The 54,149-nt window shown below is 61.1% G+C and carries 41 protein-coding genes, 1 pseudogene and 2 riboswitches; of the genes and pseudogenes, 14 read left to right on the top strand and 28 right to left on the bottom strand.

Annotation, left to right across the window (positions count from 1 at the left end):
* Positions 1 to 218: 218 nt before the first annotated feature.
* Positions 219 to 428 (bottom strand): hypothetical protein, encoded by a 210-nt coding sequence (locus ACTJLA_RS17805; protein WP_440841754.1) that lies wholly within the window; start codon positions 426 to 428, stop codon positions 219 to 221.
* A 121-nt stretch (positions 429 to 549) separates the two neighbouring features.
* Here ACTJLA_RS17805 and ACTJLA_RS17800 point away from each other — a divergent pair, with 121 nt between their 5' ends.
* From ACTJLA_RS17800 to ACTJLA_RS17785, 4 genes and pseudogenes are all read left to right on the top strand, one after another.
* Positions 550 to 1,791 (top strand): exonuclease SbcCD subunit D C-terminal domain-containing protein, encoded by a 1,242-nt coding sequence (locus tag ACTJLA_RS17800; protein WP_054897971.1) that lies wholly within the window; start codon positions 550 to 552, stop codon positions 1,789 to 1,791.
* Positions 1,788 to 5,426, top strand: a complete 3,639-nt coding sequence (locus tag ACTJLA_RS17795) for an AAA family ATPase (protein WP_440841752.1) — start codon at positions 1,788 to 1,790, stop codon at positions 5,424 to 5,426. The genes ACTJLA_RS17800 and ACTJLA_RS17795 overlap by 4 nt, the downstream gene beginning before the upstream one ends.
* A complete protein-coding gene (locus tag ACTJLA_RS17790) occupies positions 5,423 to 6,016 on the top strand; it encodes a glutathione S-transferase (RefSeq protein ID WP_440841751.1) in 594 nt (197 codons plus the stop codon). The genes ACTJLA_RS17795 and ACTJLA_RS17790 overlap by 4 nt, the downstream gene beginning before the upstream one ends.
* Positions 6,017 to 6,200: 184 nt before the next feature.
* Positions 6,201 to 6,413 (top strand): annotated as a pseudogene (locus tag ACTJLA_RS17785) (alpha-E domain-containing protein); the annotation flags it as partial.
* A gap of 61 nt (positions 6,414 to 6,474) precedes the next feature.
* On the opposite strand, the gene ACTJLA_RS17780 reads toward ACTJLA_RS17785, so the two are convergent.
* Both ACTJLA_RS17780 and ACTJLA_RS17775 read right to left on the bottom strand, forming a co-directional pair.
* Entirely contained in the window at positions 6,475 to 6,693 is a 219-nt protein-coding gene (locus tag ACTJLA_RS17780; protein ID WP_314546638.1) for a hypothetical protein, read from the bottom strand.
* A gap of 184 nt (positions 6,694 to 6,877) precedes the next feature.
* Positions 6,878 to 10,555: a hypothetical protein gene (locus ACTJLA_RS17775; protein WP_440841749.1), complete on the bottom strand. Its 3,678-nt coding sequence runs from the start codon at positions 10,553 to 10,555 to the stop codon at positions 6,878 to 6,880.
* 197 nt (positions 10,556 to 10,752) lie between these two features.
* Here ACTJLA_RS17775 and ACTJLA_RS17770 point away from each other — a divergent pair, with 197 nt between their 5' ends.
* Positions 10,753 to 12,312 carry a hypothetical protein gene (locus ACTJLA_RS17770; RefSeq protein WP_057974810.1) on the top strand — a complete coding sequence of 520 codons (1,560 nt, stop codon included), beginning with the start codon at positions 10,753 to 10,755 and terminating at the stop codon, positions 12,310 to 12,312.
* Positions 12,313 to 12,369: 57 nt separating this feature from the next.
* On the opposite strand, the gene ACTJLA_RS17765 is transcribed toward ACTJLA_RS17770, so the two are convergent.
* The 5 genes from ACTJLA_RS17765 to ACTJLA_RS17745 form a co-directional block, all read right to left on the bottom strand.
* A complete protein-coding gene (locus ACTJLA_RS17765) occupies positions 12,370 to 12,549 on the bottom strand; it encodes a hypothetical protein (RefSeq protein WP_034126032.1) in 180 nt (59 codons plus the stop codon).
* Positions 12,550 to 12,705: 156 nt separating this feature from the next.
* Positions 12,706 to 13,878, bottom strand: coding sequence for a lactonase family protein (locus ACTJLA_RS17760; protein WP_054922650.1), 1,173 nt, complete (start codon positions 13,876 to 13,878; stop codon positions 12,706 to 12,708).
* Complete coding sequence (locus ACTJLA_RS17755) at positions 13,868 to 14,155, bottom strand: DUF5629 family protein (RefSeq protein WP_034126034.1); 288 nt, start codon at positions 14,153 to 14,155, stop codon at positions 13,868 to 13,870. Before ACTJLA_RS17755 ends, ACTJLA_RS17760 begins: the two co-directional genes overlap by 11 nt.
* Positions 14,156 to 14,646: 491 nt before the next feature.
* Positions 14,647 to 17,022, bottom strand: coding sequence for an efflux RND transporter permease subunit (locus ACTJLA_RS17750; protein ID WP_057974813.1), 2,376 nt, complete (start codon positions 17,020 to 17,022; stop codon positions 14,647 to 14,649).
* A gap of 18 nt (positions 17,023 to 17,040) precedes the next feature.
* Positions 17,041 to 18,078, bottom strand: a complete 1,038-nt coding sequence (locus tag ACTJLA_RS17745; protein ID WP_089041828.1) for a WD40/YVTN/BNR-like repeat-containing protein — start codon at positions 18,076 to 18,078, stop codon at positions 17,041 to 17,043.
* Positions 18,079 to 18,402: 324 nt separating this feature from the next.
* On the opposite strand from ACTJLA_RS17745, the gene ACTJLA_RS17740 reads away from it, so the two are divergent.
* Positions 18,403 to 19,518 (top strand): Gfo/Idh/MocA family protein, encoded by a 1,116-nt coding sequence (locus ACTJLA_RS17740; protein ID WP_440841746.1) that lies wholly within the window; start codon positions 18,403 to 18,405, stop codon positions 19,516 to 19,518.
* An 82-nt stretch (positions 19,519 to 19,600) separates the two neighbouring features.
* Here the strand turns inward: ACTJLA_RS17740 and ACTJLA_RS17735 are convergent, their stop codons facing one another.
* The 10 genes from ACTJLA_RS17735 to ACTJLA_RS17690 form a co-directional block, all read right to left on the bottom strand.
* Positions 19,601 to 21,304: an AMP-binding protein gene (locus ACTJLA_RS17735; RefSeq protein ID WP_440841744.1), complete on the bottom strand. Its 1,704-nt coding sequence runs from the start codon at positions 21,302 to 21,304 to the stop codon at positions 19,601 to 19,603.
* 31 nt (positions 21,305 to 21,335) lie between these two features.
* Positions 21,336 to 22,634, bottom strand: a complete 1,299-nt coding sequence (locus ACTJLA_RS17730) for an acetyl-CoA C-acetyltransferase (RefSeq protein WP_089041830.1) — start codon at positions 22,632 to 22,634, stop codon at positions 21,336 to 21,338.
* Positions 22,631 to 23,521: a MaoC/PaaZ C-terminal domain-containing protein gene (locus ACTJLA_RS17725; protein ID WP_127880602.1), complete on the bottom strand. Its 891-nt coding sequence runs from the start codon at positions 23,519 to 23,521 to the stop codon at positions 22,631 to 22,633. The genes ACTJLA_RS17730 and ACTJLA_RS17725 overlap by 4 nt, the downstream gene beginning before the upstream one ends.
* A 3-nt stretch (positions 23,522 to 23,524) precedes the next feature.
* Positions 23,525 to 24,868, bottom strand: coding sequence for a 3-oxoacyl-ACP reductase (locus ACTJLA_RS17720; RefSeq protein ID WP_440841742.1), 1,344 nt, complete (start codon positions 24,866 to 24,868; stop codon positions 23,525 to 23,527).
* A 227-nt stretch (positions 24,869 to 25,095) separates the two neighbouring features.
* Complete coding sequence (locus tag ACTJLA_RS17715; protein WP_440841740.1) at positions 25,096 to 27,606, bottom strand: acyl-CoA dehydrogenase; 2,511 nt, start codon at positions 27,604 to 27,606, stop codon at positions 25,096 to 25,098.
* 213 nt (positions 27,607 to 27,819) lie between these two features.
* Entirely contained in the window at positions 27,820 to 29,265 is a 1,446-nt protein-coding gene (locus tag ACTJLA_RS17710; protein WP_105227026.1) for an outer membrane protein transport protein, read from the bottom strand.
* 142 nt (positions 29,266 to 29,407) lie between these two features.
* Positions 29,408 to 29,893 carry an alkane oxidation protein activator PraB gene (gene praB / locus ACTJLA_RS17705; protein WP_014718293.1) on the bottom strand — a complete coding sequence of 162 codons (486 nt, stop codon included), beginning with the start codon at positions 29,891 to 29,893 and terminating at the stop codon, positions 29,408 to 29,410.
* A gap of 134 nt (positions 29,894 to 30,027) precedes the next feature.
* A complete protein-coding gene (gene praA, locus ACTJLA_RS17700; protein WP_089041834.1) occupies positions 30,028 to 30,522 on the bottom strand; it encodes an alkane oxidation protein activator PraA in 495 nt (164 codons plus the stop codon).
* A 125-nt stretch (positions 30,523 to 30,647) separates the two neighbouring features.
* The gene (locus ACTJLA_RS17695; RefSeq protein ID WP_440841738.1) at positions 30,648 to 31,928 is read right to left on the bottom strand and encodes an alkane 1-monooxygenase; all 1,281 of its coding nucleotides are present in this window, start codon (positions 31,926 to 31,928) and stop codon (positions 30,648 to 30,650) included.
* Positions 31,929 to 32,235: 307 nt separating this feature from the next.
* Positions 32,236 to 33,234 carry an alpha/beta fold hydrolase gene (locus tag ACTJLA_RS17690; RefSeq protein ID WP_440841736.1) on the bottom strand — a complete coding sequence of 333 codons (999 nt, stop codon included), beginning with the start codon at positions 33,232 to 33,234 and terminating at the stop codon, positions 32,236 to 32,238.
* 287 nt (positions 33,235 to 33,521) lie between these two features.
* On the opposite strand from ACTJLA_RS17690, the gene ACTJLA_RS17685 reads away from it, so the two are divergent.
* From ACTJLA_RS17685 to ACTJLA_RS17675, 3 genes are read left to right on the top strand one after another with little or no spacing between them, the layout of a single operon-like run.
* Positions 33,522 to 35,060 (top strand): flavin-containing monooxygenase, encoded by a 1,539-nt coding sequence (locus tag ACTJLA_RS17685; protein WP_072448438.1) that lies wholly within the window; start codon positions 33,522 to 33,524, stop codon positions 35,058 to 35,060.
* Positions 35,057 to 35,947, top strand: coding sequence for an SDR family NAD(P)-dependent oxidoreductase (locus ACTJLA_RS17680; protein ID WP_236454671.1), 891 nt, complete (start codon positions 35,057 to 35,059; stop codon positions 35,945 to 35,947). Before ACTJLA_RS17685 ends, ACTJLA_RS17680 begins: the two co-directional genes overlap by 4 nt.
* A 15-nt stretch (positions 35,948 to 35,962) precedes the next feature.
* On the top strand, positions 35,963 to 36,805 hold the full coding sequence (locus tag ACTJLA_RS17675; protein ID WP_034126050.1) for a metal-dependent hydrolase: 843 nt from the start codon (positions 35,963 to 35,965) through the stop codon (positions 36,803 to 36,805).
* 137 nt (positions 36,806 to 36,942) lie between these two features.
* On the opposite strand, the gene pepN is transcribed toward ACTJLA_RS17675, so the two are convergent.
* The 6 genes from pepN to ACTJLA_RS17645 are packed head-to-tail and all read right to left on the bottom strand — an operon-like array spanning position 36,943 to position 43,443.
* The gene (pepN, locus tag ACTJLA_RS17670; protein ID WP_236454673.1) at positions 36,943 to 39,600 is read right to left on the bottom strand and encodes an aminopeptidase N; all 2,658 of its coding nucleotides are present in this window, start codon (positions 39,598 to 39,600) and stop codon (positions 36,943 to 36,945) included.
* Positions 39,601 to 39,613: 13 nt separating this feature from the next.
* The gene (locus ACTJLA_RS17665; protein ID WP_072434501.1) at positions 39,614 to 40,444 is read right to left on the bottom strand and encodes a DUF2797 domain-containing protein; all 831 of its coding nucleotides are present in this window, start codon (positions 40,442 to 40,444) and stop codon (positions 39,614 to 39,616) included.
* Positions 40,441 to 40,701, bottom strand: a complete 261-nt coding sequence (locus ACTJLA_RS17660) for a YeaC family protein (RefSeq protein ID WP_003190750.1) — start codon at positions 40,699 to 40,701, stop codon at positions 40,441 to 40,443. The genes ACTJLA_RS17665 and ACTJLA_RS17660 overlap by 4 nt, the downstream gene beginning before the upstream one ends.
* Positions 40,702 to 40,715: 14 nt before the next feature.
* Complete coding sequence (locus ACTJLA_RS17655) at positions 40,716 to 41,585, bottom strand: rhomboid family intramembrane serine protease (RefSeq protein ID WP_440841733.1); 870 nt, start codon at positions 41,583 to 41,585, stop codon at positions 40,716 to 40,718.
* Complete coding sequence (locus ACTJLA_RS17650; protein WP_161793215.1) at positions 41,582 to 42,556, bottom strand: metallophosphoesterase; 975 nt, start codon at positions 42,554 to 42,556, stop codon at positions 41,582 to 41,584. The genes ACTJLA_RS17655 and ACTJLA_RS17650 overlap by 4 nt, the downstream gene beginning before the upstream one ends.
* Positions 42,553 to 43,443 (bottom strand): NAD(+) kinase, encoded by an 891-nt coding sequence (locus tag ACTJLA_RS17645; protein WP_003217892.1) that lies wholly within the window; start codon positions 43,441 to 43,443, stop codon positions 42,553 to 42,555. The genes ACTJLA_RS17650 and ACTJLA_RS17645 overlap by 4 nt, the downstream gene beginning before the upstream one ends.
* Positions 43,444 to 43,587: 144 nt before the next feature.
* Here ACTJLA_RS17645 and ACTJLA_RS17640 point away from each other — a divergent pair, with 144 nt between their 5' ends.
* Positions 43,588 to 44,535, top strand: a complete 948-nt coding sequence (locus ACTJLA_RS17640; RefSeq protein WP_440841729.1) for a DUF1853 family protein — start codon at positions 43,588 to 43,590, stop codon at positions 44,533 to 44,535.
* Positions 44,536 to 44,703: 168 nt separating this feature from the next.
* Here ACTJLA_RS17640 and ACTJLA_RS17635 read toward each other — a convergent pair whose 3' ends face one another.
* The 4 genes from ACTJLA_RS17635 to cobW all read right to left on the bottom strand — a co-directional run bounded on the left by ACTJLA_RS17635 (position 44,704) and on the right by cobW (position 51,355).
* Positions 44,704 to 45,306: a vWA domain-containing protein gene (locus tag ACTJLA_RS17635; protein WP_054897518.1), complete on the bottom strand. Its 603-nt coding sequence runs from the start codon at positions 45,304 to 45,306 to the stop codon at positions 44,704 to 44,706.
* Between the two features lie 53 nt (positions 45,307 to 45,359).
* Positions 45,360 to 46,364 carry an ATP-binding protein gene (locus tag ACTJLA_RS17630; protein ID WP_440841727.1) on the bottom strand — a complete coding sequence of 335 codons (1,005 nt, stop codon included), beginning with the start codon at positions 46,362 to 46,364 and terminating at the stop codon, positions 45,360 to 45,362.
* 165 nt (positions 46,365 to 46,529) lie between these two features.
* The gene (gene cobN, locus ACTJLA_RS17625) at positions 46,530 to 50,291 is read right to left on the bottom strand and encodes a cobaltochelatase subunit CobN (RefSeq protein ID WP_440841725.1); all 3,762 of its coding nucleotides are present in this window, start codon (positions 50,289 to 50,291) and stop codon (positions 46,530 to 46,532) included.
* Positions 50,292 to 50,293: 2 nt separating this feature from the next.
* Positions 50,294 to 51,355: a cobalamin biosynthesis protein CobW gene (gene cobW / locus ACTJLA_RS17620; protein ID WP_054920821.1), complete on the bottom strand. Its 1,062-nt coding sequence runs from the start codon at positions 51,353 to 51,355 to the stop codon at positions 50,294 to 50,296.
* Between the two features lie 92 nt (positions 51,356 to 51,447).
* Positions 51,448 to 51,647: riboswitch (cobalamin riboswitch) on the bottom strand.
* Between the two features lie 41 nt (positions 51,648 to 51,688).
* Positions 51,689 to 51,901: riboswitch (cobalamin riboswitch) on the top strand.
* Between the two features lie 97 nt (positions 51,902 to 51,998).
* Here cobW and ACTJLA_RS17615 point away from each other — a divergent pair.
* The 4 genes from ACTJLA_RS17615 to cobM all read left to right on the top strand — a co-directional run bounded on the left by ACTJLA_RS17615 (position 51,999) and on the right by cobM (position 54,109).
* On the top strand, positions 51,999 to 52,187 hold the full coding sequence (locus ACTJLA_RS17615) for a CbtB domain-containing protein (protein WP_003190735.1): 189 nt from the start codon (positions 51,999 to 52,001) through the stop codon (positions 52,185 to 52,187).
* Between the two features lie 11 nt (positions 52,188 to 52,198).
* Positions 52,199 to 52,903: a CbtA family protein gene (locus tag ACTJLA_RS17610; RefSeq protein ID WP_440841722.1), complete on the top strand. Its 705-nt coding sequence runs from the start codon at positions 52,199 to 52,201 to the stop codon at positions 52,901 to 52,903.
* Entirely contained in the window at positions 52,900 to 53,292 is a 393-nt protein-coding gene (locus ACTJLA_RS17605; protein WP_198791217.1) for a cobalamin biosynthesis protein, read from the top strand. Before ACTJLA_RS17610 ends, ACTJLA_RS17605 begins: the two co-directional genes overlap by 4 nt.
* 70 nt (positions 53,293 to 53,362) lie before the next feature.
* On the top strand, positions 53,363 to 54,109 hold the full coding sequence (cobM, locus tag ACTJLA_RS17600; protein ID WP_252950885.1) for a precorrin-4 C(11)-methyltransferase: 747 nt from the start codon (positions 53,363 to 53,365) through the stop codon (positions 54,107 to 54,109).
* Positions 54,110 to 54,149 lie beyond the last annotated feature (40 nt).

The raw sequence follows: 54,149 nt of genomic DNA, 5'->3' as shown, positions 1-54,149 counted from the left end.
CGCCACGGGATGCATTACCACGCAGAGCGTGGGAACGATCAATGGCGCGATCAAGGCCATTCCTGTGGCCGAACGCGAGCGAGACCCGGCCACCGACACCACCAGCTTGCCGCCGCTCTACCCCAAGTAACCCAGCCTCGACCAACACCACAAAACCCTGTGGGAGTGGGCTTGCCCGCGATGGCGGTGTAACAGTCGGCAGACGTGCTGGCTGATACTCATCCATCGCAGGCAAGCCAGCTCCCACAGTGGATCTGCGTCGCCTGATCGACATGGCCCGCACCCTCGCCGACCGTGCGCTCGATTGCCTGCAACCCAACCCCACTAACACGCCATAACCCCCTAGGAGCGAGCTTGCTCGCGAAGAACTCATAGGCGCCGCGTTTATCCAGGAAACACGCGTCATCGTTGACGTTTTTCGCGAGCAAGCTCGCTCCTACAATCAGCCATCAGGGCTGGCCCACACTCCGTTGATCGCGTCGGCCATGAGTCCACGCGCACTTTTACAGGTAAACTCCCCTCCTTTTCATCTTCTCCACGGAGTTCGCCTTGCGTCTGTTTCATACCTCCGACTGGCACTTGGGCCAAAACCTCCACGGCCAGGAACGCGACTTCGAACACGCCTGTTTCCTTGAATGGCTGCTGGGCCAACTCAAGGCCCAGCGCCCGGATGTGCTGTTGATCGCCGGCGATATCTTCGACACGGTCAACCCGCCGCTCAAGGCCCAGGAGCGCTTGTATGACTTCATCATCAGCGCCCACGAACAACAGCCGACGCTGACCATTGTGATGATTGCCGGCAACCATGACTCCGGTTCGCGCATTGAGCTGCCTGCGCCTCTGATGCGCCGCCTGCGCACCCATGCCCTGGGCCGGGTGCTGTGGCTGGATGACGGGCAACTGGATGCCGACCGGCTGCTGATCCCGCTGCCCAATGCCAAAGGCAAGATCGCCGCCTGGTGCCTGGCGCTGCCCTTCCTGCGCCCGGCGGAAGTCACCGGCGCACAGCTGGGCGATGATTACCTGCGCGGCATCGGCCAAGTGCATGAATGGCTGATCGCGGCCGCCAATGCCAAGCGCAACAAAGGCCAGGCGCTGATAGCCATCAGCCATGCGCATATGGCCGGTGGATCGGTATCCGAAGACTCCGAACGCAGCCTGATCATCGGCAATGCCGAGGCGCTGCCTGCCACACTGTTCGACCGAAGCGTGGCGTATGTGGCCCTCGGCCATTTGCACAAACCGCAAAAGGTCAATGGCGAGGAGCGCATTCGCTACAGCGGCTCGCCAATCCCCCTGTCGTTCTCCGAAATCGGCTACAAGCACCAGATTCTCGACGTGACGTTCCAGGGCGAAAGGCTGGTGGGCTGCGAACCGATCCTGATTCCCCGCTCCGTCAACCTGCAACGCCTGGATGCCGCGCCCCTGGCCGATATCCTCAAGCAACTCGGTGAGCTGCCCGACATCGACCTGCTCGCCGAAACCCAGCGCCACCCCTGGCTGGAAGTGCGCGTGCGCCTCGACGAGCCGCAACCGGACCTGCGCCAACAGATCGAAACTGCCCTGCAAGGCAAGGCCGTGCGCCTGGTGCGTATCGCCGCCGAATATGCCGGCACACGCGGCAGCGCAGAGGTAGACGATGCGCAACTGATCGAACTCGACCAGCTCACCCCCCAGGAACTGTTCAGCCGCGCCTGGCAGGACAGCTACGGCAGTGAGGTGGATGAACAGACCTTGAAGGACTTCGCCGTGCTACTCCAGGAAGTACAACAGGAGGGCGAACAGCCATGAAGATCCTCGCCATCCGCCTGAAAAACCTCGCCTCCCTGGCGGGCCCGTTCGAAATCGACTTTACCGCCGAGCCCCTGGCCAGTGCGGGTCTGTTCGCCATCACCGGGCCGACCGGCGCGGGTAAAAGTACCCTGCTCGATGCGTTGTGCCTGGCGCTGTTTGGCGCGGTGCCACGCCTGGGTGACACCGGCCAGGCCAAGATGCCGGACGCCGACACGGATATTTCCATCGGCGACCCGCGCACTCTGATTCGACGCGGCACCGGTGGCGGCTATGCCGAGGTGGATTTTGTCGGTGTCAGTGGCCGTCGCTACCGTGCGCGCTGGGAAGCCAACCGCGCCCGTGACAAGGCCAGCGGCAAGTTGCAGAACAGCCGGCAAAGCCTGATCGACCTGGACAGCGACCAACTGTTGGCCAGCCAGAAAACCGAATACAAGACCCAGCTCGAATTGGCCCTGGGCCTGAACTTCGAACAGTTCACCCGTGCAGTGCTGCTGGCGCAAAGCGAGTTCAGCGCCTTCCTCAAGGCCAATGACAATGAGCGCAGCGAACTGCTGGAAAAGCTCACCGATACCGCGCTCTACACCCAGCTCGGCCGCCGTGCGTTCGATAAGGCCAAAGAGGCCAAGGACGCCCACAAACAGCTGCAGGACCAAGCCACCGGCGTGGTACCCCTGGCACCCGAAGCCCGCGCCGAGCTGGATCAACAGTTGGCCCACGCCCAGCAGCAACTCAAAACCCAACAAGCCCAGCTCAAGCAGCTGGAGTTGCAGCACACCTGGCTCAAGGAACTGCGTGAATGGCAGGAGCGCCATCAACACGCAGTGGAGCAACTGCAACGCGACGAAGCAACCTGGGCCAGCCAAGGCCAGCAACGCCAGGATCTGCGCCTGCTGGAGCAGTTGGCACCGCAACGCCATCACTTCCTGCGCCAGGCAGAACTCGGCACCTTGCTGACGCCCCTGGCGGCACAGATTGCCCAGCACCTCGAGCAACAAACCGCCCTGCATTCCCGCCAGGAACAGGCGCAACACCAGCAAGTGGCCGCCCAGGCTGCACTGGCCGAGACCCTGAAACACCAGGCCGACGCCGCTCCCCTGCTGCGCCAGGCCATCGAAGAGCAAAACACCCTCGCCCATGTGAGCCGCGAACTGGCCAAGCGCAACGAGGAAAAACACCAGCACGAAAGCGCCTGTACCGAAGGCCAGGCCCTGCTCGACGGCTTGCAACACACCCAGGCCCAAGGCACCGAGCGCCTGCAGCGCCTGGCCACCGAACTTGAGCATAGCGCCGCCCTCGCGCCGCTGAGCGATGCCTGGAACGCCTACCGTGACCGCCTGCAACAACTGGTGCTGATCGGCAATCGCCTCAACCAAGGCCAGGCCGAGCTGGGGCAACTCGAACAGCGCGCCAGCGCCGCCGGCGAACAGTTCACCCAACAGCGCGAAGCCCTGGACCTGCTCTACCACGAGGCCGGTGCCGAACCGCACGCGGTGGCCGAACAAATCCAATTGCTGGCCAGCCTGCTGCAAGACAATCGCAAGCAACAGCGCGCCTTCGAAGACCTGGCCCGCTTGTGGGACAGCCAGCAACAGTTGGATCAACAGGCCGCTGCGCTCACGCAAAGGCTTGCCGAGGCCGCGCAAAAACGCGAACAACTGAACCAGACCGGCCTGCAAACCAAGGCCGAACTCACCGTTGCCGAACAAACCCTGGCGGTGACCAAGCAACTGCTTGAGCGCCAACGCCTGGCCCGCAGTGCCAGCGTCGAGGAATTACGCGAGCAGTTGCAGGATGACCAACCCTGCCCGGTGTGCGGCAGCCACGAACACCCCTATCACCAGCCTGAAGCCCTGCTGCAAAGCCTGGGCCGCCATGATGAAAGTGAAGAGGCGGCGGCGCAGAAAGCCGTCGATAGCCTCAAGGAAAAACTCACTGAATTGCGCGGTGAAGTGGGCGGCCTGATCGCTCAGCAAAAAGAGTTCCTGCAACAGCAGGAACAGTTGGCCACCCAGCAGCAGGGTTTGGCACCGAGCCTGCAAGCCCACCCACTGTCTGCCTCGCTGTTCAATCAGGACGCCGCCAAGCGCAGCCCTTGGCTTGCCCAGCAACTGGCCCAATTGACCCAAAGCATCAGCCAGGACGAACAACGCCAAGGCGCCCTGCTCAACCTGCAACAGAACGCCGGGCGCTTGCAGCAACAATTGCAAGCGGCCCAGGACGCCAGCCAGCAAGCCCGGCAATTGCTGGTGGACCAACAACGGCAACTGGCCGGCGACCGCGAACGCCTGGAGGCGGAACTCAGCGCCTTCGCCAGCCTGTTGCCCAGCGAAACGCTGGAAGGCTTGCGCAGCGCGCCTGCGGCGACCTTCATGCAGCTCGACCAGCAGGTCAGCCAGCGCCTTGAGCAGTTGGGCCATCAACGCGATGAGCAGGCCGAGCAGCAGGAGCGCCAACAGGCCATCGAGAAACAACACACCCACCAACAGCATCGTCAGCAGCAACTCGACGCCTCGAATCTGCAAGTCGCCGAGCTGGCCGACCAGCAACACGCCGTCCAGGAAAAACTCCGCGCCTTGCTAGGGGACCACCCCAGCGCCGAGCAGTGGCAACAGCAGCTGGAGCAAGCCGTCACGCAGTCGCGCCAAAGCGAGACCGACGCCAACCAGGAACTGCACGCCGTGCACACGGCCCAGGTACAGCTGGCCGCCGACCTCAAGGCCCAACAGCACCACCAGCAGGCATTGGAGGCGGAGCAGCAAGCCCTTGCGACACGCATCGGCGAATGGCGCGCCTTGCACCCAGAACTGGATGATCAGGGCCTGGCACGCCTGTTGGCCCTTGATGAAGCCCAGGTCGCGCAGTTGCGTCAGCACCTGCACAGCAGCGAAAAGGCCGTCGAGCAAGCCAAGGTTCTGCTGCACGAGCGCGAACAGCGCCTGGCCGAACACCAGGCCCTGCACAATGGCAACCTGGAGGCCGAGCAGTTGGACGCCACCCTGGCAACGCTTGAGCAGCAACTGCTCGAGGGTGAGAAACACTGCGCCGAACTGCGCGCACGCCAGTCCGAAGACCAGCGCCGCCAGAATGCCAACCAGGCCCTGGCCGAACAGATCGCCAAGGCTTACGAGCAGTGGCAGCGCTGGGCACGCCTGAATGCGCTGATCGGCTCGGCCACCGGCGACACCTTCCGCAAGATCGCCCAGGCCTACAACCTCGACTTGCTGGTGCACCATGCCAACGTGCAACTGCGCCAACTGGTGCGCCGCTACCGGCTCAAACGCGGCGGCAGCATGCTCGGGCTGCTGGTGATGGACACAGAGATGGGCGATGAACTGCGTTCGGTGCATTCATTGTCCGGTGGCGAAACCTTCCTGGTGTCGTTGGCGTTGGCCTTGGGCCTGGCGTCCATGGCCTCGAGCACATTGAAGATCGAATCGCTGTTTATCGACGAAGGCTTCGGCAGCCTCGACCCCGAATCCCTGCAATTGGCCATGGACGCCCTGGACGGCCTGCAAGCCCAGGGCCGCAAAGTGGCGGTGATCTCCCACGTACAGGAAATGCACGAGCGCATCCCGGTACAGATCCAGGTCAAGCGCCAGGGCAATGGCTTGAGTACCCTGGAGGTCAAGTGAACGAAGCGCTACTTTATTCGTTCCGGCGCTGCCCCTATGCGATGCGGGCGCGGCTGGCCTTGCGTTACTCAGGCGTTCCTGTGCGAATCGTCGAGGTGAGCCTCAAGGCCAAGCCAGCCGAGATGCTGGCGCTGTCGCCCAAGGGTACGGTGCCGGTGTTGAGTGTCGAAGGTCGAGTGATCGAGCAGAGCCTGGAGATCATGCAATGGGCGCTGGCGCAGCACGACCCGGATGATTGGCTGCTGCAAGGTGACCCTGCGGTGCTGGCGTTGATTGCCGAGAATGATCAGGTGTTCAAGCATCATTTGAATCGATACAAGTATGCCGAGCGCTATCTGGAACAACCGATGGAGCATTATCGGGCCGAGGGTGAGGTGTTCTTGCAAAAGTTGGAAGGCTTGCTGGCGGAGCGTGAGTACTTGCTCGCCGAACACCTGAGCCTGGCGGATGCGGCACTGGCGCCGTTTGTGCGGCAGTTTGCTCATGTGGATCGGGAGTGGTTTGCGGGTACAGCGTATGACCGGTTACAGGCGTGGCTACACCGGTTCCTGGAGTCCCCACTGTTTACCGCCGTGATGGCAAAGCCCTGAGGCCAATACAATCAAGTGTGGGAGCTGGCTTGCCTACGATGCTGACGACTCGGTGCAACTGAAACACCGAGTTGATGCCATCGCAGGCAAGCCAGCTCCCACATTTGACCGTCGCTCAATTCCAGTTCAGGACCGGGTCTTGTTATCTAGCATCAAGTATGGGGCAAACCCGCTTTTGAATCAGTCCGTGTTCCACGAATTGTCGTCATTCGAGGCATACACCGAGCTGTATCCCGATGCCTTGAATGCCCGCTCGGTGTCGGAACTGCTGCTGTTGCGCAGCGACGTGCCGCGCTCGCTGCATGCGTGTATCGGGGAGTTGAGCCATATCCTCGCGGACCTGCCGGGCAGTTATGGGCGCACGGCGCAGCGCTTGGCGGGGGAGTTTGAAGCGCGGCGCTGATGGTGGCGTAGTCGACAGTCAAGGTGATGTCGGGGTCCACCTCGCCAGGCTGAACTCAGTGCAAAACCTGTTGAGAGCCCCAGGCCAGAGTGATCAGGCCATAGGCACGCATGTTCAACCAGTAGCGAATGATGATCTTGCCCCCCGCCAGTGCCTGCTCCTGATTGACGCCATGCAGCAAGATCTCCGGTGGGATCGCATACACCAGCCCCTGGTGGCCGGGCAGACTGTCTTTGTCTTCGCCACCGGGGCGAAACAGGCTGACCCGTAACAAATTGAGAGCATACGAAACCGAATTATTTTAAATAAAACTGCACCCCACTGCCATGACACTGATTAATAAATCACTTGTCCTCTCTTAAATTTCGATAAGGCTGCCCCTTACGCCATTCATAGCAAGAAACATACGGAGCAGACTTATCTTTAAATAAGCCTGCCCCGCATCACCTTCCCTATCATCATAAAAGATGCAGGTAAATATTATCAATTTGTAAAGAACCAAGATTGGCGTCGCCTGTATCAAATACCAGCGAAACGCGTATAGGTTTTCCTGAAGATTGTGTTCCCGCGGTAAAGGTCCCAATATATAAGAACCACGCCCCCAGATTAGTATAATATGCCTTATATTGCGCATCCTCCACTAGCACCGTCGCAATATAATCGGAACTGACGCGTTTCACTTCAAACGAGAAACTATACCTCCTGCCGGGCTGCAAATTGCTATAGTATTTATCCAGCCTTACTCTATAAGTGGAATCGCGCTTTAGCCCCAGGGCCAAGTAATAATTACCCTCTAGCAATTTAACTTCAGCTGATTGGCCAAAAGACATACTCCAGCCATTCATACTATAATTATTAAATGTCGTCAGATCATAAAAAGTGGCGGGCTTAACAAGAAAATACAGTGCATGTGGAAAGTAAAGTTTACCGATATGACCAGAAGTAAGTTTCGTGCTGAAATTCATCTGAAGAAGGGTGTTAAGGTCCAATTTCTTCAAGAAAGATTCATAACTTAAAGTAACTTCCCACCACCCTTGGCTGACCCACGTTGGATTCACCTTCGAGCTGCCACCATCCCAAATTCGAAGATTTAAAGGGGCTCCCCCCGAAACACCTCGGAGTTCAAGATATACCTCTGAACCAGAAGTGATAAACGGCCAGGTGCCGATCCGAATTGTCCTATTCGCCGTATCGCTTGAAAGATCCAATATTTTGGTTTGCGGGTCCGCCTCATTGATACGGACAATAGTATTGTCCAGCACGGTTGCCGGAATCGGCGTCACCGTCACCGTCAACACCTGGGACGATACAACCTTGCCGTTGCGGGTCACGTCGTAATCAAGGGTGAACTTAGTGTCGTAAGAAAACACGTTGGCGGCAATCGCGGCCTTGGTAATGTCGAACGTGACCTTGCCCGCCGTTACCCCATTCTTGGCCGGGATCACCGGAGAACCCGCTTCGCCCGCGCCCACCATCGTCACCTTGATGCTGTCTGTGGTGTACATCGGTGTGTACTCCACCGACACCGTGGCGCCGTTTTGCGCATCCAACGGCGCGAGCGTTACCGAGGTGCCAGTGCCACTTGCCTGGATCAACTTGGGAACAGGGAATTCTGCCGGGAGTGTATTGACGGTGTACTCCACTATCGGAAAGCTGATGGCCTCGGCTTCAACCTTGCTAAGACTGACTGCGGCTTTGAATTCCATCCTCAATTTTGTGCCATGGCCCAACCCATCGATGTAAGTGCGCAACAGGCGATATTCATAACGGCCTTGGGCAACCCAGTTCGGATTGACATACGAGCTGTTGAAACTGAACAGCGTCAGGTCATGAGCAACATTAGCGGTTGTTCTACCAAAAAACTTCAACGAGACCGGATAAGGGGCGGTGATAAACGGCCAGGTGCCGACATGCGCCATCGCGTTGCCGACGAAGCTATCCAGGTCCAACACCTTTGTCGCGCTATTGGCCTCGTTGAGCCTGATGACCGTCTTGGCCAGCTCCGATTGCGGTATCGGCCTCACGGTCACCGTCAAAATTGCCGACGTGACCGAGACTCCCGCACGGGTTACCACATAGTGGTATTTCACCGTGGTGACGTGGTCACGAATGTTCGCCGCAATCGCCGCCCTGGAAATATCGAACGCCACCTCCTGCAAGGCTTCATTCCCAGGTTTGGCCGGGATATCTGGCGAACCGCCATTGCCGGCGCCTACCATGCTGGCTTTGATCGAGTCACCGTTGCGCATGCCCACGTAGCTCACCACCAATTGGGTGCCCTGTTGCACCTTAAGGGGTTCCAGGTCGGCGGTGTCGGGGCCGGTCGTCTGGGCTTCGCGCAAGGTCGGCGACGGCAGTTCGCCCACGCCACGGCTGATCAGCACCTCGGTGATCTGTGAGTAACGCGGCATCGCCTCATCAGCGCGTGTCAGCGTATAGAACACCGTCACCGACTCATCCAGGTTGTTCTCCACGTAGTATTTTTCGATGTCGTGGGTGGTGGTGGCGCCATTCACGGCCACCTGCACCGGCACTTCGGTGCGGGCGCCCTGGCCAAGCCAGTACATGCGGATCCAGTCGCCGCGCAGTGTTTCGCCAAACGGTGCAAACACGGTGGCGAAGGCACCTACATCATCCGGATTCAACTGGCCGCTGACCGCCTTGTCGACAATCGGCTTGGGCATCGTACGCTTGATCTGACCCACCACGATCTGCAACCGCAGGGACTCCTGCGGGCGGCCGTCGGGCCGGGTGTGGGCATAAAACACGTCGGTCAGGTGGCCGTCGAAACGCTGCAGTTCGTCGGGGTATACCGTAAACAACAAATCCCCACCGGCCGTGGGCGGAATATCGTCGACTTCGCGGCCGATGCGATGTTCGATGGTGTTATCGGCGCTGCTGACCCGGAAGATGACTTCGATATAACCGTCCTTCGGCCAGCTCCCTTGAAGGGGGAAGCGTACGGTCGCGTTGACATCTGGCTCGATATGGCCGCCCAGGTCCTCGTCTATCGTCGGCGCCGGCCACCTGACGACTTGCCCAACGACGTCCAGATAGAGTTTTTCGGAAGGCTGTTGCACCGAGCCATTCTGATACAGGGCATGCACACTCGCGCTGCCTTCGGCAATCGCGCTCACCAGCGCGTTGGGAACCTCAAAGGTATAAAGGCCTGCTCTACTGAGTTCTTCGGTGTGCGTATAAGGGATCGAATTGCCTTCACTGTCCAAACCGGCCCAGATCAGCGTCACGTGGGAATAGGCGCTAGCCTCCTGGGAGAGGACCCAAAGGGCCACTTCCACATCCCAACTGCCCAGTTCCGCGAGGTCGATTTTCGTACCGGTGTCTGGAAACTGCAGCCACGGCGCTTCGGGGCGCACCTCATTGAGGTGCACATCAATCAACGACACCGCCGACCAGCGCGCCCGCTCCTCCGGCAGATTGCCGCCCGCGTCCCGCACCTGGTAAGCCACGCGCGTAAGCCGGTTATTGCCCGCGGCGCTGATAGTGGCGTAGTCGACGGTCAAGGTGATGTCACGGCCCACTTCGCCGGGCTGGACCCGGTGCTGAACCACTTGCGAGCCCCAGGCCAGAGTGATCAGGTCATAAGCGCGCATGTTTAGCCAGTAGCGAATGATGATCTTGACACCCGCCAGTGCCTGCTGCTGGTTGACGCCATGCAGCAAAACCTCCGGTGGGACCTCATACGCCAGCCCCTGGTGGCCGGGCAGACAGTCTCTGTCTTCGCCACCGGGGCGAGTCAGGCTGACCCGTAACTTGATTTCTTCGGTGAATGACTCATTGCCGCTTCTGCGCCTTAGCATGGCACATACCGGGTAGACCAAGAACGGGACGATATGGTGCGCGGGAACGGTCAGCGGGATCAGGTCAAGGTTTTGCTCGCCTTCGCGAATCGGCGTAGAGGCCACGGGAATATTACGGTTGCCCCAGAACAGTGAGGCAACACTGCCCGGAGTGACGCCATCTTTGGGGTTGATCAGGTAGACCACCAACGGCACCTCGGTATGCCGCAGGCCGATACCGCCATGCGCCCCTTCGATATCACCATCAATGGCCGGTTCCATCAGCGGAACAACGATGGGCGGCAGGAGGGGGTCAAGTGTTTTGTCCTTGGGCATGGCGAGAATCCTCACGGTCGTGCGCTGTTGGCTTACCACTATCAAACGCCTGAAATCGCGGCGTGCCTACTGTCAGAATTAACAGGTAGTGCAGGATGCCCCTGGATCGGTACCTGTTAATTCTGACAGTAGCCAATGCCCGGATTCAGGCGTTTGATAGCGCCAACAGCACACTTCGCAGGAACAGGAGAACAGCCATGCCAGCCAAAAAAAACCAGACATCCGCGCCTGCGACCAAGCCAGCAGCGGCAGAGGGAAAGACCAAAACCAAAGCCTCTGCCAAACAGAAGGTTCCGGCCCCATCACACACCATCATGACGCTGGAGGAAAAGAAGGCGCCCAAGTACCTCGACCGGCTTTACATTCCCGGCATGAGTGAGAACGTCAAAGGCTACGACGCTGGCGTCCCGAAGTGGTTGTTTGAGTCGGGCATGACGATTCAGGTAGACAAAGGCTGGGCCGCGGCGCCGGGCGATGTCATTACGGTCGGTAAACTACTCGACGACGGCACTGTGTCGGTACTCGCCACCAAGCAGCTCAAACCTGGCGAGGAGCTGAACAACGCCTACTTTTTCGCCGCCGAACAGAAGGACCTGCCCGACGGCCCGTATGCCCTGGTGTATGTGGTCCACTATGCCGGCGGCACGGACTACGACAGGTCTTACCCGCTGCTGACGCTGGTCAAGACCGACCTTCCCGCCGGTGACGACAACGATGGCCCTACAGTACCCGGGCATTCAGGACTGAAATTCAGCGTATCCGAGACGGTCATCGTCCCAGGCAACGCCAGCAAAGGCGTCACTATCACGCTTCAGCCGCCCCCAAACACCAACCCAACCGATGAAGTCGATCTTCACTGGGGATCGGTGATCAAGACGCAAAACATTGCGGGGGCTCTCAAGCCCACAGTGATCCTGGTGACCTATGCGGATTTGCTTGAAGCCGGCGACAGTGATCGCCTGTACGTCTGGCTGGAGGTGCGGGACCTGGTGGGGAATGTCTCGACGCCCGGCTCGGCCAGCGTGGAGGTCTCGGTGAACCTGGGCCAGCAACTGACGGATGGCCCCGTCATCGTCAATGGCGGGCCACCTGGCTATATCGACCTTGAAGTCGTGGGGGAAAACCCCCTGGAGATGCAGGTTCGCACGCCGTCAAGCGTGGGCCAGGTGGGTGATATTTATGATGTGATGTTCCGCATCTACCCGCCTAAAGGTGGCGTCAAAATCATTCACAAATTTGTCGAGATCAGGCGAGGTGGCCAGGTCTATTCAGTGTTCATCGATTACCTTGATATACGGATGGCCGCTGAGGGCCGGGTGGAGACCAGCTTCGTATTGAGAAAGTCCGGCCCGCCCTACGAGGTGTACTCCAAGAAAACCAGCGCCGAGGTCAGAGGCTCAGTGGTTCGCCTGGAGCCACCGGACCTTGAGGGCTACCCAGACGATCACATCGGTAACGACCCGGCGCATGTCATCGCACGCTGCCCCTACTATGCCTGGCGGCAACCCACCGACGAGATTCTGTGGATCTTTCGACTTGTAAAAGGGTTGAACGAGGTGATCCTCCATACCGAGACACAAGTCGTTGGCCAATCCTGGCCCGTCGGTGCGCCGGTCAAGCAGGTGTTTTACTGGGAACAATTGCGCCAGTTCAAAGGCTACAGCTTCGAGTTCTATTACGTGATCTCAAGCAGCTTCACCCGCGCGCGCGCAATAGACCTGAATGAATCCTTGCGTCGGATATTGACCATCAGCTAGATACGTCAAACCCCAAGGCACTCTCGCGAGTGGCTTGGGGTTTGAATCCCTCGACAATCAGTTTTGAATCTTGTGATCCAGCGCCGCATAAAAGTTGGCACTCTGTTGCAGGTACTTCTGAGTATAAGCCGTGACATTGGATTTTTTGCCGGTGACTTCCACGCTGGCGGCGGCAGGCAAGGCCACGGTGGCGGAAACAGCAGAAGCAGCGATGATCGAGAAGAGATTGAAGTTCATGGCGGTAACCCTTGTGTTCGTTTGGTTGGGTGGCCTGGGAAGGCCTTGGAACCCAACTTACGCCCGAGGGTTGAACCTTAGAAATGCTTTGAAACAGTAGCCGTTATCACTGCGATTAATACAAAGGCTCAGGCCCCGCAGTGCGGGGCCTGTGGCTTATTGACGCACCAGGAACTTGAGGTCACTGGGGGCATCGATCGGCAATTTCTGCACGGTTTTACCCAGCAGGCCGGTCTTGGGGTCGCGCTCGACGACGACAATTTCATTGCTTTTCTGGTTGGCGATCAGCAGGAATTTTCCGCTAGGGTCGAGGCTGAACTCACGCGGATGGTCGCCTTCGACAGAACGCCGCTGGATTTCCTTGAGGTGCGCGGTGGCTGGATCGATGCTGAACACCAGCATCTGATTGGCCGTGCCACGGTTGCTCACGTACAGGAATTTGCCGTCGTTTGACGCATGCAACGCCGCACCGGCCTTGTCGGACACCGGTTGGCCGGCGGCATAGTCGAGCAACTGGGTTTGCGTCAGCTTGCCGTCGTTGTAATCGAACACGGCTACCTGGGCGCTCATCTCAGTGGTCAGCCAGGCGTGTTTGCCGTCCGCGCTGAACAGCAAGTGACGCGGCCCGCTGCCCGGTGGCAACTGCACCGACGCCGGGTCGGCCGCTGTCAGTGGCAGCTCGTGATTGGCCTTGGGGTCGTAGCGGTAGGCAAACACCTTGTCCGCGCCCAGGTCCTGCACGAATACATACTTGCCGTCCGGCGACGACACTACCGAATGCACATGGTTGGACGCCTGGCGCTCCGGGTTCACACGGCTGGCCGGGTGCCCGCTCAATTGCACCGGTGCCGACAGCTTGCCGCTGGCATCCACCGGCAGGATTGCCAGGCTGCCACCCGGGTCTTCCACCACCGAATAGTTGGCGACGAACAGGTAACGCCCATCGGCGGCCACACTGGAATGGGTCGGCTCATTGCCCAGGCTCTGCACCTGGTTGATCAGGGTCAACTGGTGGTTCTGGGGGTCGATGCTATAGCTGCTGACACGCCCCACCGGGTCTGCCTGGCCGGGGCCGTTCTCATTGACCACAAACAACTGCTTCTGATCTTTGGAGATCGTCAGCCAGGAAGGGTTGGCGGTTTTCGCCGCCAGCACTGGCTTGCCGCTGAACTGCCCGGTGCTACTGTCGAATTGCAGGCGGTAGATCCCTTCACTGGTGCCGGCCGTATAGCTGCCGACCAACAGTTCATGGATATCGGCCGGCGCGGCCTGCACCGACATCGCACCGACACTGCCTGCCATCAGCAGGGGCCAGAATTTACGCATCATCTGCTTCGTCCTCGTCGTTATTGTTGTCGCCCTGGATGGCGCTCAAGCAGACCAGACGGTGCTCACCGTCGTCGTTGATCAGCAACCAGCTTTGCAAGCTCTCGTCAAAGGTAGCCGCCTGCAATTGTTCTGGACTGAAGGTCCAGCGCTTGAGTTCCCGGCCATCCATGCTTTGGATCTGCAGTTGCTGATCAAGCTCGAAGTCAAAGGCGTGCAGTCCATTGATGATCAGCATATCGCTGGTGGCAAGGACGCAGGTCAGGGTGTCAGCAGTCATGGCAGTCAATCATTTTGGGGAAAGCCGCAATGATAGCCCAGGCTGTAACCTAGAGGTTGAACACTGCGGTGATGCTATCGCAGCATAGGTATCTACAACTTCGGTACGACGCTAAACCTGTGGCGAGGGAGCTTGCTCCCGTGACGGCCTGACAGCCAACGCCCGCCTACCTGACACCCCCACGATCAAACTGTGGGAGCTGGCTTGCCTGCGATGGCAGCCTGACGGCCGACGCAGTTATACCGGGTAAATATCCATTCCTGCGGTATCAGACATCTACGCGCTCTGATCCAACATCCCAGTTGGCTGCCAGGCCGTCTTCGCAGGCAAGCCAGCTCCCACACTTGGCACGGTGCGTCAGTTGGATCAGCTTCGGCTGTCAGGCCGTCACGGGAGCAAGCTCCCTCGCCACAGGTCCAGCTTTGCGCCAACGTTGTGTAGATACCTATGCCTATCGCAGGCAAGCCCGCTCCCGCCTTTTGGGAGCAGGATCAATGCGCGAACAACGAGTTGCCCTTCTGCCCTGCCAGCTTTTCAGGCTTGATCAGGAATCGCGCCAGCGCCGGCAACAGCCACAGCGCGCCGAACATGTTCCACAGCAACATGAAGGTCAACATCAAACCCATGTCGGCCTGGAACTTGATGGCCGAGAAGATCCAGGTGCACACGCCAATGGCCAGGCACAAGCCGGTGAACAGCACGGCCTTACCGGTGGATTTCAACGTCTGGTAATAGGCCTCTTGCAACGGCAAGCCAGCGCGCAGGAAGCTTTCCAGGCGGCTGTAGATGTAGATGCCGTAGTCCACGCCAATCCCCACACCCAGGGCTACCACCGGCAAGGTTGCGACCTTGACGCCAATGCCCATGAACGCCATCAGTGCGTTACCCAGTACCGAGGTCAGCACCAGCGGCAACACGATGCACAGGGTCGCCGCCCAGGAGCGGAAGGTGATCATGCACATGGTCGCCACGCACAGGTACACCAGGATCAGGATGATCAGTTCCGACTCCTTGATCACCTCGTTGGTGGCCGCTTCGATCCCGGCATTACCCGCTGCGAGAATGAATTCCAGGCCGTCCTTGTTGTTTTCCTTGGCGAAGTCCTGCACCGCATGCACCGCGCGGTCGAGGGTTTCGGCCTTGTGGTCGTTGAGGAACACCAGCACCGGCGCCAGGGAGCAATTGTTGTTGTACAAGCCATCGGCACGGGCGATGGAGTTGTTCAGCACATCCGGGTTGCGCGACAGGGTTTCCCATTTCAGGTTGCCCTCGTTCATGCCCTTGATCATTTGCTTGGACACGGTCACCAACGAGATCGCCGACTGCACGCCCTCGGTGTTCTGCATCTTCCACATCAACTGGTCGATGGGCGCCATGGCTTCATAGCGCGAGCAGCCTTCGGCCTTGGTCTTGACCATCACCACCAACACGTCGGAGCTGGTGGAGTAATTGCTGATGATGAAGTTGTTGTCCTTGTTGTAGCGCGAATCCGGGCGCAGTTCCGGTGCGCCTTGGTCCAGGTCGCCAATCTTCAGGTTCTGGCTGTACCAGAGGCCGCCACCAAAGGCGATCAACGCCAGGAATACCGAAACCGGCGCGACTTTCGGGCTGGCAAATTTGGACAGCAGGCGCCAGAAGCTATGTTCGCGGTTCGCGTCTTTCTTGCTCTTGGCGATGGCGCGCTTGCTGATGCCCACGTAGGAAATCGCGACCGGCAGCAGGATCAGGTTAGTGAACACGATCACCGCCACGCCGATGGACGCGCCGATAGCCAGTTCGCGGATCACGCCGATGTCGATGATCAGCAGCGTGATGAAGCCCACCGCATCCGCCAGAATGGCGATCATCCCCGGCAGGAACAGTTGCCGGAAGGTGCGCCGCGCGGCGGTGAGGGCGTTGTCTGCCTCGCTGGATTGCAGGGCAATGCCGTTGATCTTTTGCACCCCATGGGAAATGCCGATGGCGAAGATCAGGAACGGCACCAGCATCGAATACGGGTCCAGTCCGAAACCGAAGAAGTGCATCAACCCCAGTTGCCAGACCACCGCCACCAATGTCGTGCTCAACACCGCAATGGTGCTGCGCAGGCAGTTGGTGAACCACAGCAGCAGAATCAGGGTGATGACGAACGCAACGCCGAAGAACAGCACCACCATCACCAGGCCATCGATCAGGTCGCCGACCTTTTTGGCAAAGCCGACAATATGAATCTTGACGTTGGGGTTCTGGGTTTCGAACTTGTCGCGGATCTTGTCTTCGAGTTCATGGGAGAACTTGCGGTAGTCCAGGGCCAGCAACTTGCCCTGGTCTTGCGGGTCCGGGTAGGACTCCAACAGCGGGATATCAACGATGCTCGACTTGAAGTCATTGGCGACCAGCCGCCCGACCTGGCCGGACTTGAGCACGTTATTGCGCAACTGGTCGAGGCTCTGCGGCGAACCGTTGTAGCTCTGCGGGATCACCTCCCCGCCGGCAAAACCTTCTTCGGTCACCTCGGTCCAGCGCACGCTGGGGCTCCACAGCGACTTGAGGCCCGAGCGGTCCACACCGGAGATGTAGAACACCTCGTCGTGGATCTGGCGCAGGGTCTCCATGTACTCCTTGGTGAAAATGTCCCCGTCCTTGGCTTCCACCGAAATACGCACGGTGTTGCCCAGGTTGGCCAAATCGTTGCGGTGCTCCATCATTTTTTCGATGAAGGGGTGCTTGAGCGGGATCATCTTTTCAAAACTGGTGGACGGGCGAATCAAGGTCGCCTGCCAGAACAGGAAGAGGCTCACCAGCAGGCAGATGACGATCACCGCCGGGCGATTGTTGAAGATCAGACGTTCAAGAAAGGTCGCTTTATCGTTGTGATGACTGCTCATTGAGTCCCCGCCTTCTTATTATTGTGAGAGCTCTGCGCCGGCCGATGTGGCAACCCGCACGCCACCCTGCCCCGCGAGGATCAAATTGCCATTGCCGGCCGCCGTGACCGCCGAGAGTGAAATACGGTCCGGGCGATTGAACACACTGAAGGTCTGGCCGTCGTCATGGCTGACCACCACGCTGCCGCCGTTGCCGACCACAACAATGGAACCGTCCTCCAGCAAGGTCGCCCCCGACAGGCCAAACTCCAACGCACCACGCGCTGCGTTCAATTGGACCTGTTCCCAAGTGCTGCCGAAATCGGTGGAGCGGTAGAGGTTGCCGCGCAACCCATACGCCAGCAGAGTTTGCGGCTGTGCGGTGCTGATCACGCCAAACAGCGAACCCTCGTAGGGGCCTTCGAGTTTTTCCCAGGTCTGGCCGTCGTCGCTTGAGCGAAACATGCTGCCTTGCTCACCGACGATAAACAGGCCGGCGCCCTTGACGTGTGCAATGGCGTTGAGGTGGTACTGGTCTTCGTTGTCGAGGCGCTCGCTGACATCGTTCCAGGTTTTGCCGGCGTCGGTGGTCTCGATCAACGCACCGTAGGCGCCCACGGCCAGGCCGTGGTTGGCGTCGTTGAACCACACATCGAGCAACGGCGCTTCGCGTTTGAGGTCTTGATATTGCTGGGTCCACGTGGCGCCGCCATCGGTACTGGCAAGAATCTGCGCATCGTGGCCGACGGCCCAACCGTGCTGATCATCAACGAAAAACACCGCCGTGAGCAGTTGCCGGGTGGGTACTTTGGCTTGGGCCCAGGTGTTGCCCTGGTCATCGGAATAAAGGATATGCCCCCGATCACCGACCGCCACCAGGCGCTTGCCCGCGTGAACCACGTCGATCATCAAGCCTTTGGCGGCCTTGGGGGATTCAATTGCAAAGACTGCGGCGGCGGAGGTATCGCTGGCGGCCAGAACCGGCAGCGACAATGCGCTGCCAGCAAGCAGCGAGAGCGCTGTGGCCAGCAACGCAACCCTGCGTGCGGCGCGTGGGCGGCAAACAACCCAACCCATGACAGGCTCACTCATAGACCTTTCTCCCATTTATTATTGTTAGGTCGTCTTCTCTGCCAGGACCTTGAAACCTGCAATCTAGAGCGCCTGGAGGAAGCAGGAGCCATCCTATCGGGCTTTGGAATCGTCTGACAATCGGCGCTACGTTATCTTTTGTTAACTGGCGGCGTTTGGCCATGTGCTGAATATAGCTATATCAGCTGAAATGATGGCCCCACGTGGGAACGATCAGGAGAAATGAATTTTTATTCTATCTATTGAATTCAGTGAATTTTTATTCCATTAATAGCTTTCCTGAAAACAATAATCCAAAGGACCACGACGATGCGTGAACTCGGAATCGGCTTGATCGGCACAGGCTTCATGGGCCGCGCCCACGCGCTGGCGTTCAACAACGCCCGGGCGGTATTTGAACTGCCGGTGCAGCTCAAGCTGGCCGCCCTGGCCGATGCCGACACCGAACGCGCCCAGCGTTGCGCCAGCGCCTGGGGGTTTGCCCAGGCCCATGGTGACTGGCAAGCGCTGATCAACGACCCAAAGGTCGACGTCGTGGCCATCACCACCCCCAACCATTTGCATTACCCCATGGCCATGGCCGCGATTGCGGCCGGCAAAGCCGTGTATTGCGAGAAACCCCTGGCCGTCAGCCTCGAACAAGCCGACGCCATGCGCCGCGCAGCCCATACCGCCGGGGTGGTGACGCGTGTCGGCTATAACTACCAGCACAACCCCATGATCGTGCTGGCCCGGCAGATGATTGCCCAGGGCGAACTGGGCCAGATCATCAGTTTCCAAGGTGAGTTCAGCGAAGACTTCATGGCGGACCCGGCCTCCCCTTGGTCGTGGCGCTGCGAAGTGGAGCATGCTGGCGGCGCCCTGGCTGACCTGGGCAGCCATTTGCTGTCAATGGCCCGCTACCTGGTGGGCGACGTGACCCATGTCTGTGCCGATACCCAGACCGTGCACAACCAACGCCCCGCCACCGCCGGCAGCCCAACCTCAAAAGCCATTGCCGTGGATGACCAGGTGCATGCCCTGTTGCGCTTCGCCAACGGCGCCCGTGGCACGGTGAGCAGCAGTTGGCTCAAGCACGGCTACAAAAACCATCTGAGTTTCGAGATCAGCGGCACCCAAGGCACGCTGGCGTTTGACCAGGAACGCTTGAATGAACTGCGCCTGTACCGCATCGGCCAGGACGGCTTCCAGCGCGTGCTGGCTGGCCCTGCCCTGCCCGGCTATGCGGCATTCAGCCCGGCGGCGGGGCATCAGTTGGGCTACAACGAGTTGAAGACGTTGGAAGTGCACGAGTTGATCATGGCGCTGGCCGGCCAAGGGGACCAGGGGACGGACTTTGAGGCGGCGTGGGAGGTGGAGCGGTTGGCGACGGCGATTCGAGTGGCCGCCCTTGAGGAACGCTGGGTCAAAGTGGACACGGTTTAAAAGTGGGAGCGGGCTTGCTCGCGAATACGCTNCGCATTCGCGAGCAAGCCCGCTCCCACATTTGGTCATCTGAACCATTCAATCAGCGCAAGGCCCGACGCAGCACTTTGCCCACCGTGGTCTTAGGCAGTTCCGTGGTGCGAAACTCCACATATTTTGGCAGCTTGTACCCCGTCAGGTACTCCCGGCAGTGCGCAAGAATCTGCTCCTGGGTCAGGCTCGGGTCCTTGCGCACGACGATGATCTTGACCTTCTCCCCGGTCACTGGGTCTTCGACCCCAATGGCCGCCACTTCAGCAACCCCAGGGTGCATGGCCACCACGTCCTCGATTTCATTGGGGTACACGTTGAAGCCCGAGACCAGGATCATGTCCTTCTTGCGGTCCACCAGGCGGATATACCCGCGTGCGTCCATCACGCCGATGTCCCCGGTGGACAACCAGCCCTCGGCATCCAGCACCTCAGCGGTTTCCTTCGGCCGTTGCCAGTAGCCCTGCATCACTTGCGGGCCACGTACTTGCAACTCGCCCTGCTCGCCGATATCCGCCAGTTCGCCGTCTTCGCGTACGAAGCGCACCCAGGTAGAGGGCAATGGCACGCCAATGCTGCCGGTGAATTCCATCTCGCGCATGCGGGAAATATCAATAGGGCTGATGCTCACCACGGGCGAGCATTCGGTCAGCCCGTAGCCTTCGATGATCGGCAGCCCGGTCACCTCTTTCCAGCGCTTGGCCACGGCGGTGTGGGTGGCCATGCCGCCAGCAATCACCAGGCGCAGGTCGGAAAAGTCCCGTGCACAAAATTCCTTGTTCTCCAGCAACCCGTTGAACAGCGTGTTCACCCCGGCAATGCCATTGAAGCGTTCCTTGCGCAGGATCATTTGCACGCGCTTCACGTCCCGAGGGTTGGCGATGAGGATATTGCGCCCGCCCAGGCACATGAACATCAGGCAGTTCACCGTCAGTGAGAAGATGTGGTACAGCGGCAGCAAGGTCACGTTGGTTTCCTGCTTGTGCAGGTTTAACTGGTCACCGACCCAGGCCTTGGCTTGCAGCAGGTTGGCAATGATATTGCGATGGCTGAGCATCACGCCCTTGGCATCGCCGGTGGTGCCGCCGGTGTATTGCAGGAAGGCCAGTTCATCGCGGTGCAGGCTGACCGGCAAATGGTGCATGGCCCTGCCCTGTTTGAGCACCTGGTTGAAACGCAGCGAACCGGGCAGCCTGAAGGCCGGTACCTGCTTCTGCACGCTGCGCAGGATGAAGTTCATTGCCGCGCCCTTGAAGGTGCCCAGCAAGTCGCCAATGGCCGCGACCACCACTCGCTTGACGCTGCTGCCCACCATGGCTTTTTCCAGGGTATGCGCGAAATTTTCGAAGATCACCACGGTTTCGGCGCCACTGTCCTTGAGCAGGTGCTTGAGTTCGTGGGCGGTGTACAACGGGTTGACGTTGACCACCACCGCCCCGGCCAGGATCGTGCCCAGCAGGCAGATCGGGTACTGCAAGCAGTTGGGCATCATCAGGGCCACGCGGTCGCCCTTCTTCACGCCCTGGTCCTGCAGCCAGGCGGCAAAGGCAATGCCCTGGGTGCGCCAATCGGCATAGGTCATTTGCGTGCCGATGCTGACGTAGGCCACCCGTTCACGGAACTTCTCCAGATGCTCCAGGAACACTTCGCGCAGCGACGGGTAGTCCTCGATCCCGGCGTCAATGTCCGCTGGCACGCCGGGCAGGTAAGTGTTCAACCAAATGCGTTCGGTGTGTTCCAGGCTGATAGCGTTCATCGCAGTGTCCTTATTGTTGTTTTTGATAGCGCTACTTTTCGACGATGGCGGTGATGCCCAACCCACCCGCCGCGCAGATCGAAATCAGGCCGCGACCGCCACCGCGTTCATGGATGGCCTTGGCCAGCGCCGCCAGTTGCCGGCCACCGGTGGCCGCAAACGGATGGCCGCAGCCCAATGAGCCGCCGTTGACGTTCATCTTGGCCCGGTCGATGGCGCCCAGGGGGGCGTCAAGGCCGAGTCGCTCGCGGCAATACTGCGGGTCTTCCCACGCCTTGAGCGTGCACAACACCTGGGCGGCGAACGCTTCGTGGATCTCGAAGAAGTCGAAGTCGGCAAACCTCAAGCCTTCCCGCGCAAGCATGCGTGGCACGGCGTAAGCCGGCGCCATCAGTAGGCCCTCGGTGCCGTCGACAAAATTCACCGCAGCCGTTTCGCCGGTGCGCAAGTAGGCCAACACCGGCCAGCCATTGGCGGCGGCCCATTCTTCACTGGCCAGCAGCACCACCGAGGCGCCATCGGTCAGGGGCGTGGAGTTGCCGGCGGTGAGCGTGCCGTTCTGGCGGTCGAAGGCCGGCGACAAGCCGGCGAGCTTTTCCAGGCTGATATCGGCACGCAGGTTGTTGTCACGGGCCAAGCCGCGATGGGGGCTGATCAGGTCGTCGAAGAAGCCGCGTTTATAAGCCGCATCCAGGCGCTGGTGGCTGGTGAGGGTCAGCTCGTCCTGGGCCAGGCGCTTGATCTGCCAGCGCTTGGCCATTTCTTCGCAGTGCTCGCCCATGGACAGGCCGGTGCGCGGCTCGCCATTGCGCGGCAGCAACGGTTTGAACAGCATCGATGGGCGTACTTTCATCAAGGCCTTGAGCTTGTCGCCCAGGCTTTTGGCGCGATTGGCCGCAAGCAAGGTATGGCGCAAGGATTCGTTGATGCCAATGGGCGCGTCGGAGGTGGTGTCGGCACCACCGGCAACGCCCACTTCGATCTGGCCGAGGGCGATTTTATTCGCCACCAGCAGCGCAGCTTCAAGCCCTGTGCCACAGGCTTGTTGCACATCATAGGCAGGGGTTTGCGCAGACAACGTGGTGGACAACAGCGCCTCGCGGGCCAGGTTGAAATCCCGTGAGTGCTTGATCACCGCTCCGGCGGCAAACTCACCCAGGCGTTGGCCGTGCAGGTTGTAGCGCTCCACCAATCCTTGCAGGGCGGCGACCAGCAGGTCCTGGTTACTGTCGTGGGCATACACCGTGTTGGAGCGCGCAAATGGAATACGGTTGCCGCCGATAATCGCCACGCGGCGGGTCGGGGCTGGGGTAAAACTGTAGTCACTCATTGCTGGCTCTCTTTCCAAATGAATAGCCCGCGCATATGGGGCTTGTCCCCGGCGAAATTGCGCACTTCGAACTCGCGCCGTGGCCCACTTACGGGGTGGCCCCACAGGGCGACCTGTCCGGGCAGGAAGATCGGCAATTTGAAGTCGCAATGGGCCTCGGCCTGGTCCAGGCCACCGGGCGGCTGTTGCGCTGCCAATGCGCGGCCCAGGGTCCACATGCCATGGGCGATGGCGCGACGAAAGCCGAACAGCCTGGCACCGATGACCGACGTGTGAATGGGATTGAAATCCCCCGACACCTTGGCAAAGCGTCGCCCCAGGTCGGCGGGCAGTACCCAGCGCTGGGTGCGTAACAGACCGTCTTCCTGCAGTGGCAGAGGGTCATTCCAGGGTTCACCCACCGGATTGCTGACGTCACGGCGCAAATACAGACTGTCGCTTTCCCACACCAGGGTTTCCTGGCTGTAGGCACGGGTGGCGATACTCAAGGCCTGCCCTTTTGGATGGGCCACCCAGCGCTCGCAATACACTTCCAGGCGCACCGCCTGGCCCTCGTGCAAGCGTTGGTGCTGACAAATGCGATTGGCCAGGTGCACCATGCCACTGGCCGGGTACGGGAAGCTTGGCCGAGTCAGCAGCATGAGGTGCAGTGGGAACGCCAGCACATGGGGATAGGACAATGGCACGCCCTGTTCGCGACGAAAGCCACACGCCCGTGCGTAAGCGGCGATACCGGCCGACGAAAGCTCCACCGCGCTGCGCACCAGGCGTGCTGCAGGCAATGGCGGCGCACCGTCGAGTTTGGGTTTGCGCAAGGCGCGCAGGCCGTCGAGCAATAACTGCGTGCGCGACGGCGGTGGGTCGATAATCTGCGTCACGTAGTCCATCGGTCAGGCTCCCAACAGGCTTTGGCCGCACACCCGCACCACCTGGCCATTGACGCCGCCCGACGCCGGATGCGCCAGCCAGGCAATGGTCTCGGCCACGTCGATGGGTTGCCCGCCCTGGGACAACGAATTCATGCGCCGCCCCGCTTCGCGGATCATCAGCGGGATCTTCGCGGTCATCTGGGTCTCGATAAAGCCGGGCGCCACCGCGTTCACCGTGACCTGCCGGGCTGCCGCACGCGGTGCCAGGCCCTGTACCAGGCCTATCACACCGGCCTTGGACGTGGCGTAGTTGCTCTGCCCCAGGTTGCCGGCGATACCGGAAATCGACGACACGCACACAATGCGCCCACCAGGGTTCAAACCCTGACTGTCGAGCAAGGCCTCACTGAGCTGCCACGGCGCTTCGAGATTGACCGCCAGCACACTGCGCCAGGCGCCCTCGGTCATTTTGGCGATGGTCTTGTCGCGGGTGATCCCGGCGTTGTGCACCACCACATCAAAGGCGCCGTATTGGCTGACGTGGGTTTGCAACAGTGAGGCGGTGTCGGCGGCGGTGATATCCAGGGGCAACGCCGAACCGCCCACGCTGGTCGCCGCCTGCTGCAAGGCTTCCTGGGCCTGGGGCACGTCCACACACACCACATGGGCACCGTCCCGCGCCAGCACCTGGGCAATCGCCAGGCCGATGCCACGGGAGGCGCCGGTGACCAGGGCGCGTTTGCCGGCAAAGGGTTTGTCCCAGTTGATGGCGGCATGGCCATCGACCGGTTTTTCCAGGCGCACCACCTGCCCCGAGACATAGGCGGAACGGCGCGACAGGAAAAACCCCAGGCTGCTGTCCAGCGCGTCTTCCGCGCCCGGCGCCACGTACAGCAGTTGCACGGTGATCGCGCGGCGCAGCTCCTTGGCCAGCGACCGCACCAAGCCTTCAAGGGCGCGTTGGGCGATGGCCTGGGGCAAGTCGTTGCAATGCTCGGGTGCCGTGCCGAGCACCACTACTCGACCATGTTGGCCGAGGCGCTTGGCATTGCTGTGAAAGAACAGGTAGAGCTCATCCAACTGTTGCAGGTCGGCCACGCCGCTGGCGTCGAACACCGCGCCTTGCACCTTGACCGTGGACGGTGCCTTGAGCGTCGCCGGGCTCGCGGCGACGGTGTCGGTGGCGCTGAACACGCGCTGCACCGAGGCCACCAGGCGCCCTGCCCCGGCGATGATCACAGGATTAGCCAGGCCGGCCTGGCCGCTGCGATGCCGTTGCAGGGGCAAGGGTTGCGGCAAGCCGACCGCCTGGGCCAGACGCCGGCCCCAGGGAGAATTGACGAACGAAAGGTAGCTGTCACTCATAAGGAGTCCACTCACAACACAGTTCTTGCCTGATAAACCGATCAAATGTGGGGAACTGGATCGCCCTCTGTAGGAGCGAGCTTGCTCGCGAAAAACGTCAACGATAACGCTGGCTTCCTGAATCAACGCGGCGCCTGTGAGTTCTTCGCGAGCAAGCTCGCTCCTACAAAAAGCCTTCTGCCTGGTATTCAAGGCAAGCAGTTCCCACCTGTGGACCGGGTTTTCTCTTAATTGACCGGGACGCTGCGCCGTTTGGCCACCGGCTCGAGCGCCTGCTTACGCTGCTGCAGAGCCTCCAGCAAACCAAAGTCCTGGGGAAAGTCGTCCACCTGGATACCGTGGTCGGCGTATTCCACATAGCGCGCCAGCAAGGCGTCTTCGTCGTCGCTGATCAAATCCAGCGCCCGCGCCTTCACGCGCCAATCGGTGAAGGCCGTGGCAGAAATCGGCAGCGGGCCGAGCAGACCTTGCTTGATGGCGGGCTTGAGCCGCGCCTCGATCAGCTCCACTTGGGGCAGCAAACGGAAACCCAATTCGCCGTAGGCCAGCTTGTCGACTTCCGGACGTGGGATGTAGGAGTTGGCCAGCAAACGGTCGCGGGTCTCGCCAGGGGTCTGCACCACCTCCGCCACCTGCGCCAACAGGCGGTCCGACGGTTTGCGCAGCGGGATGCCAAACGGAAAGCTCAAGGTGCGCACTACTGCTGCTGCGGGTTTTGAAGGGTAGTTGTCGAGCACTTCGGCCAAGGCTTCGTGGGCGCGCAACAAGGCGTCCTGGGCCGCCCAGTGCACCAGCGGCAAGTCCGCCTGGGGCCTGCCGTCATCCTCGAAGCGCTTGAGCACGCAAGACAGGATGTACAGCTGCGACAAAATATCCCCCAGGCGCCCGGTAATACTTTCCTTGCGCTTGAGGGCACCGCCCAGCACGCCCATGGAGATATCCGAGATCAGCGCCAGCACCACCGACAGCCGATTGGCCTGGCGATAGTAGGCAGCCAGCGCCGGGTCGGTCTTGGCCGGGGCCGCAATCAGGCGCCCGCCGGTCACGGCATGCACCGCTGCGCGTACGGTGTTGGCTACTACAAAACTCACATGGCCAAACATTGCGCTGTCGAAGTCTTCCAGTGCCTTGCGCCGGTCGGGGTTGTGCGCCGCCTCCATCTCGCGGAACACGTAGGGATGGCAACGAATCAAGCCCTGGCCAAAGATGATCAGGCAGCGGGTCATGATGTTCGCGCCCTCCACCGTAATGGCGATGGGACTTTGCTGGTAGGCACGGGCGAGGAAGTTATTGGGGCCCATGCAGATGCCTTTGCCGGCGACGATGTCCATGCCGTCGTTGACGATGATGCGCGCCCGCTCTGTGACGTGGTACTTGGCAATGGCCGAGATCACCGACGGTTTCTCGCCGGCGTCCAGGGACGCTACCGACACCTTGCGCACCGCATCACAGGCATACAGATGCCCGGCCATGCGCGCCAGCGGCGCCTGTACACCTTCGAACTTGCCGATGGGCAGGCCGAATTGCTTGCGCATCGCCGCATAGGCTGTGGTACCGCGCACCGCCACTTTACCCAGGCCGACGTTGGCCGAAGGCAGGGAAATCGCCCGACCTGCCGCCAGGCATTCCATCAACATGCGCCAGCCGTTGCCGATTTGTTCGCGGCCACCGATCACCCACTCCAAGGGAATGAACACATCCTTGCCGGTGGTAGGACCATTCTGGAATACCGCATTCAACGGCCAGTGACGCCGGCCGCTGTTCACCCCTGGATGGGAGGTGGGGATCAACGCACAGGTAATGCCCAGGGAACCTGGCGCGCCAAGCAGGCCCTGCGGGTCTTCGGCACGGAACGCCAGGCCCAGCACCGTGGCAATCGGGCCGAGGGTGATGTAACGCTTGTCCCAGGTCACTTTGAAACCCAGTACTTCCTCGCCCTCATGCATACCTTTGCAGACGATGCCCAGGTCGGGGATCGCGCCTGCATCCGAGCCGGCATAGGGGCTGGTCAGGGCGAAACACGGAATGTCGTCACCGCGTGCCAGGCGCGGCAGGTAGTAGTTGCGCTGGGCGTCGGTGCCGTAATGCAGCAGCAGCTCGGCCGGGCCCAGGGAATTGGGGACCATCACCGAAATCGCTGCCGCCGAGCAGCGTGTCGACAACTTCATCACCACCTGGGAATGGGCGTAGTGGGAGAAGCCTTTGCCGCCGTACTGCTTGGGAATGATCATGCCGAGGAACCCGGCATCCTTGGTGTACTGCCAGCCTTCGGGGGACATGTCCTGCCAGACCTGCGTGGTTTCCCAGTCGTTGGCGATGTCGCACAGGGTTTCGACTTCGTTGTCGAGGAAGGCTTGCTCCTCCGCGCTCAGGCTGGCCGGCGCGGCTTGCAGCAGGCGCTGCCAGTCGGGCTTGCCGCTGAACAGCTCGGCATCCCACCACACGGTGCCGGACTCTATCGCCGCACGTTCGGTATCGGACATCGCCGGCATGATCGTGCGAAACAGGCCCAGAGCCTTGGTGGTCAGCAGCTTGCGGCGCAGGGGTTTGATTGCCAGCACCAAGGCGGGCAGCACCACCAGCAAAGCCGCGACAGTAAGGCCCAGGCCGGCCACCGCGTTGAACAGGTAACCAACCGCCAGCCAAAGGATGCCGGCGCTTAGCCACAGGGCGGCGGCGGCTTGTCGGTAAGCCAGGGCAATCGCTGCTGCGATACCCACCAATAACCAGATAAGCATGGGGGAGACCTCTACTTGATTCAGGACGTGAAACCACACTACAAACTTCAAATCATTAATTCAAATTTTGTTTTGAAATTTTTATTTAATTCCTTGCCGGAAAAATAGGCTGACCGGGTCAGCCTGACGAAAGAAGGAATCAATGCACGTCGCCGAAAACAACAGCCATGGCAAGGCCTCCAGATGCGCTGAGTGCCCTGCCTTGCACGCGCTTCAGAACTTATAAGTCGCCGACAGGCTGACCACGTCACCTGAGGATTCAGCTTTGCCGTCCAGTTGCGCGCCTCCAAGGCGGTCAACGTTCTTGGTCTTCAGATTGACCTTCTGGACGAATTGGTGCGAGTAGGCGGCATCCACCGACAGGCCTGGTACCGCCTTGATGTCATAACCTGCACCAAACGCAAGGAAGTAGCGATCCCCGTCGGGGATCCGAGGGTCACGGGTGGAGTTTCGGGTCGGTGTCTGGTCGTAAGCCACGCCGGCACGGAGGGTGAGTTCGTCGGTCGCTTTGTAGTCGCCGCCGATAGAAGTCATCCACGCGTTCTTGTAGTTGTAGGGTATGGCAACGATGGTCGAGCCTTGTGACTTGAGCGTGAGGTCCTTGAACGAGGACCACTCTGTCCACTGGGCACTCACGCCCAGCGTCCAGCGATCATTGAACTGGTGGACCCAGTCAATCGCCGCCGTCGCCGGGATATCCAATTGAGCACTGGCATGCGCGCCATCCGGGAACAGTTTGAGACCAGGGTAGGCCATTTCAACCAGCGTTTCGCCGTTCGGACCAATCGGGTTGGTCATCGCGTTACGGCCAATCGCGTCTGTATAAACGTCGTACTTGCCCGTCATCTTGTTTTTGATCTTGGCGTGATAATTCACGCCCAGCGTGTCTTGCGCTGTCGGCTTCCAAACCACGCCGCCAAACCAGCCCACTGAGATATTGTCGACTTTCACGCGTATCAAGGAATGCCCGACGCCGGTCGGAAAACCGGTGCCTCCCAGACCGGGAGAGACATCCGCAGCAGCCAACAGGTCAACGTTCTGGCTGACGTTCCCTTGGCTACGTTGAACGATGGCACCGGCACCGACGGAAAACTCATCATTGACCTTGAATGACAAGGAGCCTGTCAGGCCAATGGTCTCGATCTTGGTGTCAACGGCGAAATCTCGCAGCTTAGAGTTTTCGTTCCACGTACTTTTCATGCCTTGCGGTACGACTTGGCTCAGGCCAAAAGCAAAACGGTCGCCGATGGGCATGACCATAAAGCCAGTAGGTAGCCATGCGGTGAAACCACCCTGGCCGCCATTATTCGTATTCAGCGTCGGATCGCCCAGGTTGCCCTGATCATCCAGCACCGGCGTATTGGTCACCGGGTTACCGTTATGGTCATACGCCTGGCCAGAATATTTGATCTTGATCCGGGCGTAATCGACGGTCTGCTGCACGATGGTTGAATCGATGAACGCCATGGCCGCCGGGTTGTTGTACGCGGCACTGGGGTCGTTCTTGAACAATGAACCGCCACCAAACGCGCGCCCCCAGCCAGGCGCACCGTAGGTTGGCGTGGAGAAGCCGCCCGCCTGCACATTTCCTGTGGTCATCAAGCCTCCCAACAGCGCCAACCCCAGTAACGTGTGAGCGTGTTGTTTCTTATTATTCATGCGCTGCTCCTTATTATTATTTCGCCCGGCCCCTGCCGGTGGGTCGTGTGGCCGTAGGCAGACCGTAAGTACCCTGCCCAACCGATGCCTCGCATGAGGCATCGGCCTTTCAACGGGTGATCAGCCCTCTGGAGTCACATGCTTACGGGTTAACCGTCAGCGTCGGGGCAACAACATTCAGCGATACGACAGTGCAGTTGCCGGTCAGCGACTGATTGGTAGCCGAAAGTGTTTTGGTACCAGGAGTCCAAGCCACGGCAATGGTGGTAGGGCCGCAGTTAGTGGCCGGAATCGAGGAGATTTTGTAGCCTACGTTGGTCACGGTGCCGGTGGTGCCCGTCGCAGCGGTAAGAACCCAAGGCAGGTTAGTCAGCGTGGGCAGTGCGCACAGGCCGCCGCCGGTCAAGGAAGCACCGTTGATAGAAGCCACGCCACCGCTAACGTTGCCGGTAAAGGTAATGCCGCAAGTCACTGCCGCACCAAAGGATGAGGGCGACTTCACCACGATGGTACCGGCATTAGTCGAGAACGGACCGTCTGGAGAAACGGAAGCCGCGCTCGCCATGGAGGCGGCACCAAAGCACAGAGCAAACGAAGTTGCACAAACGAGGGTTTTCAAGCTTTTCATTGTTTTTCCTCACATGTTATGGCGATTCATTTCGCCAGGGGTAATGGCCATGATCGAGAGGTCACGGTGAAACTGCAGAACTTCCCTTTCCAGCCAAATTTCAATGCATTTACCGCTACAACAGTCGGAACGCGTTATTCGACAACTTTGAAGTTGGGCGGCATCTTGATCGACACCGTCTTGATCTTGCAGTCTTCGCCAATCGCAACATCGGCGGCTTCCAACTTGCCGGTGGCGTTATCCCAAGTCCCGTCGGCCGTCGACGGCCCACACTTGCCGCCCAGGCCAAAGGCATGCACGTCCACGCTGATCTTCGACATGGAGCCGCTTTTTGTATCTTTGGCGATTAACACCCAAGGCAAGTTGATGGCTTCGACACGGCTGCACTTGAGGCCACCTTCGAACTCGACTTTGTCGACATTCACCGATGAACCATCGGCTGCAACTTTGCCGGCTACCTTGATGGTGCAGTCGGCACTGATGAGCTTGCCTTTGGAAAAGCTGATAGGCCCTTGGGCGGTAAAGGCACTGCCAGCGGGTTCGATACGCGCAGCCTGGGCCTGGTGGTAAGCAATCAGGCCCATGGCCGCCAACAGGATGTGGGCGGTGAACTTGGCAGAACTTTGCATGGTGTACGTCCCTCCCTTGAAATTATTGTTGTAGGGTCAAACCAGGTTCTTGCACTCAAAACGCCGGGCGACAGGGACCTGCGCGATACACAGATCCCGAGTACACCCTGAAGGCTTACTTCATCTCAAAACGGCTTGGCACTACCGCTGTACTTCTCCAGGTACTTCAAGCGCTTTGACGGCTGAAGATTGGTCAGGTTGATATCGCCGGCATAGTGATTCAGTACACGATGGTCCATGCGACGCCGCCACAAGTACGGCACATAAGCCCAGACAATCATGCTGGCGTAGCCATACGGAAGTTGCGGTGATTCATCAAAGTGACGCAGCGACTGATAACTACGCGTGGGGTTGGCATGGTGATCGGAGTGGCGCTGCAACTGGAACAGAAAGATATTGGTGACAATTCGATTACTGTTCCACGAGTGACGCGGTGAGCAGCGTTCATAACGGCCATTGGGCAACTTCTGACGCTTGAGGCCGTAATGCTCGACGTAGTTCACCACTTCCAGCAACGAGAACCCGTAGATGCCCTGGATAATCAGGAACGGAATTACCGCCGCCCCCAGCCAGGCAATCATTGCGCCCCACAACACCACGCTGTACATCCAGGCGCTGAGTACGGCGTTCTTCCAGTGCAAGGTCGGCAGGCCGAGTTTGCGCAGGCGTTCGCGCTCCAGGTTCCAGGCCGACACGGCGCTGAACCACACCGAACGCGGCAGGAATGCCCAGAAACTTTCACCGAGGCGCGAGCTGGCGGGGTCTTCCGGGGTGGCGACCCGTACGTGATGGCCACGGTTATGTTCGGTGTAGAAGTGGCCGTAGAAGGTCGGCGCCAGGGTGACCTTGGCCAGGAACACTTCCAGGGGTTTGGGTTTGTGCCCCAGTTCATGGGCGGTATTGATGGCAATGCCGGTGGCGGCACCGGTGGACATGGCCATGCCCACATAAGTCAACCAGCTGACTGCACCGTGAAGTTCAGTGCGGGTGGTGATGAACGCGGCGGTCCTGGCCAGCCAGTTAGAAGGTTCCAGGGTGGCCGTGGCGTGCAACAGGCCGCCGTTGATGATCCAGTCGATACCGCCCGCAGCGAGCCAACCGGTGATGACCACCGAGGCAATCACAAACAGCACGCCGGTGTAGACGATCCAGCGGTAGTAGCGTTGGGATTCAAGGTGGCTGACCGCAGATTCGGGCGGGTTGCTGACGTCTTCGCCGAGCAGGCCGTCAATCAGCGGGATCAAGCCGAAGATCACCAGCACGCCCACCCACCACAGTTGTTGCACGCCTGTGGTGATGGCAAGGGCGCCGGAGAGCAAGGGCGTCGCCAGCGGCATGATGCCGAGCCACCACAGGTGGCGTTTGCCGTCGGCCCAGACATGCGGGGCTGCCAGAGTCTGGTTCATGGCAGCCTCCGAACGCATTCGGTGGGCAACGAGGCAGACGACAGGTATACGGAGCGTTGACTGCTCCGGGAAATCAACCATGCGATAAAAGGCGTTTTTTTCATTATTTTATTCGCTCTTAGGCATTTCAAAAATAATTTCAAATTACACATTGAAATAATTTTTTTAAATAAATAGCGCGGAATCGTTAGGTCGTCAACTAGTTTCTCCAGCCCTTTTTTCCGTGACCGAGCAGTCTCTTTTCAGCCGTCTGGTCAGATGCTCAGGGGCAGGCGTCAACGCCAGGCGCCGCAGTCAGATGGCACTGTTACTGGCTCGCCAGGGCGACAGGTGGATTTATTGGCCGTACGCTCTCGCCGGGTCGAGCCCGCTTGGCCACCTGCTCCACCAGCGCCGCCACGCGCTCGGTGGCGGTGATCGGCAACATATGCCCACGGCCTTCGATCACTTGCATTTTCAGCCCTGGCACCTTGCTGGCCAGGGCCTGGCCGTGTTTCTGGAAGTCGAGCACCTTGTCCTGCGCCCCGTAGATCAGGCCGATGGGCAGGGTCAATCGGGAGTAGCGCTTGACCATCTCCGGCAGGTGGTCGTTGACCCGGTTGATCTCGGTGGACGCCGCGTAGAAATTGTCGGGGCGCATGCCCAGCAAACCGCCGCCACGGGTGGCAAAGTCCGGCGGCGCAGGATCGGGGGCAAATACGCCCTTCACCACCGATTCTTTGGTCAGCAGGCCGATGGGCAGGGTCAAGGTGTGCGCCACCCAGCGCCGCAGCCAGGCCGGGCGCACGGCCAGAGACAGGAACACCAGCGGCAGCATGCGTTGGGGGTGAGTCAAGGGCGCAACCAGCACCAACCCGGACACCGCATGAGGATGGTCGAGGGCCAGCGCCAGGGCAATCGCGCCGCCCAGAGAGTGCCCCAGTATCAGCGGTTTGCCCAGATCCAGCGTCTTGATGAAGGCCGCGATTTGTCGCGCCTGGGCCGGCAAGTCTGCCGGCGTGCCGCTGTGCCGGGTGGAATAGCCTGAGCCCGGCCGGTCGAGGCTGATGACCCGAAAATGCTCACGCAACTGGCCGGACAAGGCATAGGTCAGGTTGCGACTGCTGCCCATCAGCCCGTGAATCATCACCAGCGGCGGGCCCTTGCCCTCTTCGACATAATGAAAGCGCTCGCCATCCACCTCGACGAAACGCCCGTTGATCGGCACGGTCGCTTCAATGCGCCGCGTCATCCAGGCACTCAAGCCCCATAACGCAGCACTGGCGCCCGCCAGCACACCCGCAGCGACAACCCATTCGACAGCCATAGCTCGGTCCTCTGCTTCCCTGCTGCTGGCGACCCGACCGGAATTGATCTGACCCCAGCCATCGTCTACGCCCTGGACCTACACTTCATGCATACCACGTTCATCCGTCGGACAAATCGCTCATGCGCAACAAGGTCCTAGCGTAGGCGAATTTTTCAGGTAGATTATTTAAAATCTTTTTTAAAATAAATAATTCAATTTTCCTTTGCAATGGTGTTCTATCTAAAAGACAAAACAAAAACAGGAGCACATCCGATGCCCAAGCGTTTTATTGACGAGGCAGCCCTATGAATGCCCCCAGTGACTCAATTGACATCGCCATCATTGGCTCCGGGTTCGCGGGCCTGTGCATGGCGATCAAACTCAAGGAAGCCGGGCTCACCGACTTCTTTATCGCCGAACAGGCCCAGACCCTCGGCGGTACATGGCGCGACAACCACTACCCAGGTTGCGCCTGCGACGTGCAGTCCCATGTGTATTCGTTTTCCTTTGCGCCCAATCCGAACTGGACGCGACAGTTCGCGGCGCAACCCGAGATCCGCGCCTATCTGGAAGACTGCGCCAGGCGCTTCGAACTGGCGCCCTACCTGCGCTTTGGCATGGGCCTGCAACGTGCGGTGTTTGATGAACAGCAGCAGCGCTGGCAGCTGACCTTCAGTAACGGCCGCCACGTCAGCGCACGGGTGCTGGTGTCGGGAATGGGGGGCTTGTCGCGCCCGGCAATGCCGGATATCCCAGGGCTGGACAGTTTCAAGGGCAAGCGCTTCCACTCCCAGCAGTGGGATCACGAGTACTCCTTGAAGGGCAAGCGCGTGGCGGTGATCGGCACCGGTGCCAGCGCCATCCAGTTCGTGCCACAGATCGCCCCGCAGGTAGCGCACCTGGACCTGTTCCAGCGCACACCGCCGTGGATCATGCCCAAGCCTGATCGGCCGATTTCCGCTGCCGAGCGCTGGTTGTTCAAGCATGTACCGCTCACCCAGAAGCTGGTGCGCGCTACGCTTTACTGGGCGCTGGAAGGCCGTGTGGTGGGCTTTGCCCTGCATCCACGTCTGATGAAAATGGTGCAGAAAATTGCCCTGCGTCATCTGCGCAAACAAGTGGCCCGCCCTTCCCTGCGCAAAACCCTGACGCCGGACTACACCATCGGCTGCAAGCGCGTGTTGATCTCCAACGATTACTACCCGGCACTCTCGCGCAGCAATGTCGAGGTGGTCACCGACAGCGTGCTGCGCATCGAAGCCGACGGCGTGATTACCGCCGACGGTATCAAGCACCCCGCCGATTGCCTGATCTTCGGCACGGGTTTCCAGGCCAGCGACCCGTTGCCCCGTGGCTGCATCATCGGCCGTGACGGCATCGACCTGATGGATGCCTGGCGCGATGGCGCCCATGCCTACAAAGGCACCACCGTGCCGGGCTACCCGAACCTGTTTCTGATCGTGGGCCCCAACACCGGCCTGGGGCATAACTCGATGATCCTGATGATCGAGGCTCAGGTCGCGTACATCCTCGACGCCCTGAAACACATGCAGCGCCAGCGCCTTACCACGGTAGAGGTCAAACCCGCCGTGGAGCACGCCTACAACCAGCAGTTGCAGGACAAGCTCAAGCGCACCATCTGGAACACCGGCGGCTGCCAGAGCTGGTACCTCGACCCGCGCACCGGCAAGAACACCACGCTGTGGCCCGGTTCGACCTGGCGCTTCAAGCAGGTCACCCGGCATTTTGCCCTCAAAGACTACAGCGTCAGCCAGGCGCCGGCGCCCGCCCTGCCGCGAGCGGTTGCAACGCCCCACTCCACCACAGAAGGCAGCCTGTCATGAAGTCATTCAACGGCCGCGTTGCGGCGATCACCGGCGCGGCTTCCGGCATGGGCCGCTCATTGGCCCTGGCCCTGGCGCGGGAAGGGTGTCATCTGGCGCTGGCAGACAAAAACAGCCAGGGCCTGGAACAGACCCTGGCGCTGATCCGCACCTCGACCTTGTCGCCCGTCACTGTCACCACCCAAGTGCTGGACGTGTCCGACCGCCAGGCCATGCACGATTGGGCAGCACGCTGCGCGGCCGAGCACGGCAAGGTCAACCTGGTCTTCAATAATGCCGGGGTGGCGCTGTCGAGCACCGTCGAAGGCGTGGATTACGCCGACCTGGAATGGATCGTCGGCATCAACTTCTGGGGAGTGGTGCATGGCACCAAGGCATTCCTGCCGTACCTCAAGGCCAGCGGCGACGGGCATATCATCAATACGTCCAGCGTGTTCGGCCTGTTCGCCCAGCCCGGCATGAGCGGCTACAACGCTACAAAGTTCGCGGTACGCGGCTTCACCGAAGCCTTGCGCCAGGAACTCGACCTGCAACGCTGCGGCGTGTCGGCCACCTGTGTACACCCCGGTGGCATTCGTACCGACATCTGCCGCAGCAGCCGCATCGACGCGAACATGACCGGCTTTCTCATCCACAGCGAGCAACAAGCCCGCGCCGATTTCGAAAAACTCTTCATCACCGACGCTGACCAGGCCGCCAAAGTGATCCTGCAAGGCGTACGCAAAAACAAGCGTCGCGTGCTGATTGGCCGCGATGCCTATTTCCTCGACCTGCTCGCCCGTTGCCTGCCGGCGGCCTATCAGGCTCTGGTGGTGTTCGCCAGCAAGCGCATGGCGCCCAAGCCGCGCACGCCGGTGTTTGAAACCAACGACGAGCCTCGACTCTGAACAGGAGAACGCACCATGCTGCCGATCCGTCGCGATATCCGTTTTGCCTTGCCTGCCGAGCGCATCAAGAACTGGCACGAACAAGGGCCTGTGGTCAGCCATTTCTTCAATGCCCTGTCGTTGCTGTTTCCCCAGGGCGAGCTGTTCTTCATGGACAGCGTGCGCCACTACCGTGGGCAGATCGATGATGCCGAACTGAAAAAAGAGATCCAGGGGTTTATCGGCCAGGAGGCCATGCACAGCCGTGAGCACGTGGCCTACAACGACTTGCTGCAAGCGGCCGGCCTGCCGGCGCACACCCTTGACCGACGCTTGAAGTTCTTCCTCGACCTGCAGAAAAAACACCTGCCGCCATCGTTCAACCTGGCGGTGACCATCGCCCTGGAACACTACACCGCCATGCTCGCAGAAATCCTGCTGAGCGACCCGTCGCGCTTTGGCGACTCACTCAAGGGTTACCAGCAGATGTGGTACTGGCACGCCCTGGAAGAAACCGAACACAAAGCCGTGGCGTTCGATGTGTGGAACAGGGTGATCAAACCAGGGCCTGCACGTTACCTGCTGCGCACGGGGACCATGCTGACCACCAGCGTGCTGTTCTGGGTGGTGGTGCTGGATTTTCACGTGCGCCTGTTGATTGCCGACCGCACTTCGGGCGGCACGCTGAAGGGCTTGTGGCGCATGGTGAAGTTCTTGTATGGGCCCAAGGGGGTGTTTCCACGGATGTTCCGGCCGTGGCTGCATTATTTCAAGCCGGGCTTTCATCCTTGGGATCATGACAACCGAGCACGGTTGGCGGGCATTGACCGGTTGGTCGAAGAGATAGAGCGCACGCGCCGCAGCTATGAATCGGCCTAGTGCCAGGGATCAATCCTGCCGCCTGTAGGAGCGAGCTTGCTCGCGAAAAACGTCAACGATGACGCGTGCTTCCTGAATGAACGCGGCGCCTGTGAGTTCCTCGCGAGCAAGCTCGCTCCTACATAAAGCAATGAGGTTTACGCCAGGCTTTTGCTGACCACCTCAAACACATCGCTGGACAGCTCACCCGCACCCAGGATGCGCTCCAGCTCCGCTTTCATCAGCGCCTGCCGTGCGCTGTCGTATTTACGCCAGCGTGTCAGCGGCGCCAGTTGGCGCGAGGCGATCTGCGGGTTCAACGTATTGAGCTGGATCACCAGGTCCGCCAGGAAGCGATAGCCCGAGCCATCCGCCGCATGGAAGTTGATCAGGTTCTGCCCGGCAAATGCGCCCACCAGTGCGCGCACCTTGTTGGGGTTCTTGATGGTGAACGCCGGGTGCTCCATCAACGCCTTGACCCGTGCCAGCCCGCCCGGCAAGGTGCTGCCGGCCTGTACGCTGAACCATTGGTCCATGACCAGCGGGTTGTCCTTGAAGTTTTCGGCAAACACCGCCAAGGCCTGGGCTTTCTCTGCTTCGAACGGCGAGTTCACCAACACCGCCAACGCCGTCAGGCGTTCGGTCATGTTATCGCTGGTGTCGAACTGATCCAGGGTGGCCGCCAATACTTCTGGCTTGCCGCTGAGCATCAAGTAAGACAGCGCGATGTTCTGCAGCGCACGGCGGGCGAAGTGCTCGGCCTCTGCCACGTAAGGCGTTTGCTTGGACAGCTCGCGGTTGGCCTGGTAGCGCAGCCACAAGCCTTCGAACAGGTTGTCGGCCAGTTGCTTGCGGGCAAACTCGCGGGCAGCGTGGATGGCATCCACATCCGCCACTTCGCTGATTTCCGTGAGATAGGCTTCGCTCGGCAGCGAGAGCATTTCGGCGACCATGGCCTGGTCCAGGCTTTCATCGCTCAACACCGTGCGCAGCGCGTCGATCAAGCGCTGATCAAGCTTCAGCGGCTGGCCAGCCTGGTGTTGGCCGATCAGTTCCTGCAATACCTGCACAGCCAACTGCTGGCCAGCATCCCAGCGGTTGAAACCGTCGCTGTCGTGCTGCATCAGGAACATCAGTTGATCGCGGCTGTAGGGGAAGCTGAGCTTCACCGGCGCCGAGAAACCACGCAGCAACGAAGGCAAGGGTTTTTCAGCGATGTCGACGAAGGTAAACGTCTGCTCCGCTTCGGTCACCGAGACTACCCGCGAAGTGTCGCCCGCTGTCGCTTCACCGGCCAGGCGCAAGGCAATGCCGGCGCCCTGCCCGTCCAGCAAGCCCAGCTCCACCGGGATCACAAAGGGCAATTTCTCGACCTTGTCCGGAGTCGGCGGGCAGCTCTGGCGGAAGGTCAGGCTGTAGGTCTTGGCCGCCGCATCGTAAGCCTCGCTTACCGCCAGGCGCGGGGTACCTGCCTGGCTGTACCAGCGCTTGAACTGGCTGAGGTCGGCGCCATTGGCGTCTTCCATGGCCTTGATGAAGTCGTCGCAGGTCACGGCCTGGCCGTCATGGCGTTCGAAATACAGGTCGCTGCCTTTGCGAAAGCCCTCGGCACCGAGCAAGGTGTGGATCATGCCGACCACTTCCGAGCCCTTTTCATACACGGTCAGGGTGTAGAAGTTGGAGATCTCGATAAAGCTGTCCGGGCGCACGGCGTGGGCCATGGGGCCGGCATCTTCAGCGAACTGGTGGGTACGCAGGTACGCCACGTCCTGGATGCGTTTGACCGTGGCCGAGTTCATGTCGGCAGAGAAGCCCGAGTCACGGAACACGGTGAAGCCTTCCTTGAGCGACAGTTGGAACCAGTCGCGGCAGGTCACGCGGTTGCCCGACCAGTTATGGAAGTATTCGTGGGCGACGATGGCTTCGACGCGCTGGTGGGCGGCATCGGTAGCGGTTTCGGCGCGGGCCAGCACGGCGCTGGAGTTGAAGATGTTAAGGCCCTTGTTCTCCATGGCGCCCATGTTGAAATCGTTGACCGCCACGATCATAAAGATGTCGAGGTCGTACTCGCGACCATAGGTTTCTTCGTCCCAGCGCATGGATTTTTTCAGGCTGGTCATGGCGTGCTGGCACTTGTCGATATTTTCCGGCTCGACGTAGATGCGCAACGCGACTTCGCGGTTGGTCATGGTGGTGAAGCTGTCTTCGACGCACCACAGGTCACCGGCCACCAGCGCAAACAGGTACGCCGGCTTCTTGAACGGATCTTCCCAGGTCGCCCAATGCCGGCCGTCTTCGCCAGGGCCGCTGGCAATCGGATTGCCGTTGGACAACAGCACCGGGTAGCTGTGTTGCTCGGCGATCACCGTGGTGGTGAACACACTCATCACGTCCGGGCGGTCGAGGTAATAGGTGATCTTGCGGAAACCTTCGGCCTCGCACTGGGTGCAGAACATACCGCTGGATTTGTACAAGCCTTCCAGGGCGGTGTTGGTTTCCGGGTGGATCTTGACGGTGGTGTCGAGGGTGAAAGTCTCACTCTTTGGCTGCACCGTCAGGTGGCTGTCGGTCAACTGGTAGTCAACGTCCGTGAGCGGCTGGTCGGCCAGGTTGACACTCAACAGCTCAAGTTGCTGGCCATCGAGTACCAATGGAGGCAAACCGGCGCCGCGCTCGGGGTTGCGGCGCATCACCAACTGCGCGTGGACCAGGCTGTGGTCCTCGAACAACTCGAAGGTCAGGTGCGTCTCGTCGATCAGGTAGTCCGGCGCCTGATAGTCCTTCAGGTAAATCATCTTCGGTTGTTCGGTGCGCATGCTTGGGATCCTTCTACTGATGCACGGCGAGCTGGTAGGCCGTGTATTTACGAATGTTGATGACGCCGGTGTCGAAGATCAGGTATTGGCCCTTGATCCCCAGCAGCGTGCCTTCGGCAATCGGGTTCTTGTCCAGGTTGAAGCTGACGATCTTGGTCGGATACTGCTCGACCGGGTAGCGGATTTCAATCGGCTCGATGTCGGCAATGGTTTGGATGGCTTGCAGGCCAAAGCGTTCCTGCAAACCCAGCAAGCCCTCGGCGCAAGAGGCGAACAGCTCATCACGCACCTGCTTGAGGTCCACCGCTTGCGCGTCGCCCTTGAGCAAGGCGCGCCAGTTGGTCTTGTCGGCCACCTGGCTGCGGAACAGGTCTTCGACGAAGCCCGATTGCTGGCGTGTCGCCACGCGCATGATCGGCAGCGCCTGGCTGGCGCCCTGGTCCAGCCAACGGGTGGGCAACTGCGTAGCACGCGTAATGCCGACCTTGATGCCCGACGAGTTGGCCAGGTACACCACGTGATCGGTCATGCAGAATGTCTCGCCCCAGCCCGGATCGCGGCAGGTACCGGCGTCGTAATGGCAACGCTCGGGGCTCATGATGCACAGGTCACACTGGGCCAGCTTGGTCATGCAGGGGTAGCAGTAGCCCTGGCTGAAGCTGGTCTTGGTCTTGCGCCCGCAATGGCTGCAATGAATCGCGCCCAGGTATTCCAGGCGGATATGGGTACCGATCAGCGGATTGACCGGCACCTCGGTGTCGCCCAGGCGAAAGGCGTATTGAACGGTCGGCTCACCGAGCTGCGCCGACATTTTGCTGACTGCACCGCGACCAATTTCAATCAATGGATCGCATCCGACTTGAACAGGATATTCGGTACTGGCGCGGATTTGGACGCGCACTCCTGCGGGCCCATATAGCCGGTGCGCTGCTCTTCGGGCAGGTTCTGGATCTCCCAGGCGATCATCGCTTGCAACGACAATTCGCGCTGCTCGGCGGTGAGCTTGCGGCCATCGGACCATTTGCCGATCTCTACCGCGAGCTTGAGGCTCTCGTAGATGTCCGGGGTGATGTTTTCGATCATTTCAGCAAAAGAGGACATAAGGCTCTTCCTTATCAAAGAGACGCTTTGCGACGGTTGTACAAACCGCCGAGCAAACCCGTCAAGCAACCGATGACCAACCCGCCCACATGGGCCGCGTTGGCGATTTCGCCGAAACCGATCATCGAGACCAGCCCCGACAGGCAGAGCAACAACCACACCAGCATCATCACCAGCACCCCACGGGGCAGGCGATAGGCCGGGTTGGGCGACAATAATTGAAAGATCCAGCAGTGCCCGAGCAGGCCGTACAACACGCCAGACAAGCCGCCAAACAACCCGGGGCCACCGTAGGCGTATTGCGCGTAGTTGGAGGCCAGGCTGAACAACAGGGTCAGGCCCAGCAGGTTGATGCTGCCCTGGCGCGCTTCAATGCGCCGACCCAGCTCCCAGTACCACATGCCGTTCATCGCCAGATGCAGGATGCCGAAGTGGATCAGCATCGGCGTGACCAGGCGCCACCACTGCCCCGAGGCCAGCGTGTCGGCCAACGGTGTGAACTGGATGTACTCGCCCAGCACCCGGAACGGCAGGAAGGTCAGCCAGGCCATGGCTTGCAGGTTTTCACCCAGCAGGGTCACCGCACCCACAATCAGGCTGGCCAACAGCACCAGTGCGGTGACTGGGCTGTGGCGCACCTGCAAGACAAAGCCTGGCCGCGCAACCGGCGCCTGCTCGGGAATATCCAGTTGCTGGTCGGGGTCGCCAGCGGGGAAGCGTTGATACAACACGCGCACATCGTCGCTGATGGCCTCGGGCACCCACAGCACCTGTTCACCGGCCTCCTCGCTGACGCGGTGCGGCACCTGCATGCGGTGCAGCAACTTGACGAAACCACCCAGGTCAACGCTCAGGGGCAAGCGCAATACAGCTACGGTACTCATGGAATGGCCTCTGGTCGCTCAACGTCGACCCATACGAATTTACGCGGATCCAGCTGGGTTTCCTGGTCCAGCCGATACGCCACCAGCTTGCCGTACAGCACCGCGCTGTAGTCCAGGCAGGCCAGGTTCGGGCGGATCGGCGCCGGTTTGCCGCTGCGCCAGTAGTGGCCGACGAACAACAGCGGTTCATCGACGCCATAGCGCAGCAGGGAATTCTTTTGCGTGGACGACAATGGCGTGCGTGCCACCGGCTCTGGCAAGGCGTCGGGCTGGAACACGATGTCGCCGTAGGTCTTGGGGTCGTCTTCCCAGAACTTGGTGCGAAAGAACGACCGCGTCAGGCCATCGCCACCGGTCAGGGTGAGCCCATCGGGCAGGCGCATATCGGTGCCGCGCAACAGGCGATCGAATGCATTGCAGGCAAAACTGCCCGGTACGGCGGCGGCTTGCAGGAAGTGTTGGTCGATGCAGCCGTCCGGGAAGGTCGCGCGCAGCGGCTGGATAAAACTGTCATCCCAGCACGCGTGCACTACGCGAAAACGCCCGGCGTCGACAAACAGCGGCATGTCGTAGAACCAGCCGAGGAAGTCGTGCCAGTCGGCCGGGTGGTGTTCGAACTGCGTCAGGGTCTCTTGGATCAAGCGGGCGTGGCGCGGGTTGTGCTCACGCACGAACTGCTTGCCACTGCCCGGCGGGGCCGGCGTGGTCCAGCCCAACGCATTGAACTCGTGGTTACCCATGATGCACAGCGCCTGGCCGGCCTCGGTCATATCGTGGACGATATGCAGCGCCTCACGGATGCGTGGGCCACGGTCGATGATATCGCCCAGGAACACAGCCATGCGTGACGGATGGCGCCAAGTGCCGCCCTGCTTGTGGTAACCCAATTGGTCGAGCAAGTGCTCAAGGGTATGAGCGCAACCGTGCACGTCACCAATCAGGTCGTAGCTACGCGCGGGATCGAGCATCAGTCGCCTCCACCTCCCAAGCGGCTGCCCCAGCCCAACTTGGTACGGCACACTTCGTAGTAGTTGTGATCCAGCGGGTGGATCAAGCGCAACTTCTGTGCCTTCTTGCTCACGGTGATGGTGTCACCGGGGGCGCAGGTGAAATGGTTCTGCCCGTCGCAGGAGACTTGCGGGTAGATTTGCATGTCTTTGGACACCACGATTTTCAGCTCACTGTTGCCATCGACCACAATTGGCCGACTGGACAACATATGGGGGTACATCGGCACGATCACAATGGCATCGAGCTTGGGATGCATGATCGGGCCTCCCGCCGACAGCGCATACGCGGTTGAGCCGGTAGGCGTGGCGACGATCAGGCCGTCAGCCTTCTGGCTGCACACGAACTGGCCGTCGATATACAGTTCGAACTCAATCATCCGCGTGGATTTGCCCGGGTGCAGCACCACATCGTTGAGGGCATCGCCCTGGCCGATCGCCTCGCCATGGCGGCGCACTTCGGCCTGCAGCAGGAAGCGGTTCTCCACCAGGTAATGGCCGTCGAGCACCTTGGCCACTTCGACTTCCAGCTCATCGGGGCGGATGTCGGTGAGGAACCCCAGGCTGCCGCGGTTGATCCCCAGCACCGGCACGTTATGCCGCGCCAGCGCCCGGGCGGCGCCGAGCAGGCTGCCATCGCCACCGACCACGATGACCATGTCGCACACCTCGCCGAGCATCTTGCGCGACGAGGTTTGCAGGCCGTGGCCAGGGAGGATTTCAGCGATGGTGTCTTCGAGGATCACATGCAGGTGGCGCTCGAGCAGAAACTTCTTCAGCCGGCGGACGGTGTCCAACACCTGGGTACTGCCCAGGCGACCGATAATGCCGATATTGCGAAATTGCTCCATGGGGCTCCTGCGGGATCTGGGGTGAGGCAAAAAGAGCGATTATGGGCGAAAGGCCGTCTCAGGCAAAATCCTTTGTCGCCGCCAAGCCTTGATGACAATGGTTCTCAGGCACCTTCTGCACGCTGAAAAGGCTATGCTCGGACCATGACCCCATTCCCCGACTTGCACACCCTGCCCCGCCAACTGCGCCACCCCGAGGTGCGCGACCTGGCGTGGGTGATGCTCGCACCACCGATGCTGGCGCAGACGCCTTGGCCGCAGCGCCATCCGCTGGCGGGCAGTGACTGGGTGCAAGCCCCTCACCAACTCGAAGCCTGGCTGCGCCAGCTGGACCAGGACAGCAGCGCGTTGCAGCAGTGGCTGAGCCTGTCACGTACCCGGCGCCTGGGCCTGTACTACGAGCGCTTGTGGCAATTTGCGGTGCAGCAGGCGCCGGGTGTGGAGTTGCTGGCCGCCAACCTGCCGATCCGCCGTGCCGGGCACACGCTGGGCGAACTGGACATGCTGCTGCGCGACCGCGATGGGGTGCACCACCTGGAACTGGCGATCAAACTCTACCTCGGCCCGCAGGACGGCAACGGCCAGGACGCTACGCAATGGCTGGGGCCTGGCTGCCATGATCGGCTGGACCGCAAACTCGCGCACCTGGCCGAGCATCAATTGCCAATCTCCGCGCGGGCAGAAAGCCGCGAGGCATTGGCGGCGTTGAGTATCCAAGCGTTCGATGCGCATTTGTGGCTCGGCGGCTGTCTGCTCTACCCCTGGCCCGGCGCGGCGCACTCCCCCCTCGGCGCTCACCCGCAGCATCTGCGTGGGCGCTGGTTGCATCAGCGCGACTGGACAGACTTTGTCAGCACCCGCCCGGCGGGCCGCTGGCAACCCCTGCCCCGCCATGCCTGGCTGGCGCCCGCGCATTACCCGGCCGATGAAGTGTGGAGTGAGGTGCAGATGCAAGGTTGGCTGGCAGAGCTAGACCCAATGGCCCCGGCGCAGTTGCTGGTGCGCATGGTGCCGAACGGTGAGGAGTGGGAGGAAGCCGAGCGGTTGTTTCTGGTGGCTGATCTTTGGCCGAATGTGCCGGGGACAGGCTGATAGGTGTGGGGTGTTTGAGGGCCTCATCGCAGGCAAGCCAGCTCCCACAGTTTGACCGCGCCGCTGGCTTGCCTTTTGTAGGAGCGAGCAAGCTCGCTCCTACAGAATTGACCGCAGCGCCGATTCCATGTGGGAGCTGGCTTGCCTGCGATGGCGATAGCCCAGGCGCTACAGCTTATCGATGTGCTGATACTCCAACTGCAACCCCACCGCCAATTCCTCAGCCCGCCCCAACCTGATCGGCCCACGCTCGATGTCAATCAACATGCCTGGGCACTCCAATCGCGGCAGCGCACCAATCGCCTTGAGCCTCCCATCGGTCACCACCAGTAGCTTCTGTTGCTCGGCGGGATAGCGCTTGCGTCGCGCCGCCAACCAATGCCCCGCCTCGGTCAGCGCAGCCAGCAACGGCGTGCCCCCGCCCGCCCCCAACTGCTCCAACCAATCGGACAAGCCTTTCGCCGCCTTCAAACCTTGCACCTGCCACTTCGGCGATTGCCCGCTGGCCGTCAATAACGCCATGCGCGCCCGTTGGCGATAAGCATCATCAAACAGCTGGGCCAGCAGCCCCTTGGCATCGGTCAGTGCCCGATGGCGCCGCGTGGACGCCGAGGCATCGACAATCACCAGCCACAGTTCAGGAGCCGACCGGCTGCGCAGGTGGAACAGCAGGTCCTCACGGCATTGCGGCCGCCCACCCAGCAACGTGCCCGGCCAATTGATCGCCCCGCGCTGTGCGCTGCGGGCCTTGCCCTGCCTGCCGGTGTTCAATCGCCCCGCCTGGGGCCGGGCATCCGCCCCCGCGTCAGGTCGGGGGCGGATGCCTAGGGCTTTTTTGGCCAGGTGGGTACATCGCGGCGTGCGCCCGTGGGCAAGGCGGGGGCGAGCATATCGCCCCACTGGCCTTGGCCGGGCGAGGTATCAGAGGGTGACGATGACGGCCCGTCATCCGGCTGGGGCGGCGCGCCTGCCGGGGTTTGCTGCTGGCGGCGATGGCGCAAGGCGAACTCCGCCACCGCGTCGATATCTTCCTGCTCGATAGCAGCGGCGCCACGCCAAGCCGCATGGGCACGGGCGCCACGCAACCAGACCAGGTCGGCACGCAGGCCGTCGACCCCTGCGGCAAAGCAGCGCTCGGTGATGCGGGACAACGCCTGGTCATCCAGGGCGATACTGTCTAGCCGTGCCCGTGCCAGGGTGCAGCGTTCGCGCAAGGCAGCTTGCGCTGGCGCCCACTGCGCGCAGAACGCTGCCGGGTCAGTGTCGAAATCCAGGCGACGCCGGATGATCTGCCCGCGCTCGGCGGGCAGAGTCTGCCCGCTCAAGGCCACGTTGAAGCCGAAGCGGTCGAGCAACTGCGGGCGCAACTCGCCCTCCTCCGGGTTCATGGTGCCGATCAGTACAAAGCGCGCCGCATGGCGATGGGAAATCCCGTCGCGTTCGATCAGGTTGGTGCCGCTGGCGGCTACGTCCAACAGCAGATCCACCAAGTGGTCGGCCAGCAGGTTGACTTCATCCACGTACAGCACGCCGCCGTCAGCCTTGGCCAACACACCCGGGGAGAATTGCGCACGGCCTTCGCCCAGTGCTGCGTCCAGGTCCAGGGTGCCGACCAGGCGCTCTTCGGTCGCCCCCAGGGGCAAGGTTACAAACTGACCGCTGGCCAGCAGGTCTGCCAGCCCACGGGCCAGGGTCGACTTGGCCATGCCCCGTGGCCCTTCGATCAGCACGCCGCCGATCTTCGGGTCGATGGCGGCCAGGCACAGTGCCAGTTTCAAGTCGTCGGCGCCGACCACGGCGGACAGCGGAAAATGGGGAATGTCAGTCATAGTCAACTCTTAATAACGCGTTCAAACGCTCCCGCGTGGGAACGCTTCGCTGGACGCTCGGCGTCCGTTCTTGTGACGCAGAGCGTCACGGGCTGCATTCCCACGCGGAGCGTGGGAACGATCAGCAGAGTGTGGGAATGATCAGCGGAGCGCGGGAATGATCACTCAGCTGTCTTCTTCTATGTCCAGCAACAGGTTTTCCAAGGCTTCGCGGTACGCCCCCGGTGCCTGCCACAAGCCACGTTGCTGGGCTTCGAGCATGCGCTCGGTCATGTCGCGCAGGGCATCGGGGTTGTGCTGTTGCACAAAGGCACGGGTGTCAGGGTCCAACAGGTAGGCATCGGCGAGCAAGGCGTATTGGTGATCGTCAATCAGCGCAGTGGTAGCGTCGAAGGCGAACAGGTTGTCCACAGTCGCGGCCATTTCAAACGCGCCTTTATAGCCATGGCGCTTCACGCCCTCGATCCACTTGGGGTTGGCCGCACGGGAACGGATCACCCGGTTGAGCTCTTCCTTCAAGGTGCGGATTTTCGGCACGTCCGGCTGGCTGTGGTCGCCATGGTAGCTGGCGGCCTTTTCGCCGCTCAGGGTTTCCACGGCGGCCAGCATGCCGCCCTGGAATTGGTAGTAGTCGTTGGAGTCGAGCAAGTCGTGCTCGCGATTGTCCTGGTTCTGCAACACCGCCTGCACCTGGCTCAAACGCTGGGCAAATTGCTCGCGGGCCGCAGTGCCTTCGTCAGCGCCACCATAGGCGTAACCACCCCAGTTCAGGTAGACCTCGGCCAAGTCCTCGCGGCTCTGCCACAAGCGCCCGTCAATCGCGCCCTGCACGCCCGCGCCATAGGCACCCGGTTTGGCGCCGAAAATGCGCCAGCCGGCCTGCTTGGCCGCGGCACCTTCATCCAGGCCCGCCTCAAGCAATGCTTGGCGTTCACTGCGTACTTTGGCGGCCAGCGGGTTCATGTCGTCGGGTTCATCCAGGGCGGCCACCGCCTGCACCGCCGCATCGAACAGGCGGATCAGGTTGGCAAACGCATCGCGGAAGAACCCGGATACGCGCAGGGTCACGTCCACCCGCGGGCGGTCCAATAAGCTGATCGGCAGGATCTCGAAATCGTCCACCCGCTGACTGCCAGTGGCCCATACCGGGCGCACGCCCATCAGTGCCATGGCCTGGGCGATATCGTCACCGCCGGTGCGCATGGTCGCGGTGCCCCATACCGACAGGCCGAGCTGGCGCAGGTGGTCGCCATGGTCTTGCAGGTGCCGCTCAAGAATCAGGTTGGCCGACTGGAAACCGAGACGCCACGCCGTGGTGGTTGGCAGGTTGCGTACGTCCACGGTAAAGAAGTTACGCCCCGTAGGCAGCACATCCAGCCGACCGCGACTCGGCGCACCGCTGGGCCCGGCCGGGACGAAACGCCCATTCAAGGCATCGAGCAAGCCGCGCATCTCTGCGGGGCCGCAGGCATCCAGGCGTGGCGCGACGACAATGCGCAGGCTTTCGATCACCGACTTCACCTCCTGCCAGCCGGGCTCTTCCAACTGTTCGATGGGGCCTTCCAACGCCTGCTCGATCAAGCGCGCCGCGTACAACTCCAGACGTTCACGGGTATCCCCGGCCGTACGCCACAGCTGATCGTCAATCTTCTGCAACACCAACGGGCGCCGCCCCGTCCAGGGCTCGGCCAGTGCACAATCGAGCGGATCAAACCCCAGGTCGAATGCCTTGGCCAACACACGCAGCAGGCTCGACTGCGGGCCCCGGCCATCGCCACGGGGAATGCGCAACAGCGCCAGCAAGGTGTCGATACGCAAACGGCCCTCGGGCGACTCGCCAAAGATATGCAGGCCATCGCGGATCTGCGATTCCTTCAAGTCGCACAGGTAGGTATCCAGGCGCGGCAGCCACACCGCCGCGTCCGCCTCACTGCCCAGTTCAAGCTCCTGGTCGATACGGGTTTCGCGCACCAGCTTGAGGATGTCTTTTTGCAGCTCCAGCGCACGGCGCGGGTCAAGCAATTGCGCCTCGTAATATTCGTCGGCCAATAACTCAAGGTCACGCAGCGGGCCGTAGGTTTCGGCGCGGGTCAGCGGTGGCATCAGGTGATCGATGATCACCGCCTGGGTGCGCCGCTTGGCCTGGGCGCCCTCACCCGGGTCGTTGACGATAAACGGGTAGACATTCGGCAGCGGCCCCAGCAATGCATCCGGCCAGCAGTGCTCCGACAGGCCCACGCCTTTGCCGGGCAGCCACTCCAGGTTGCCGTGCTTGCCCACATGGATCACGCCGTGGGCGCCGTAGGTATGGCGTAGCCAGAAATAGAACGCCAGGTAGCCATGGGGCGGCACCAGGTCCGGGTCGTGGTACACCGCGCTGGCATCTACCTGGTAACCCCGGGCCGGCTGGATGCCGACGAAGGTCAGGCCCAGGCGCAGGCCGGCGATCATCATGCGGCCATCGCGGCACATCGGATCGTTTTGGGGGGCACCCCAACGCGCCAGCACGGCCTGGCGATTGGAGGCTGGCAAACGATCAAACATCGCCTGGTATTCCACAAGGCCCAGGCTTTGATGGCAGGGGCGCAGGTCGAGGCTGTCGAGATCGTTGGTGACGCCGCCGAGCAGTTCCTGGATCAGCGCGGTGCCGCTGTCGGGCAGCCGCTCCGCTACCGGGTAGCCCTCGATTTGCAAGGCGCGCAGGATATTCAGCGCTGCCGCCGGGGTGTCCAGGCCCACGCCGTTACCGATGCGACCGTCGCGGGTCGGGTAGTTGGCGAGGATCAACGCAATCCTTTTCTGGGCATTGGGCACCCGCGCCAACTCGACCCAACGGCGTGCCAGCTCAGCGACAAAATCCATGCGTTCGGGCGCTGCGCGGTAGCACACCACGTCCGACTGGCTGCGCTCGCTGCGCCAGGCCAGGTCCTTGAAGCTGATCGGCCGGCTGATGATGCGCCCGTCCAACTCCGGCAAGGCAATGTGCATCGCCAGGTCGCGGGGCCCCAGGCCTTGTTCGCTGGCCTGCCAGCCGGGTTGGTTGTCCTGGGCGCAGATCGCCTGGATTACCGGGATATTGCGGCGAAACGGGCGCAAATGCGGCGCTTCCGGGCTCGATTGGGCAAAGCCGGTGGTGTTCAGAATTACCGCGGCTTGCACGTCATCCAACAGGTCCTCGACCACCGAGAGGCAGCCGGGTTCTTTCAAACTGGCCACCGCGACAGGCAACGGGTTGAGGCCCGCCGCCTGTAAGCGCTGGCAGAACACATCAATAAAACCGGTATTGGCAGCCTGTAAATGGGAGCGGTAGAACAGCACCGCAGCCACAGGCCAATCGGGCTGCCAATCGGCCTGCCAGTCATTGAGGCGGGCATTGGCGTTGTGCGGGTGATAGATCGCCGTGCGCGGCAGCGCTTGTGGCTCGGCCCAGGCATAGTCGCAGCCCAGGTGGACACTGGCCAGGCAGTGATAAAAATCCAGGGCATTGCCCAGGCCACCTTGGCGCAGGAAGTGCCACAGACGCTCGCGGTGTTCGGCAGCAACAGTGCTCAGGCCGCTGAGTTCCGGGTCCGGACGGTCGTCACCCGGCACCAGGATCAGGGTGACGCCACGTTCGGCCAACTCCACCAGGCGCTCGATGCCGTAGCGCCAATACCCGATACCGCCGTGCAATGACAGCAGGATGACCTTGGCGTGGCGCAATACCTCGTCGACGTACAGGTCAACCGAGGCATGGTTCTGCACCTGCATCGGGTTGGCCAGGCGCAGGCTGGGGTAATCCTCGGGCAATTGCTGGGCGGCTTCGGCGAGCAGCGCCAGGCTGGAATCGCCGCTGCACAGGATCACCAGTTCAGCGGGGGTCTGGCCAAGGTCGGCAATATTGTCGTCCGCGACGAAACCACCGGGTTGGGTCCTGAGCAGGTGCATGGTTAAACGCTGAGGGCAGCGCGTAATTGCGCTTCGAGGCCAGCGGCGTCCAGTTCCTGGCCGATCAGCACCAGGCGCGTGGTGCGTGCTTCGTCAGCGCCCCAGGCACGGTCGAAGTGTTTGTCAAAGCGCGTGCCCACACCCTGGATCAGCAGGCGCATCGGTTTGTTGGGGATCGCGGCGAAACCTTTCACCCGCAGGATGCCGTGCTGCACCACCAATTGGGTCAGGGCGTCGAGCAGCAGCGCCTCATCGGCTTGGGGCAAGTCGATGGAGATGGAGTCAAAGGCATCGTGATCGTGGTCGTCTTCACCCTCGTGGTGATGGTCGTGATGGCTGTGACGCCCGTCGATATGCTCTTCGGAACCGGCGCCCAGGCCGATCAGCACGTCCAGGGGCAGACGACCGCTGCTGGCTTCGATGATCTTCACCGCCGGCGGCAGTTCTTCGGCCACTTCCAGTCGCACACGGGCCAGGTCTTCGGCGCTGATCAGGTCGGATTTGTTGAGGATCACCAGGTCAGCGCTGGCCAGTTGGTCGGCGAACAGTTCGTGCAAGGGTGATTCGTGGTCCAGGTTAGGGTCGAGTTTGCGCTGGGCGTCGACCTGGTCCGGGAAGGCGGCAAAGGTACCGGCGGCCACGGCTGGGCTGTCGACTACGGTGATCACCGCGTCAACGGTGCAGGCGCTGCGGATTTCCGGCCACTGGAAGGCTTGCACCAACGGCTTGGGCAGGGCCAGGCCCGAGGTTTCGATGAGGATATGGTCCAGGTCACCGCGACGGGCGACCAGTTCGCGCATCACCGGAAAGAACTCTTCCTGCACGGTGCAGCACAGGCAACCGTTGGCCAGCTCGTAGACGCGGCCATTGGCCTCTTCTTCGGTGCAACCGATAGAACACTGCTTGAGGATTTCCCCGTCGATGCCCAGCTCGCCGAACTCGTTGACGATCACCGCAATGCGACGGCCCTGGGCGTTGTCGAGCATATGGCGCAACAACGTGGTTTTGCCCGAGCCAAGGAAGCCGGTAACGATGGTGACGGGGAGTTTGGCCAGTGTTTTCATCGGATGCCCTTTGGGGCGGGCATACGGGACGACAGGCCCTGCGGCAGCGCGCAGCAGCGGATTCGTCACCGGATCACCCCGCCCGGTTGAATTGGAAAATCGGTTGCGAGGCAGGTCTCCTGGCTTGGGGTGTGCAGGTCTTGCGACCAATGCTGACTGCGCCTTCCCGCCCTATCGGCAGTGGCGTGGCAGTCAACTGAACCCTTCACAGTTGCGGGGGCAGCCGCGGCTTGAACCGCGTTCCCTTCTTAGCTTCGGCCTGGGCCGAAGAACCTCGAAGGTGCAAGGCTACAGTGGCTTGCAGCATTTGACTACCGTCCCGGCCCATGCTCTCCTACACGCCTTGTTTCGGGTGCCCTTCACAGGGTGAAACGGGAAACCGGTGCGTCATAGACCTATGACCAGTCCGGTGCTGCCCCCGCAACGGTAAGCGAGCGAAGCGTCACGGCCACTGTGCTTTTGCATGGGAAGGCGATGCTTTCAGGAGGACTCTTTCAAGAGCCGCCCCTCGCAAGCCCGGAGACCGGCCCGAAAAATTCAGATAACAAACCCGCGGTGGGCGGGCGCTGTTCAGAACCCTGCGTGCCTGGCGCGTGGGGTTTTCATGCGCTCGTTTCACCCTGACACCTGAAAGGGACGCGCCATGTCGATCATCAGCAGCACTTCGCACACCGCTACTAGCACCGCCACCCTCAGCCAACGCCTGACCGCCGCCATCGGTGCGTCGATCCTTGGCGCGTGCCTGGTGTATTTCGCCGGGTTCTCGCATATCGAGGCGGTGCACAACGCCGCCCACGATACCCGCCACAGCGCTGCGTTCCCGTGCCATTGAGAGCTGCCGACATGATCAAGCGTATTGCGCAAACCGCAGGGTTCACTGGGCTTTTGGCTGCCTTGCTGCTGACCCTGCTGCAAAGTTTCTGGGTGGCACCGCTGATCCTGCGGGCGGAAAGCTTTGAAAAAGCCCCGCCAGCCGCCGAAATGGTGCACGAGCACGCCGCTGGCGCTGCTGCCCACAGCCACGATGCCCAAGCCTGGGAGCCGGAAGATGGCTGGCAGCGTGTGTTGTCCACCACTGGAGGCAACCTGGTGGTGGCCGTAGGCTTTGCACTGATGCTCGCCGGCCTCTACACGCTGCGTGCGCCGACCCGCACCGCCCAAGGCCTGCTCTGGGGCCTGGCCGGCTACGCGACCTTTGTACTGGCCCCCACCCTGGGCCTGCCACCGGAACTGCCGGGCACTGCGGCCGCGGACCTGACACTGCGCCAGACCTGGTGGATCGGCACCGCAGCCTCCACCGCCGCCGGCCTGGCGCTGATCGTGTTCGGTCGCAATTGGCTGTTGAAAGGCCTTGGGCTGGCGATTCTTGCCGTGCCCCACGTCATCGGCGCGCCGCAACCTGAGGTACATTCGATGCTGGCCCCGGAGGCGCTCGAAGCGCAGTTCAAGATCGCCTCGCAATTGACCAACGTCGCCTTCTGGCTGGCCCTGGGCCTGATCAGCGCCTGGTTGTTCCGCCGCAACCGCGACGACCAATACTCGGCATGATGCTGGTTGTCGGTTTGGGCTGCCAGCGTGGCTGTGAGGTTCACAGCCTGCTGGCGTTGCTGGACGGAGCCCTGGCCGCGGCAGGCATTGATCGCTCACGCATAACTGCGCTGGCAAGCATTGATCGCAAGCGCGATGAACCTGGGCTGCTGGCGCTGGCCCAGCGGTTGAACCTGCCCTTGCAGTGCTTCAGCGCCGAGCGACTGGCGGACTATGAGCATCGGCTAAGTCATCGCTCAACGCTGGCGTTTGCCCATACCGGCTGTTATGGGGTGGCCGAAAGCGCCGCCCTGGCCCTGGCCGAGCACCTGTCCAATCGCCATGCGCGCCTGCTGATCACCCGCCAGAAAAGCGCACAGGCCACCCTTGCATTGGCCTGCGCGGGCTAAAATCCCGATAATTGCCGCTTTTGAGCATGAGCCGTGTTCATGCTCACCCGTTTCTGAACAGGACTTCTCCATGACCGTCTACTTTATCGGCGCCGGCCCCGGCGACCCGGAATTGATCACCGTCAAGGGCCAGCGGCTGATCCGCAGTTGCCCGGTGATCATCTACGCCGGCTCGCTGGTGCCCGCCGCCGTACTGGAAGGTCATCAGGCGCTCCAGGTGGTCAACAGTGCCGAGCTGCACCTGGAACAGATCATGGAGTTGATCAAGATGGCCCATGCCAAAGGCCAGGATGTGGCGCGGGTGCACTCCGGCGATCCCAGCCTGTATGGGGCGATTGGTGAACAAATACGCCATTTGCGTGAGCTGGGCATCCCTTTCCAGATCATTCCAGGGGTCACGGCGGTCGCGGCGTGCGCGGCCTTGCTGGAGACCGAACTGACCCTGCCGGACATCGCCCAAAGCGTGATCCTGACCCGTTACGCCGATAAAACCAGCATGCCCCCCGGTGAAGACTTCGACAGCCTGGCGCGACATGGCACCACGATGGCGATTCATCTGGGGGTCAATCATCTGCAGAAGATCGTTGCTGAACTGTTGCCGCACTATGGCGCAGACTGCCCGATTGCCGTGGTACACCGTGCCACCTGGCCGGATCAGGATTGGGTGGTCGGTACGCTGAGTGACATTGCCCAGAAAGTCGCGGCGAAGGGATTTCGGCGGACAGCGTTGATTGTGGTGGGCTGGGTGTTGTCCAGTGACAGTTTCAGCGAGTCGTCGCTGTACCGCGCAGGGCATGCGCACCTCTACCGCCCCTGAAGCAATGCGAACAACAATGTGGGAGCTGGCTTGCCTGCGA

The organism is Pseudomonas sp. 22072 (genome assembly GCF_052046095.1).
In the GTDB taxonomy this organism is placed as follows: domain Bacteria; phylum Pseudomonadota; class Gammaproteobacteria; order Pseudomonadales; family Pseudomonadaceae; genus Aquipseudomonas; species Aquipseudomonas paracarnis.
Note: the sequence above shows the minus strand (reverse complement) of the source record. Positions and strands in the feature narration are given on the sequence as shown.

Coding starts and splice junctions, on each gene's coding strand:
- praB (WP_014718293.1), bottom strand. CDS start 29,893: ATGAAAAGCTTGAAAACCCTCGTTTGTGCAACTTCGTTTGCTCTGTGC.
- ACTJLA_RS17725 (WP_127880602.1), bottom strand. CDS start 23,521: ATGGACTACGTGACGCAGATTATCGACCCACCGCCGTCGCGCACGCAG.
- ACTJLA_RS17755 (WP_034126034.1), bottom strand. CDS start 14,155: ATGACTGCTGACACCCTGACCTGCGTCCTTGCCACCAGCGATATGCTG.
- ACTJLA_RS17640 (WP_440841729.1), top strand. CDS start 43,588: ATGACCCCATTCCCCGACTTGCACACCCTGCCCCGCCAACTGCGCCAC.
- ACTJLA_RS17765 (WP_034126032.1), bottom strand. CDS start 12,549: ATGAACTTCAATCTCTTCTCGATCATCGCTGCTTCTGCTGTTTCCGCC.
- ACTJLA_RS17695 (WP_440841738.1), bottom strand. CDS start 31,928: ATGAACCAGACTCTGGCAGCCCCGCATGTCTGGGCCGACGGCAAACGC.
- ACTJLA_RS17740 (WP_440841746.1), top strand. CDS start 18,403: ATGCGTGAACTCGGAATCGGCTTGATCGGCACAGGCTTCATGGGCCGC.
- ACTJLA_RS17760 (WP_054922650.1), bottom strand. CDS start 13,878: ATGATGCGTAAATTCTGGCCCCTGCTGATGGCAGGCAGTGTCGGTGCG.
- pepN (WP_236454673.1), bottom strand. CDS start 39,600: ATGCGCACCGAACAACCGAAGATGATTTACCTGAAGGACTATCAGGCG.
- ACTJLA_RS17720 (WP_440841742.1), bottom strand. CDS start 24,868: ATGAGTGACAGCTACCTTTCGTTCGTCAATTCTCCCTGGGGCCGGCGT.
- ACTJLA_RS17690 (WP_440841736.1), bottom strand. CDS start 33,234: ATGGCTGTCGAATGGGTTGTCGCTGCGGGTGTGCTGGCGGGCGCCAGT.
- ACTJLA_RS17770 (WP_057974810.1), top strand. CDS start 10,753: ATGCCAGCCAAAAAAAACCAGACATCCGCGCCTGCGACCAAGCCAGCA.
- cobM (WP_252950885.1), top strand. CDS start 53,363: ATGACCGTCTACTTTATCGGCGCCGGCCCCGGCGACCCGGAATTGATC.
- ACTJLA_RS17745 (WP_089041828.1), bottom strand. CDS start 18,078: ATGGGTTGGGTTGTTTGCCGCCCACGCGCCGCACGCAGGGTTGCGTTG.
- ACTJLA_RS17710 (WP_105227026.1), bottom strand. CDS start 29,265: ATGAATAATAAGAAACAACACGCTCACACGTTACTGGGGTTGGCGCTG.
- ACTJLA_RS17730 (WP_089041830.1), bottom strand. CDS start 22,634: ATGAGTGACTACAGTTTTACCCCAGCCCCGACCCGCCGCGTGGCGATT.
- cobN (WP_440841725.1), bottom strand. CDS start 50,291: ATGCACCTGCTCAGGACCCAACCCGGTGGTTTCGTCGCGGACGACAAT.
- ACTJLA_RS17645 (WP_003217892.1), bottom strand. CDS start 43,443: ATGGAGCAATTTCGCAATATCGGCATTATCGGTCGCCTGGGCAGTACC.
- ACTJLA_RS17775 (WP_440841749.1), bottom strand. CDS start 10,555: ATGCCCAAGGACAAAACACTTGACCCCCTCCTGCCGCCCATCGTTGTT.
- ACTJLA_RS17615 (WP_003190735.1), top strand. CDS start 51,999: ATGTCGATCATCAGCAGCACTTCGCACACCGCTACTAGCACCGCCACC.
- ACTJLA_RS17735 (WP_440841744.1), bottom strand. CDS start 21,304: ATGAACGCTATCAGCCTGGAACACACCGAACGCATTTGGTTGAACACT.
- ACTJLA_RS17660 (WP_003190750.1), bottom strand. CDS start 40,701: ATGTCCTCTTTTGCTGAAATGATCGAAAACATCACCCCGGACATCTAC.
- ACTJLA_RS17715 (WP_440841740.1), bottom strand. CDS start 27,606: ATGCTTATCTGGTTATTGGTGGGTATCGCAGCAGCGATTGCCCTGGCT.
- ACTJLA_RS17630 (WP_440841727.1), bottom strand. CDS start 46,364: ATGACTGACATTCCCCATTTTCCGCTGTCCGCCGTGGTCGGCGCCGAC.
- praA (WP_089041834.1), bottom strand. CDS start 30,522: ATGCAAAGTTCTGCCAAGTTCACCGCCCACATCCTGTTGGCGGCCATG.
- cobW (WP_054920821.1), bottom strand. CDS start 51,355: ATGAAAACACTGGCCAAACTCCCCGTCACCATCGTTACCGGCTTCCTT.
- ACTJLA_RS17675 (WP_034126050.1), top strand. CDS start 35,963: ATGCTGCCGATCCGTCGCGATATCCGTTTTGCCTTGCCTGCCGAGCGC.
- ACTJLA_RS17605 (WP_198791217.1), top strand. CDS start 52,900: ATGATGCTGGTTGTCGGTTTGGGCTGCCAGCGTGGCTGTGAGGTTCAC.
- ACTJLA_RS17795 (WP_440841752.1), top strand. CDS start 1,788: ATGAAGATCCTCGCCATCCGCCTGAAAAACCTCGCCTCCCTGGCGGGC.
- ACTJLA_RS17685 (WP_072448438.1), top strand. CDS start 33,522: ATGAATGCCCCCAGTGACTCAATTGACATCGCCATCATTGGCTCCGGG.
- ACTJLA_RS17610 (WP_440841722.1), top strand. CDS start 52,199: ATGATCAAGCGTATTGCGCAAACCGCAGGGTTCACTGGGCTTTTGGCT.
- ACTJLA_RS17655 (WP_440841733.1), bottom strand. CDS start 41,585: ATGAGTACCGTAGCTGTATTGCGCTTGCCCCTGAGCGTTGACCTGGGT.
- ACTJLA_RS17750 (WP_057974813.1), bottom strand. CDS start 17,022: ATGAGCAGTCATCACAACGATAAAGCGACCTTTCTTGAACGTCTGATC.
- ACTJLA_RS17680 (WP_236454671.1), top strand. CDS start 35,057: ATGAAGTCATTCAACGGCCGCGTTGCGGCGATCACCGGCGCGGCTTCC.